Genomic DNA, 56,536 nt, shown 5'->3' with positions numbered 1-56,536 from the left:
GTTCGGCGGCCGCGGCCCGGATCAGCTGGCGCAGCGCGTCGTAGTAGACGCGGTGGTCGGTCATGACGGGCAGCACGACGTCCCGCTGTCCCGTCAGCACCGGGAACTCCTCGGGGTCCAGCGCGGCGAGCGCCGTACGCGCCGTGGCCCGGGCCCGCTTCTCGTCCCGGTGGTCGACGAAGGCGACGGCGCCGAGGGTGAGCAGATACAGCCGCCGGTAGACATGGACGGCCGCCGCCGGGGTCATCCCGGCGGCGATGCTGTGGGCGAGCTGGGGCTCCACCAGGCGGCTCAGCAGCTCGGGCCCGAACCAGGCGCGGCCCGCGCGCAGCGCCGCGAGGCCCGGGTGCCGGATGAGCACGTCGTAGAGCGCGGTGAAGCGGGTCTCGGTGGCGGCGGCCCAGTCGGTGTCCCACGGGACGCGGGGCAGCAGCGTGGCCAGCTGGTCGGCGCACACGTTCAGCAGACCGTCGAAGTCGCCGCAGCGGCGGAAGACCGTGGCGTGCGAGACGTCGAGCCGCTGTGCCACCGCCCGGAAGCTCAGGGCCTCCGGGCCCTCCTCGTCGATGACCGACAGGGCCGCCAGCGCGATGGTGTCCAGGGCGGGTGGTTCGACCGCGGTCCGCTTCTTCCTCACGGGTCAGAGCGTAACAGTGGTTGTTACAGTGTTTCGCATGGTTGCACATCACGACGTACAGGCCGCGGTGCGCCGCGTCGCCGGGCACGTCCGGCCCATCACGCTGGCCCCGGTGGACGAGGGTGCCTTCGGCGGGGCCGAGGGGTGGCTGGCGCTGGAGTTCCTCCAGCACACCGGCTCCTTCAAGGCGCGCGGGGCGTTCAACTTCATCGCCGCCCACGTCGAGGCGGGCACCGTTCCGGACGCGGGCGTCGTCATCGCCTCCGGCGGCAACGCCGGGCTGGCCTGCGCCTGGGCCGCGGCCCGGCATTCCATTACGGCCACGGTGTTCCTGCCCGAGACGGCGCCCGCGGTCAAGGTCGGCAGGCTGCGGGCGCTCGGCGCCGACGTGCGCCAGGTGGGCCGGGAGTACGCCGAGGCGCTGGACGCCTCGCGCGAGCACGCCGCCGAGACGGGCGCGCTGGAGTCGCACGCCTACGACCATCCGCTGATCGCGGCCGGTGCGGGCACCGTGCTGGAGGAGATCCTGCGGTCCCGCCCGGACCTGGACACGGTGGTGGTGTCGGTCGGCGGCGGCGGGCTGTTCACCGGGGTCGCGGTCTCCGCGCTGGTGCACGGCGTCCGGGTGGTGGCCGTGGAGCCACGGGGATCACGCGCGCTGAACGCGGCGCTGGAGGCCGGGGCGGTGGTCGACGTGCCCATCGATTCGGTCGCGGCGGACTCGCTGGGGGCGCGGCGCGCGGCGCCGATGGCGCTGGAGTGGGCACGCAAGGACGGGGTGCGGTCGGTGCTGGTGTCCGACCAGGACATCGTCTCGGCCCGGCAGGCCCTGTGGGACGACCGCCGGATCGCCGTGGAGCACGCCGCGGCGACGGCGCTGGCGGCATTGCGCTCGGGGGCGTACGAGACCCGGCCCGGCGAGAAGGTGGCGGTGCTGCTGTGCGGGGCCAACACCGACCCGGGGGGCCTGGCGCGCCCGTAAGGGTGCCCGTCGCGGCGGGCCCATGGCCCGCCCCTTCTGCTGATGCGGGCCCGCCCCTCCCCGGGATGCGGGAAGAGGCGGGTGGGGCGGATGGCCGTCTACTCCCCCGCGTATGCCTTCTGAAGTGCGGCGATGTCGAGCTTGACCATCCCCATCATCGCGTCCATGGCGCGCTTGGCCTTCGTCGGGTCGGAGTCGGCGATCATCTGCGTGAGAACCTCGGGAACGACTTGCCAGGACACCCCGAACTTGTCCTTCACCCAGCCGCACGCGACCTCCTGGCCGCCGCCCTCCAGGAGCCGGTCCCAGTAGTAGTCGACCTCCTCCTGGTCCGCGCAGTGGATCTGGAAGGAGATGGCCTCGTTGAAGGTGAACTCCGGCCCGCCGTTGAGCCCGACGAACTTCTGGCCGTTGATCTCGAAGTCCACGGTCAGCGCCGAGCCCGGGGTGCCGGGACCCGCGTCGGTGTGGAGCACGGTCCGCCCGAGCTTGCCGTCCTTGAAGATCGAGACGTAGTGCTGCGCCGCCTCTTCGGCCCGGCCGTCGAACCACAGACACGTGGTGAATCCGTCACTGGCCATCGGTGCCTCCTGCCGCTGGGAGTGTTTACCCGTACCGACCGGCGCCGCGCGGGAAACTCATCGCTCCTCGGCACACTGATTTCCGGTGAGATAGGCGTGCAGGTGACCGGCGCCTTCGAGCATGGCCGTGGTGCGCCGGGTCAGTCCCTCCCGGCGCTCGGCGATGACCTCGCGCAGCGCGGCGCTGCTGCCCGTACGGCGCAACCCGTCCAGCACGGGCGCGATCCGCTCCAGCGGGTAGCGGTCCTGCCGCAGCATGTGGATCACCCGGGCGTCCCGGACGTCGGCCGGGCCGAAGGTGCGGTACCGGGTGCCGCGCTCCCGCTTCGGGACGAGCAGCCCGGCCGCCTCCCACACCCTGAGCGCCGAGGTGCGGACGCCGAGGTACGCGGCCACCTCGCCGATGCGCAAGGCCCCCCGCGGCACGTCCAGGGTCTCGGGGGTCTGGCCTGCGACCGCTTCCAGCGCCTCGCCCGCGGCCTTCAGGGACAGCCGCTGCTCGTGCAGGGCCGCGTGGGCGGCGTCCACGAGGCTGAGCGCCAGCGGTACGTCCCCGGAGTGCACCGCCCGCATCACCGCCCGGGCGGTCTGCTGTCCGTACCCCGGGACGAGCGCGTCGTAGGTGACCAGCGCCCGGCGATGGCGGGTGTCGAGCCTGCGGTAACCGGCCGGGGTGCGGGATGCCGGGGGCAGGACGCCCGCGTCGACGTAGTTGCGGATCTGCTGGGTCGAGATCCCGGCGGAGCGTGCCAGATCGATGGGGCGCAGCGGTTCTTCGGGGCGGCTCATGCGGTGAGCCTATCCCCAGCGCGTTCATGGCGAGTTGAGGGTTTTCCGCTCTCACGGCCCGTCCACGTGGCACGAGATGGCGAAAAGTCTCTACGCGGCACTTCAATGAAACACTTGAAGGCATGGATGTCAGTGACAGCGACGACATACGACACCACCGCGCCGCGGACGGCCACGATGTGATCCAGGTCCGCGGGGCCAGGGAGAACAATCTGCGGGATGTCTCCCTCGACATACCCAAGCGACGGCTCACCGTCTTCACCGGAGTCTCCGGCTCCGGCAAGTCCTCGCTCGTCTTCGACACGGTCGCCGCGGAGTCACAGCGGCTGATCAACGAGACCTACTCGGCGTTCGTCCAGAACTTCATGCCGACGCTCGGCCGCCCGGATGTCGACGCGCTGCGCAACCTCAGCGCCGCGATCGTCGTCGACCAGGAGCCGATGGGCACCAACTCCCGTTCCACCGTGGGCACCGCGACCGACGCCCACACCATGCTGCGGATCCTGTTCAGCCGGATCGGCAGCCCTCATGTGGGTCCGCCGCTCGCCTTCAGCTTCAACACGGCCGAGGGCATGTGTCCGCGGTGCGAGGGGCTGGGCCGGGTGTCGGAGATCGACATCGGCCAACTGGTGGACCGGGAGCGGTCGTTGAACGAGGGGGCGATCACCGTCCCCGGATTCGGGGTGGACACATGGTACTGGCAGCTCTTTGCGCACTCCGGCCTTTTCGACCCCGATGCCCCGCTGCGGGACTACACCTCCGAGCAGTGGGAGAGCTTCCTGCACAAGCCCGCCACCAAGATCAAGGTGGGCCGGAACAACCTGACCTACGAGGGGCTGGTCACCAAGGTCCGGCGGCTGTACCTGGCCAAGGACCGGGAGACGATGCAGGCCCAGGTGCGCGCGTTCGCGGACCGGGCGGTCGCGCTCGCCCGCTGCCCCGACTGTGAAGGATCCCGGCTGAACGAGGCCGCCCGGTCCTGTGCGGTCGACGGCCGCACCCTCGCGGAGTGCTCGGCGATGCAGATCAGCGACCTGGCCGCGTTCGTCCGGGGCATCGGGGACGACACGGTCGGGCCGGTCCTGGAAACCCTCCGGGACACCCTGGACTCGCTGGTGGAGATCGGTCTGGGGTATCTCAGCCTGGACCGGGAGTCCGGCACGCTCTCCGGTGGCGAGGCGCAGCGGGTGCGGATGGTCCGCCACCTCGGTTCGAGTCTGTCGGATGTGACGTACGTCTTCGACGAGCCCACGGTGGGCTTGCATCCGCATGACATCCGGCGCATGAACACCCTGCTGCTCCAGCTGCGCGACAAGGGCAACACGGTGCTGGTGGTGGAGCACAAGCCGGAGACGATCCGGATCGCCGACCATGTGGTGGACCTGGGCCCCGGCGCGGGTACGACGGGCGGGCAGATCTGTTACGCGGGCGATCTGGCCGGGCTGCGGGCCTCCGGCACCCTGACGGGCGACTACCTCGGCCACCGGGTGAGCCTGCGCGACAAGGTGCGGGAGCCCCGCGGGCGGCTGCCGATCACCGGCGCCCGGCTGCACAATCTGCGGGATGTGAGCGTGGACATCCCCCTCGGGGTGCTCACGGTCGTCACCGGGGTCGCCGGGTCCGGCAAGAGTTCCCTGATCCATGGCTCGCTCGGCGGACGGGACGGGGTGATCGTCGCCGACCAGTCGGCGATCCGTGGCTCACGCCGCAGCAACCCGGCCACCTATACGGGGCTGCTGGACCCGATCCGGTCGGCGTTCGCCCGGGCCAACGGGGTGAAGCCGGGGCTGTTCAGCGCCAACTCGGAGGGGGCGTGCCCGCGCTGCAAGGGCATCGGGCTGACGTACACCGATCTCGCGATGATGGCCGAGGTGGCGTCGGTGTGCGAGGAGTGCGAGGGCAGGCGGTTCAAGGCGGAGGTGCTGGCGTACCGGCTGCGCGGGCGCAGCATCGGCGATGTGCTCGCCATGACGGTGACCGAGGCGCGGGAGTTCTTCACCACCGGGCAGCCGCGGGTGATCCTCGACCGGCTGATGGCGGTGGGCCTCGGCTATGTGGGGCTCGGCCAGCCGCTCACCACCCTGTCCGGCGGTGAGCGGCAGCGGCTCAAGCTCGCCATCCGCATGGCGAAGAACGGCACGACGTATGTGCTGGACGAGCCGACGACCGGGCTGCATCTGGCCGATGTGGACCAGTTGCTGGCGCTGCTCGACCGGCTCGTGGACGACGGCAACACGGTCGTCGTCATCGAGCACCACCAGGCGGTGATGGCTCATGCGGACTGGATCGTCGACATGGGTCCGGGGGCGGGCCATGACGGCGGCCGGGTGGTGTTCACCGGGACGCCCGCCGACCTGGTGGCCTCCGGCACGTCGCTGACCGCCACGCATCTGCGCGAGTACGTCGGCGGGTAGGCGGCGTCACCGGGGCGGTGGCGGGGGTGCGGGGGCCCCGGCGGGCGGGGCGATCTTCGGGTACGAGGCAGTACCACGCGGGGTGTCCGGCCCGCCGGGCGGCGCCGCTTCCCCGGTGTCCCCGGGCATCAGGGCGTCGCGGGCGGCGCCCGGGTCCCATCCCGTGTCGACCACGCGCTTCTGCACCAGCACGGCGGCGCCCAGGACCGCGAGCCCGACGAGCAGGATCAGGGCGACGCCCACCCCGCCACCGGCCTTGCCCGCGTTGCCGATGAGCGCGCCGAACCAGCCGAAGTCGGCGTCGCCGAAGGTGGTGTTCTGCTCGCCGAACGCGCCGAGCACCTTGAGCAGCAGGGCGGGCAGGAAGGTGATGAGCACCCCGTTGAGGAACGCGCCCACGACGGCGCCGCGACGGCCGCCGGTGGCGTTGCCGTAGACGCCCGCCGCGCCGCCGGTGAAGAAGTGCGGCACCAGGCCCGGCAGGACCAGCGCGAGGCCGAACGCCGGGTTGAACACCCAGGTGAGCAGCGCGAGGCTGGCCAGACCGCCGGTGAAGCTGGAGAGGAAGCCGATGAGCACGGCGTTCTGCGCGTAGGGGAAGACGATCGGCGCGTCCAGCGCGGGCAGCGCGCCCGGCACCACCTTGTTCGCGATGCCCTGGAAGGCGGGCACGAGTTCACCGAGGATCGTCCGCACGCCGAAGAGGATGACCGCGACGGCGATGCCGAACTGGAGGCCCTGCATCACCGACTGCATCACATAGTTGCCGGTGTCGGTGGCCGCGGTGGTGGCCCCGGTGTCGGTGGCGAACGCCTTGAAGGCCGTCCGCTGCCCCGCCTTGAGGAGGAAGAGCACCGCCATCACCACATAGACGATCAGCATGGACAGGGCCGTGGCCACCATCGAGTCGCGCAGGAAGCGCAGCCCCTCGGGGAGCTTCATCTCCTCGGTGCTGCGGCTGCGCTTGCCGACCACCTTTCCGGCCGCGCCCGCCACCACGTACCCCGCGGTGCCGAAGTGGCCGATGGCGACGGTGTCGCTCCCGGTGACCCGCTTGGTCCAGGGGTGGGCGAACGCGGGCATGGCCACCAGCATGATACCGAGCAGCACACCGCCGACCGCCACCACGACGACGGTGGACTGACCGGCGTTGGCCAGCACCACGGTCAGCAGTGTGGCCATGAACAGCATGTGGTGTCCGGTCAGGAACACATAGCGCAGCGGGGTGAACCGGGCCAGCAGCAGGCTGACCACGAAGCCCAGGATCATCAGCCACGCCACGCGCGACCCGAACTGCGCCTGGGCGATGCCGACGATGGCCTCGTTCGTCGGGATGACGCCGTGTGCGCCCGTGACCCCCTGGATCATCGTGCCCAGCGGGGTGAGGGAGTTGGTGACCAACCCCGCGCCCGCCCCGATGAGCAGAAAGCCGAGGGTCGCCTTGATGGCACCGCCGATGATCTGCCCGGCGGTCTTCTTCATCGCGAGGAGTCCGATGGCGGTGATGATGCCGATCAGATACGCGGGTTCGCTCAGGATCTCGTTCACGAGAAACTTCGCGGGAGTTACCAGCCAGCCCATGATGTCGCTTCTGTTCCCGTCGTCAGACGTCGTACGTGTCCCGGAGCACCGCGTCGATCTCCGCGGTGCTCGTGAAGTCCTGAACCACCTTCACCGGCCGTCCCACATCGCCCAGGGTCCTGGCGATCTCGCGGGAGGTGAACAGGGAAACGGCCTCGGACGCCTTGCCCTTCGCGGAGATGGTGTCGGTGGCCTCGACGGTGACGTACGCCGACCACCCCCAGCGGTCCAGGACCTGTTCCAGGGTGTTCTTGAGGAACAGGCTGGTGCCCACGCCGTTGCCGCACACCGTGAGGATCTTGTGCAGGGAGGGCCCGGCAGCCCGTGGCCTTTCCGTGGCGGGGCTCTGCTCGTCACCGCTCAGCACGGCGCGCAGCGCCTCGGGGGTGGGCGCCGCGGCGAGGGCGTCCGCGGTGGCGGGGTCGCCGAGCAGCCGGGCCAGGCTCGCCATCGCGGCGGTGTGCGCGCCGGAGTCCGTGGCGGCGAGGGCCACGACCAGGGTGACCGGATCGTTGGTCTCATGGCCGAAGGCGACGGGCTCGGCCAGGCGCACCCAGGACATGCCGGTCGCGCGTACGGCGGGCGAGGGCCGGGCGTGGGCGAACGCCACGCCGGGGGCGACGACGATGTACGGCCCGTTCTCCTCGACGCCCGCGATCATCTCGGCGGTGTACTCGGCGGTGGTGAAGCCCGCGTCCACCATGAGCCCGCCGGCGACCGCTATCGCCTCACGCCAGTCCGCCGCCCTCGCGTCGAGCCGCACGCACCCGACCGGTAGCAGATCCATCAGTTCGTCCATGGCGCGAAATCCTCGCATCCTCGCCATGCGCCCCGGGCGGCGAGGGGTCCTCGGGGCGCGGCCGGCCACCGGGGCGGGAGCCCGCCCAGCCCAGCAGGAAGCCCGACGGGATGGTGACCAGGCCAGGGTTGCGCAGCGGGAACCAGTGGAAGTCGCGGTCGGGGAAGACGGCGAGGGCGCCTCCCGAGATCGCCGGGGAGAAGGCCATCGTGAGGAAGGTGAGGCCGAGGCCGCCATACATCGCCCAGCGCATTCCGGTGGCGGTGAAGCCGCGCCACAGCGTCCCGTACAGCAGGACCGGCAACAGCGCGGAGGCGGCGGCCGTGAAGGTGAAGGAGATCAGGATCTGCCGGTTCCAGTGCTGGGTCACGAGGGCGACGGCGACGGCCACCACGCCGACGCCCACGATCGCCGCGCGGGCCGCGGCGAGTTCACGGGCCGCGGTGAGCCGTTCCCTGAGCACGACCTTGGCCAGTACGTCATGGGCGAGGGAGGCCGCGGCGGCGAGGGTGAGCCCGGCGACCGCCGCGAGGGTGGTGACGACGACCGCGCAGGCGACGAGGGTGAACAGCAGGCTGCGGTGGGCGGACTCGGCGGCCGGGTCGAGCGCGCGGGTGAGCAGCAGCAGGGAGTTGGTGCCGGTGGGGTCGGCGGCGCGCAGCGCCGGGAGGCCGACGATGGCCGTGGCACCGGCGCCGACGATCACGATCAGCCCGCTCAGGGCGGCGACCGCGCCGACGGCCCAGGTGGTGGCGGCGCGGGCGGCCCGCGCGCCGCGGATCGGGTGGAGCCGCATGGTGATGTGCGGCAGACAGGCCGCGCCCACGGCCAGGGTGAGCTGGACGCTGATGACCTCCAGCTTGCCGGTGAACGAGTCGCCGAACTGGCGGCCGGACTCCCAGAAGGCATCGCCGTAGCCGCTCTTGTCGGCCGCCGCGCCGAAGAGGCTCGCCGGGTTCCAGTCGAACCGCTTGACGACCAGCACGGCGAGCAGGATGAACGCGCCGAGCAGGATGACGGTCTTGAGGATCTGGATGAAGCCGGTGCCCTTCATCCCGCCGAGGGCGGCGTAGCAGACCATGAGGGAGCCGATGAAGATGGTGCAGCCGGTGACCGACGCGGTGCCGGGGATGCCGATGAGAAGGGACATCATGTCGCCCGCGCCGTTGAGCTGGACGGTGAGCAGCGGCATGGTGACCACCAGCACCAGGACCGCGGTGCCGATACGGGCCGGGCGCTCGCTCAGCCGCTCGGACAGCACGTCGCCCAGGGTGTACCGGCCGCGTCCGCACAGGGGTCCGGCCATCACCAGCAGGAACACCAGGATCGAGACCACGGTGGACACGGTGATGAGGACACCGTCGAATCCGGCGATGGCGATGGTGCCGGTGGTGCTGAGGACGGTGGCGGCCGAGATGTAGTCGCCCGCGATGGCCAGGCCGTTCTGCATCGGGCCGAGCGTGCCGGTGCCGATGTAGAACTCGGAGGGGTCGTCGCTGTCGGTGGCCGCCAGGATGCAGAGCAGGAAGGATACGGCGATGAAGCAGGCGAACAGCACGAACGCCAGGGTTCTCGGCTCGAAGTCGCCGCTCATCGCTCCCTCTCCCGGGTGCCCGCGTCGGGGGCGCGCCGGTCGGCTCGTACGAGCACGGTGACCAGGACCACCGCGTCGGCGCCCACCAGCAGGGCGCCCACCGTGAAACCGCCGCCCGCCCCGATCTCGATCCCTCCGCCCGCGGTGCAGTTGACCACCACCGCGGCCAGGTGGCAGGCCAGCGCGGCGCAGGCCGCCCGCGCCGTCCACGGCCACGGCCGCCGCCACGGTGAGGAGCGCCGCTCCCGGCGCCCCCCTCGGTGGTCCGGACGGGAGTCGGGGTACGGGCCGTGGCGGAGCTCGGGGCGGGGGCCCATCGCCTCCGGCGGGCGCGGTGGCATGACCTCGGCGGTGCGCACCGGGCGCGGATGCGTGGTCTGCCCCCATGCGTGATCGGACATGTCGTGCTCCTCGTGGCGGATCCGTCCGTTGCGGGTGGGACCGACCGCCACGACAGCAGCTCAGCGGGACCTCCGTACAGCCCGTCGAGGGACCGCGTGGCAGAAGCACATGATCCACTGACGGCCGTTGTGCACGGACACACTCTTCGTGGCCGCGAGAGGGCTCGCTGCGAGGATCCGTCACCGGATCCTCACAGTTCCCGACACCTCGGACACCTCCGGGCAGCTCCCGGGCGGCCCGCGGACGCCTCCGGACACCCGCCGGGCAGTTTCGGGCACACTCCCGGTCAGAGCGACAGCAGCCCGTACGCCGCGAGGGCGAGCGACAACTCGACGACGTCACGCGGGCGGTGCAGCGTACGCCCGGTCAACTGTTCGTAGCGGCGCAGCCGGTTGAGCACGGTGTTGCGGTGGCAGAACAGCGCACGCCCCGCCTCGCGCGCCGAACCGTCCGCCTCCAGCCAGGCCGTCAGCGTCGTCAGCAGCATGTCCCGGTCGGCGGGTTCGAGCGCCAGGACGGGGCCGAGCATGCGGTCGGCGAGCGCCGTGGCCAGGTCAGGGGAGGACACCACCAGTGCCTCCGGGTAGTGCTCCTCCAGCAACGCAGCCTCCCCGGTGGCGGGGCATGCGCGCAGCGCCGTATCGGCCAGCAGGCGGGCCGCGTTGACGGAGGCCAGGCCGGTGACGGCGGGGCTGACCCCGGCCCGGGCGCCGGGCGGCACGGCGAGCCCCCGCGCCACTTCCTGGGGGTGGACCTCCCCGAGGAGGACGATCGCGTGGGCGGTGGACTCCCCCGTGTGCCACACCGTGCGGCCGCCGCCGTAGATCTCCGGCGGGCGCGGCGCGCCGGGCGCCGAGCCCGTGTGGTCCAGCGCGACGACCGCGTAACGGCCCTGCTCGGGCAGGCCGAGCACCTCCTCCGCCTCCGGGAAGTCGCCCACCCGGGCGGTGCCGTCGAGCAGCGCCTCGACGATGATCCGGAACCGGTTCTCGCGGTGCCAGGCGAGCTGCCGTCCGACCTCGTGGTACGCCTCGGCGACGAGCGTGCAGTGCTCGTCGACGAAGTTCCAGACGTCGGCCGCCACATGCACCAGACCACGGGCGCCCACCGGATCTTCGCGCGTAGCCGACTCCACCAGCTCCTCCCAGACGACGGTGCACCCGATGCGGAAGCCGTGCAGCAGCGCGTCCAGCGGGAGGCCCTGGGCCGCGCGGTCGGCGCCGATCCGCCAGGAGACGGAGCGGGCCGTCTCCCGTGTCTCCTTGGGGTACAGCAGGGAGCGGACGTTGTTGGCCAGCGAGTCGTTGACGTCCCGCCACAGCTCGTGCGGATCGATGGAAGCGGCGCGGTAGACGGGTTCTCGCTCCCGCATCAGCGCGACCACCTCATCGGTCAGCCGGGGCAGTTCGTCGATGAGGACGCGGGCGGTCCGGTGCAGCAGGGCGACGGCCTCGGGGTCGGCCCGCGAGCGTACCGGCGGGCGGGCGGCGGGCATGCGGGGCAGCCCCCGGGCCCGGTCGGCAGACAGTCGGCTGGCAGAGCGCCCGGCGGCGGGGCCGGCGGCGCGGGAGCCGGTGACTGGGTGCATGACGGTCCTCCACCTCTGACGTGCGATGTGCCGCTCAACGCGGCATCATGAGGCCCGGTCCGCTCGGAGGCCAGACCTCTCCCGCTATTGCATCATCGGCATACCGCGTGGTCGGTGTCTTCGGACAATTCCCTTCGGCGTCGTCAGGTCCCTTCCCCTTGCCACCGGAAGCGCAGCGGTACCGTGGGGCCGCGCCGACCGTGGTGGCCGGTGCGCCCCCGACGCGAAAAGAAAGGTGCGGCAATGGCTTCCGCGCACGGCACCTCCCTGGACATCCCCACCCCCGACGGGGTTGCCGATGCCTACCTGGCCCGTCCTGACGACGGGACTCCGCATCCCGGTGTCCTGCTGTACCCGGACGCCTTCGGACCGCGCGCCACGGTCGAGGAGGCGGCCAGGCGCCTCGCCGGACACGGCTACACGGTGCTGGTGCCCAACGTCCTCTACCGCGCGGGGCGGGCGCCCGTGGTGGAGCTGCCGGAGTTCATCGACCCCTCGAAGCGGTCGGACATCTTCGATCAGCTCGGCCCGCTGATGAAGGCGCACACACCCGAGGTGGCGATGCGGGACGCCGGTGCGTACCTCGCCTGGCTCGCCGACTCCCCCCTGGTGACGGACGGCCCCGTGGGCAGCGTGGGCTACTGCATGGGCGGTGTGCTGGCGGTGCGCACCGCGGCGGCGTACCCCGAGCGGGTCGCGGCCGCGGCCAGCTTCCACGGCGGCCATCTGGTCACGGAGGCCCCGGACAGCCCGCACCGGCTCGTCGACCGGGTGTCGGCGGAGCTGTACTTCGGCCACGCCGACCAGGACCCGTCGATTCCGGCGGACCAGATCGCCGAGCTGGAACAGGCGCTGGACGCGGCCGGGGTGCGTCACCGCAGCGAGGTGTACGAGGGTGCCCACCACGGGTTCACCCAGGTCGACACCGCCATGTACGACGCCGCGGCGGAGGAGCGGCACTGGCGTGAGCTGCTGGCGCTCTTCGAGCGCACGCTGGGCAAGTAGCCCGGACGGCACCGCCGCCGGCGGCCGGTTGAACGCACCGGTCGGCGGCCGGTTGAACGCACCGCGCCTCCCTCCCGTACTCCCCGGCATGACCGCGCATCGCATCGCCGCCTCGGCCGCCGTCACCGGAACCGTCTCACTGCTGCTCACCGCGGTGGGCGCGGCGCCCGCCCTGGCCCATGGGGCACCGGTGGATCCGGTCAGCCGGACGGTGGCCTGCTCACCGGAGGGCGGGCGGGAGGCGCGGTCGGCGGCCTGCCGGGCGGCGAAGGCGGCCGGGGGCGCGGCGTTCGAGCAGTGGGACAATCTGCGCATCGCCGATGTGAACGGCAGGGACCGGCAGCGGATTCCGGACGGAAAGCTGTGCAGCGCGGGCCTCGACGGCTACCGGGGACTGGATCTGCCGCGCGCGGACTGGCCCTCGACGCGGCTCGCCCCCGGGTCCGAGCTCACGCTCGACTACAGCTCCACGATTCCGCACACCGGGACCTTCGAGCTCTATCTCACCAAGCCGGGCTACGATCCGACGCGGCCGCTGAAGTGGTCCGATCTCGACGCCGCGCCGTTCGCGAAGGTCAAGGACCCGGCGCTGACCGACGGCGCGTACCACCTCAAGGCGAAGCTGCCTTCGGACCGCCGTGGCCGTCAACTCCTGTACACGATCTGGCGCAACTCCAGTACGGCGGACACGTACTACTCCTGCTCGGACGTCGTGCTCTCCGCCGAGGCCGCGCAGTCCTCGAAGCCCTCGAAGCCCGCCCCGCAGAACGAGGCCCGGCCGGACGTCCCGGCGGACACGGCTGCGGGTGGCGAGCGGAGCGACGCCACCATGCCGCTGGTCGCGGGCGGTTCGGCCGCCGCGGTACTGACGGCCGCCGGGGTGTTCGTGACACGGCGTCGCCGCCGCTGAGTGACAGCGGCGGCGACCCGTCGGGCGGTGCGTCAGGTGATGGTGCGGTGAGCCGGACCGTACGGACTACCAGCCCTTGGTCACCCGGTGCGCGGTGAGGGAGCCACAGTTCGACCCGTAGGTGTACGTCGACTGGTTCTCGATGCCCCCGGCCCAGTCGATGCACTTGCCGCGCCCGTAGTCGTAGATGGGACCGGCGTAGGACGTGTACAGGCCGCTGTCCTGCTGCGGCTCGTCCGCGCCGTTCACGTAGAGGTACGCGAACATGTTCTTCTTCGCCCCCGCCGAGTTCCGGACGGTGACGACACAGTTCTTGCCCTTGGCGGAGTTGTACGTCAGGAAGACGGTGCCCTGGGTGCCGATCGGCGCCGAGTTCACCACCTTGTACCCGCTGCCGCAGGCCCCGTTGTACGCGGCCTTGGTCGCCGCCGAGGCGGACGGGGCCAGGACCACGCTGCCCGCGACGGCGGACGCGAGGACCGCGGTCGCGGCAACATAGCGTGAAATCTTCATATTTCCCCCTTGTAACCCTAGGGCGCTGTTTGCGTCGTCTAGGTGACATGTGGGGGCACAGGATGGTTGTACGGGAATCTGCGGGGATCAATGCGAACACCCGCTCCCCCGTTACCCCGTTCAGGCCGGGGTGCTGGCGCGGATGACGAGACGGGTGGGGAGCTCCGGCGGCGCCGCACCGGCCACGGGGGCGGACAGGACGGCGGAAGTGCCGTGGTCGGAGCGGTGATCGGTGTGATCGAGGAGCAGCCGGGCCGCCGATTCGCCCTTCTCCACGGTGGGCTGATGGACCGTGGTGAGCGGCACGACGGCGGTGGCGGCCGCGGGCACGTCGTCGTATCCGATGACGGCCAGGTCGCCGGGGACGGCGAGGCCGTGGTCCCGGACGGCCGCGCACGCACCGAGCGCGAGGGTGTCGGAGACGGCGAGCAGCGCGGTGGGGCGCGGACCCGGCGCGGTGAGCACGGTGTGCACGGCCGTGCGGATCGCCGCCAAGTCGTTCCTGCCGCATTCGATGACGGTGAGGTCGGCGAACGGCAGCCCCGCCTCGGCCCAAGCGTCGCGGTAGCCCAGCAGCCGACGGCGCAGGATCGCGCTGGTGGTGGCGAGCGCCTGGGGCCAGGTGGCCGGGCCGAGCCGGGGCTGAACGGCGAGCCTGTCGACCAGGATCACCGCCCGCCGGTGGCCGAGGCCGACCAGATGGCGGGCGGCGCACCGGGCGCCGCCGAAGTCGTCGACGGTGACGAAGCCCGCCCAGGCGTCGCCGAAGCGGTCCCGCCCGGTGTCATGGCCGGGCGAGTCCACGGCCAGCACCGGCAGTTCGCGCTTGACCAGGATGTCGAGACCGGGGTGGTCCTCCTCCACGCTGTACAGCAGCGCGGCGTCGATCACCGCCTTCTCCAGCGCCGCGAGCGGCGCGTCGGCCACCTGCTGGACGGGGGCGGTGGCGTGCCGGGCGAGCGGCCCCACGGCGGGCGGCAGGGCGAGCAGGGTCATGGTGGTGCGGCGCCGCTGGAACTCGCGGGCCACGCCCTCCAGGAAGGCGGTGGCGGCCGGGTCGGCGAAGGCGGTCTCCAGCGGAAGGGGCAGCACCACCCCGACGGTGCCGGTGCGTCCGCGCCGGAGCGAGGCGGCGGCCGGGTCGGGGCCCGCGTAACCGACCTCCTCGGCCGCCCGGAGCACGCGTTCGCGCATGGTGGCGGAGAACCGGCCGGTGTCGTTGAGGACGTTGGAGACGCTCATCACCGAGACCCCCGCCGCGCGGGCCACATCCTTCAGCGTCGCCATCCGCTCTCCCGGTTTGCTCCGGCTTCTCGTGATCGCTTGCCGCTCACCCCCATCCTATGACACTGTGCTTTATCGATACATCAACGGTGATGTGCCGCACGAGAGGGCCTTGTCCGTGAGCAGTCAGAGGCATCGCATGCTCGCCGGGGAGCCGTACGCCGCTCCCGCCCCGGCCGCCGACGCGCCGCACCAGGGCGCGACCCCCGGCCGCCCGGCCCTCGACCGCAGGACTCCCGACCGCCGGGCCCTCGACCATACGACCCTCGGCCGCCCGGCCTTCCCCCGCGAGGCCCCCGCCCCGCGCGGCATCTGAGATTCGGCCCAGGGGCCTTCCGGGCGCCGACAGCGCGCCACAGCCACAAGCATCCGACCGGCGAACGCACCGACCAGCGACCGCCTGCCGCACGGCACCCGGACAGCCCCTGCCCCGCCGACTTCCCACGTACCTCACGTACGTGAGCGATCGCACCAGCAAGAGCCAGCACGAACCAGCAATGGGATGGACGCATGACAGCCCCGGATGAGCGCCGGACGATCTCGATACCGGCGAGTGACGAGGCAACGGGCCTCGCCACGGCCACCACGGCGCCCCGCCCCTCCACGTACCGCACGGAGGGCTCACCGCACGCCTGGTGGCGCGACGCGGTGATCTACCAGATCTATCTGCGCAGCTTCCTCGACAGCACCGGGGACGGCATCGGCGACCTCGCCGGGGCCCGGCTGGGGCTGCCGTACCTCAAGAAGCTGGGCGTGGACGGGATCTGGCTCAGCCCGTTCTATCCGTCGCCGCAGCACGACCACGGGTACGACGTCGCCGACTACCTCGACGTCGACCCCATCTTCGGCGATCTGGAGGAGTTCGACCGGCTGGTGCACGACGCCCACCGGCTCGGGCTGAAGGTCCTCATGGACATCGTCCCCAACCACTGCTCCAGCGAACACGCCTGGTTCCAGGCCGCCCTGGCCGAGGGGCCCGGCGGACCGTCCCGGGCCCGCTTCCACTTCGCCGACGGCCGCGGCGAGGGCGGCGAACTGCCGCCCAACAACTGGCACGCCATGTTCGGCGGACCGGCCTGGAGCCGGGTCACCGAGCCCGACGGCACCCCCGGTCAGTGGTACCTCCATCTGTTCACCCCCGAGCAGCCCGACCTCAACTGGCGCGAGCCGTCGGTCGGCGAGCACTTCCACGAGGTGCTGCGCTTCTGGCTCGACCGGGGCGTCGACGGATTCCGCATCGATGTGGCGGCGGGCCTGTTCAAACACCCCGACCTGCCCGACTCCGACGACCCCACCATCGACGAGCGCACCCGTGACTCCGTCAACCCGCTGGCCTGGAACCAGCCGGAGATCCACGAGGAGTGGCGCCGCTGGCGCGCCATCTGCGACGAGTACGCGGCCCGCGACGGCAACGACCGGCTGCTGGTCGGCGAGGTCTCCGTGCCGACGCCGCTGGAGCAGGCCAAGTACGTGCGGTCCGACGAACTCCACCAGGCGTTCTTCTTCCACCTGCTGACCGCGCCCTGGAACCCGGACGTCTTCCGCAAGGTGATCAGCGAGGCGATGCGGGACATCGCCGACACCGGCTCCACCGTCACCTGGGTCCTCAACAACCACGACCAGGTCCGCACGGTGACCCGGTACGCGGGTGAGCCCGCGACGGGCGAGGTGGCGTGCCTCGGCCCGGCCCGGGCCCGCGCCGCCGCCCTGCTGATGCTTGCCCTGCCCGGCGCCGCGTACGTCTACCAGGGTGAGGAGCTGGGCCTGCCGGAGGTGGTCGACCTGCCGGACGAGGTGCTGACCGACCCCATCTTCCACCGCACGGGCAGCCGTCAGCACATCCGCGACGGCTGCCGGGTGCCGCTGCCGTGGTCGGGGCACGCCTCGCCGTTCGGCTTCACCACCGGCGAGGCGGTGGCCCAGCCGTGGCTGCCGCAGCCCGAGTGGTTCGCCGAACACGCCACCGACCGGGCCCTGGCCGACACCGACTCGTTCTGGCACCTGTACCGCGAGGGGCTGTATCTGCGGCGCAGCCTCCCGCAGATGGGCGAGGGCCCGCTGGTGTGGCTGGAGTCGCCGCCCGAGGTGCTGGCGTTCATGCGCGGCGACGGGCTGGTGTGCGCGATCAACTTCAGCGACCACCCGGTCCCGGCCCCGGTCACCGGTGCGCCCATTCTGGCCAGCGCCTCGTGCCCGCCCGGGACGCTGCCTGGCAGCGCCGCCGCCTGGTGGATCAGCGATCCGACCGGCTGACACCGGCAGATCCCCGAGGCCCGGACCGGCCGTCGCGCACGCCGCTGACGACCGGTCCGGGCGTAGGTCGGGCCGCTTGGGCAGTTTCGGGCGCGGGCGTACGTCAGCCGAGCGCGGCCGCCATCCGCCGGACCGCCTCGGCGAGCAGTTCCGGCGAGGTGGCCAGGTTGAGCCGGACATGGCCCGCCCCGCCCGTACCGAACGGCAGCCCGGAGTTGAGGGCCACCCGGCCGCGGTCGAGGAAGACGGCGGCCGGATCGTCCCCCAGGCCCAGCTCACGGCAGTCGAGCCAGGCGAGGAACGTCGCCGGGCCCGGCCGGTAGCGGACCCCGGGCAGTTCCCGGGCCAAGAGTCCGGCGAGCAGCCTCCGGTTGCCGTCGAGCCCCTTGAGGAGCGCGTCCAGCCAGTCCCGGCCCTCGCGCAGCGCGGCGGTGTGGGCGATGACGCCGACGTGGCTGGGGCCGTGGCCGACCTCTTCGGGAAGGCGCGCCAGATCCTCGGCGGCGGCGGGACCGGCGACGGCCAGCGCGGCCTTGAGCCCGGCGAGGTTCCACCCCTTGGAAGCCGACATCAGCGAGAGCCCGCTCTCCGCGCCGGGCACGCTCAGATACGGGGTGAAGTCCGTCCCCGGGGCCACCACGGGGGCGTGGATCTCGTCGGCCACGACCCGTACGCCATGGCGGTCGGCGAGCGCGGCGACGGCGGCCAGCTCCCCGGCGGTGTGCACGGTCCCGGTCGGATTGTGCGGGCTGCACAGCAGATACGCGGCCCGGCGGCCGCCCGCGACGGCGCGCCGGAACGCGTCCTCCAGCGCGTCGAGGTCGAGCCGCAGGTCCGCGCCGAGCGGCGCCTCCACGACCCGGCGGTCCAGGTGCTCCACGAAGGGGTAGAAGGGCGGATAGACCGGACAGTTGACCACCACCGGGTCGCCCGGGCCGCTGACCAGCTTCAGCGCCTCGACCACGCCCAGCATCACATCGGGCACGATCGCCGTGCGCTCAACGGCGAGCCCGTCCCAGCCCCAGCGCTCCCTGGCGAAGCCCGCCAGCGCCTCGGCGTACGCCGTACCGGCCGGATAGCCGGTGTCGCCGAGGGCGATGGCGTCCGTGACCGCCCGCACGACGGGTCCGGCGAGCGGGACGTCCATCTCGGCCACCCACAGCGGCAGCACGTCGTCCGGGTAGGTGCGCCACTTCATACTGGTCCGGAGCCGCAGTTGGTCGAGAGAGAGCCGGTTCAGCGGGTTGGGGTCGTCTTCGGCCGGGCCGTGCGGAATGAGATCCATGTCATCCATGGTCCCCACGTCGCCCGTGTTGTCCATGTGGCGTACGTGGCCCGAGCTGTGACGACGGACCAATTCCGGCCTCCAGGTCATGGCCGGGCGGTCATCGAGAGGTTGACGGGATGCGGCAAGATGGCAGGTCACGTCAAGGCGGTGTGTACGTGCCTCGACGTCATCAGCACATCCTCCGCACGAACAGGTGACCAGGTGAGCAGCAGACACGACTCCGGGCCGGCGACGACGCGGCCCGCCGCCCCGAGGGCGGCGGCCGCAACGTCCGGGGGTGAGCGGTGAACCGGGAACTCACGCTGCACGACGTCATCGTCGTCACCGCCGCGCTGGTAGCCGCCGCGGCGGCCGGTCTGCTGCTGCGGATGGGGCTGCGCTGGCTGGGCGAGCGGGCGCGCGAGACGCGGTGGAGCGGGGACGACATCATCGTCGCCACCCTGCGCACCCTGTCCCCTTGGGCGGCCATGGCGGTCGGCGTGTCGTCCGCGGCCGCGGCGCTGCCGCTGACCCGCACGATCGGTCACACCGTCAATCAGGTGGTCATCGCGGCGCTGATCCTGGCCACCACGGTCACGGCGGCGCGCGTGGTCGCCGGTCTGGTGCAGACGCTGGCGCTGTCCCGGTCCGGGGTGGCGGGCACGGCCACCATCTTCGTCAACATCACCCGTATCGCGGTGCTGATGATGGGCGTGCTGATCCTGCTCCAGACCCTGGGCATCTCGATCGCGCCGCTGCTGACCGCGCTGGGCGTGGGCGGTCTGGCGGTCGCGCTGGCCCTCCAGGACACCCTGGCCAACCTGTTCGCGGGCGTGCACATCCTGGCGTCCAAGACGGTGCAGCCCGGTCACTACATCCGGCTCAGCAGCGGGGAGGAGGGGTACGTCGTGGACATCAACTGGCGTAACACCACGATCCGTCAGCTGTCCGACAACCTCGTGATCATCCCCAACGCCAAGCTGGCGGGCACCATCACCACCAACTACCACCAGCCGGGCCAGGAGATGTCGGTGATGGTGCAGGTGCGGGTCGGCTACCGGAGTGACCTCGAACATGTGGAGCGGGTGACGACCGAGGTGGGCGCGAAGGTGATGGCCGATGTCTCGGGCGGCGTGGTCGATTTCGAGCCGAGTATCCGCTTTCACACCTTCGGCGAGTCCGGCATCGACTTCTCGGTGTTCCTGGGGGCGCTGGAGTTCAGCGACCAGTATCTGATCAAGCACGAGTTCATGAAGCGGCTGCACCGGCGCTACCAGGCCGAGGGCATCGAGATCCCGCTGCCGATGCGTACGGTCGTCCTCCACCAGCCCGGCCAGTCCGGTCAGCCGGGGCAGCCGGGGCAGGTGCCGCTGCCCGCCCAGCGCATCGGCGAGGCGGACCTGATCCCGGGCTCCCTGGCCCCGGACTCCTTCACTCCGGACAAGGGGACGGTCACGAGCCCGGGGAGCACCGCCTAGCCGCGGCGCTCGGCCTGCTCCTGGTCCGCCCTGGGACGGGTGCGCCGGGCATGCCATGCTGGCGCGGTGCCGTACCAGCTCGCGACACCCGAACCCGTCACCCCCGACGCCCCCGTAGGGATACGGAAACCCCTGCTCACGCAGGCGTGGCTGGACCTCGCCTTCCTCCACTGGGCCATGGACCCGTCCGAGGTGGCGGGGCTGCTCCCGGCCGGGACCGTGCCGGACACGTTCGACGGTGCCACCTATGTCGGTCTGGTGGCGTTCCGGATGCACCGGGTGGGCTGGCTGCGGCTGCCGGGGATCCCGTACCTCGGCACGTTCCCGGAGACCAATGTGCGGCTGTACACGGTGGACGCGCACGGGCGGCGCGGGGTGGCGTTCCGCTCACTGGACGCCTCCCGGCTGCTGCCGGTGGTCATGGGGCGGGCCGCCTTCCGGCTGCCCTACGTGTGGTCGAAGATGGCCGTACGCGCCGACGGCGACACCCTCACCTACACCAGCTCGCGGCGGTGGCCGGGGCCGCGCGGGGCGCGCTGCCGGATCACCCTGCGGCCCGGGGAACGCGTCGGGGAACCGACGGATCTCGAGCACTTCATCACCGCCCGGTGGGGCATGCACAACGCCTTCTTCGGCGGGGTGGCGTATCTGCCGAACCATCACCCCCGGTGGCCGCTGCACCGGGCGCGGCTCGTCTCCTGCGAGGAGGACATCATCGCCGCGGCCGGGCTGCCCGCCCCGGCCGGGGAGCCGGTCAGCGTGCTGTACTCGCCGGGCGTCCCGGTCCGGCTCGGCCGCCCGGCCCGTCCGGCGGGCATCCCCACGCCCTAGGCGGTGTCCGGTGGCCGCAGCGAGCTGGCGCGCACGACGAGGGTGGGGGACAGCGTGATGCGGCGCGGGCGCCGCTCCACGGGCGCCCGCAGCGACTCCAGCAGCAGCCGCGCCGACCGCTCCCCCAGCGGATGGGCGGGCTGGGCGACCACCGAGATGGACGGCGTCATGTACGGCGCCCAGGGGGCGTCGTCGAAGGAGACGAAGCCGACGTCGGAGCCCACGCGCAGGCCCCGTTCGGCGAGCGCGGCCAGCGTGCCGAGCGCCATCGGGGCGTTGGCGACGAAGAACGCGTCGGGCGGATCGGCCCGGTCCAGCAGCTCCCGGGCGGCGAGCATCGCACCGTCCTGCCGGAAGTCGGCGTGGGCGACGATCTCCGTCAGGCCGTGCCGCTCCCTCAGGGCGGCGCGATAGCCGCGCAGCCGGGCCCGTGCGGTGTCGGCGGACGCCGGGCCGGTGACACAGGCCGGGCGCGACCAGCCCTGCTCGATGAGGTGGCGGGTGGCGTCCCGGGCGCCCGCGAAGGACGGCACCACGACGGCGTCGGTCTGCTCGCGCAGCGCACGGTCGATCACGACGACCGGGATCCGGCTCTGGCGCAGCCGTGAGATGTCGGTGTCCCGGCCCTGCGGGGACAGCACCACCCCGGCCACCCGGGCCTGCTCGGCCACGGCGAGGTGGCGGCGCTCCTTCTCGGGGTCCTCGTCGGTGTTGCAGAGCAGGACCGTATAGCCCTCCGCCTCGGCGGCGTCGGTGACACCGCGCGCGACCGCGGTGAAGAACGGGTTGCCGATGTCGGGGATGAGCAGCGCGATGACCTTGGTGGTGCGGGTGCGCAGGCTCCGGGCGATCCCGTTCGGCCGGTAGCCCACCGCGTCGGCGGCCCGCATCACCCGCTCGACGATCTCCGGCGCGATGGACGGATTGCCGTTGAGGGCCCGGGATACGGAGGCCGGGGAGACCCCCGCCGCCTCGGCAACGGTTTTGATCGTCGGCGTTGGTGTCACCTCACCCACGGTAGCCACCTCGCGCGGCGGCGTCGGCACCGGTGGCGGACCCTTGCCCGAGAAATCGATTTCTGAGAGCCTGCGGGCACCCGCGGCCGCCGTCGCGGGTGCCCATCGATGACGCAGGGAATGGAGTGGCGCCATGCCGTACACCGTGCCGGTCAGCACGCCGAGGCCGACCGTCGAGCCCGCCACGGTCTGGCTGGTGGCCAGCGGCGATCTGCGCCCCTCCGCCAATGCCGCGGGGTGGCCGGTCCAGGAGGCGATGGAAGCCGCGCTGGGCGATGCCTTCGGGAAGCTCGGCTGGACGGTGCGCCGGGCGCACGAGGTGGATCCGGTCAAGGGCCATGGCTTCATCGACAGCCAGCGCATGGGGCTGACCGTCTTCCGGTCGATCCCCTCCGACGCGCCGCTGGTGGTCGCCGAGGCGGTGTGGCAGTACAGCCACCATGTGCTGGCCGGGCTGCGCACCCACCGCGGGCCCATCCTGACCGTGGCCAACTTCGACGGGACGTGGCCGGGCCTGGTGGGGCTGCTCGGGGTGAACGCGGGCCTGACCAAGATGGGCAAGGAGTACTCCACGCTGTGGAGCGTGGACTTCACCGACGACTGGTTCCTGGAGGGGCTGAGGAGCTGGGTGGACACCGGCACCGTTCCCCAGGACGCCTCGCACGTAAGGCCGTTGCCGCCGCTCGCCGCCACGCCCGAGCGCGAGCTGGGCCACGCGGTCGCCGACCAGCTGATGGCGGACAAGGCCATCATCGGGGTCTTCGACGAAGGCTGCATGGGCATGTACAACGCCATCATCGACGACGAACTCCTCAACCCCCTCGGCATCTACAAGGAGCGGCTGTCGCAGAGCGCGCTGTTCGCCGAGATGTCCACGGTGCCGGAGGCGGAGACCACCGCGGTGCGCGACTGGCTCACCGGGCGCGGCATGCGCTTCGAGACCGGTAAGGACGAGGCCACCGAGCTGACCGACGAGCAGCTGCGCCAGCAGTTCGCGATGTACATCGCCGCGCTGCGCATCAGCGACGACTTCGGGCTCGACGCGGTCGGCATCCAGTACCAGCAGGGCCTGAAGGACCTGGTGGCCGCGTCCGACCTCGCCGAGGGGCTGCTGAACAACGCCGAGCGTCCCCCCGTACGCAGCCGCGACGGCGCCCGGGTGCTGTGGGAGGACCGGCCGCTCCCCCACTTCAACGAGGTGGACGAGGGCGTGGCGGTGGACGCGCTGCTCAGCAATCGCCTCTGGACGGCGATGGGCCTCGACCCGGCCACCACCCTGCACGACGTCCGCTGGGGCGAGGCGTACGACGGCCGGTTCGTCTGGGTCTTCGAGATCTCCGGCTCCGTCCCCGCCTCCCATCTCGCCGGGGGCTATGCCGAGGCCGTGTCGCTGCGGCAGAACCCGGTGTACTTCCCGGCCGGTGGCGGCACCCTGTCCGGGGTGTCCCGGCCCGGTGAGATCGTCTGGTCCCGGCTGTACATCGCCGAGGGCGCGCTGCATCTGGACATCGGGCGCGGCCGGGCGGTGGAGCTGCCCGAGGAGGAGACGCGGCGGCGGCGCCAGGCCACCAACCCGGAGTGGCCGATCATGCACGCGGTCCTCGACGGGGTGAGCCGCGACCAGTTCATGGCCCGCCACAAGGCCAACCACATCCAGGTGGTGTACGCGCCCGACGCCGCCACGGCCGACCGGGCGCTGGCCGCCAAGGCGGCGGCCTTCGACCGGCTGGGAGTGGCCGTGCACCTGTGCGGCGACGTGGCGATCGAGGCCGGCTGATGACGTCGCGGAGCGGGATGACGTCGCGGAGCACCGCGCAGCGGGCCGTGGTGGGCGTGGACATCGGGACCTCCAGCTCCAAGGGCGTGCTGGTGTCGACCGACGGCACGGTCCTCGCCCAGTCCGTCGTACGGCACTCCGTCGACCGGCCGCACCCGGGCTGGGTGGAGATGGATCCGCGGGTGTGGTGGCGGGAGTTCACCACCCTGGTGCGGGATCTGCTCGGGTCCGCCGAGGTGACCGTGGAGGCGGTCGGCGTCAGCGGGATGGGGCCGTGTGTCGCGGTCACGGACGACGCCGGTGTGCCGCTGCGCCCAGCCCTGCTGTACGGGATCGACACCCGCGCCACCGACGAGATCCGCCAACTGGAGGACGAACTGGGCCGCGAGGAGATCCTGCGCCGCTGCGGTTCGGTGCTCTCCACGCAGGCCGTCGGCCCGAAGCTCGCCTGGCTCGCGCGGCACGAGCCCGGTGTCTTCGCCCGCGCCCGGCGGCTGTTCATGCCCAGCTCATGGCTGGTGCACGGGCTCACCGGGGAGTACGTGCTGGACCACCACTCGGCCAGCCAGTGCACCCCGCTGTACGACACCGGCGCCCTCGACTGGTACCGCCCCTGGTCGGACGGGCTGGCCGGGCGGATCGAACTGCCCCGGCTCGCCTGGTCCGGGGAGGTGGCGGGCCGGGTGTCGCCGGAGGCGGCGGAGGCCACGGGCCTGACGGCGGGCACCCCGGTGACGGTCGGCACCATCGACGCCTGGGCGGAGGCGGTCAGCGGCGACGCGCACAACGCCGGTGATCTGATGCTGATGTACGGCTCGACCATGTTCCTGATCAACACGGTCGAGGAGCGGGTCACCTTCCCCGCCCTGTGGGGCACCGTCGGGGCGCTCCCCGGCACCCGCAACCTGGCCGGTGGCATGGCGTCCTCGGGGGCCATCACCGACTGGCTGCGCTCGCTGTTCGGGGACCCGTCCGTCCCCGAACTGCTGGCCGAGGCGGAGACCTCGGGCCCGGGGGCGCGGGGGCTGCTGATGCTGCCGTACTTCGACGGGGAACGCACCCCGATCGCCGACCCCGCGGCCCGCGGCGTCCTCGCGGGCCTCACCCTCGCGCACACCCGCGGCGACCTCTACCGCGCCGCGCTGGAGGCCACCGGTTTCGGCGTCCGCCACAACGTGGAGGCGATCCGCGCCGCCGGTGGCCGCATCGACCGGGTGGTGGCCGTGGGCGGTGGCGCCCAGGGACATCTGTGGACGCAGATCGTCTCCGACATCACCGGGCTGACCCAGGACGTCCCCACCCACACCATCGGCGCGAGCCTCGGTTCGGCGTTCCTCGCCGCGTCGGCCGTCGGCGACGCCGACATCGCCCGGTGGAATCCGCCCGCCGTCCAGGTGCGCCCCGACCCGGCCGCCACGGCACTCTACGACGAGCTGTACGCGCGCTACCGCGAGCTGTACCCGGCGACCGCGGACCTCGTCCACGGCCTCGCCACGGGCTGACTCACCCGGCCGCCCCGGCCTCGCTCAACGCGCTCACCGGGGCGGTTCCCCGGTGGGGCGGGGTTCGGGTCCTGGGGCGGGGTCGGGAGCGTTCTCCCCGGCCCAGATGCCGCGGACGTGGCCGAGGTGGCGGCGCATCAGGGCCTCCGCGCCGTCCGCGTCGCCCGCCTCGATGAGGTCGAGCAGTTCGGCGTGTTCGTGGGAGGAGTCGAACAGGGCGCTGCCCTCGGTCAGCGTGCGCAGTCCGTAGAGCCGGGAGCTGGTGCGCAGGGTGCGCACGGTCTCCACCAGCCTGCGGTTCCCGGCCTGTTCCAGCAGGGTGAGGTGGAACTCCATGTCGATGGTGACATGGGCGATGAAGTCGCGGCGGTGCGCGGCGTCCTCGATGCCCGCCGCCAGTGGCCGCAGCCGCGCGATGACGTCGGGGGCGACGCCCGCCTCGGTGATCTGCCGGATCACCGGGATCTCGATGAGCGCGCGCAGATGCGTGATGTCGTCCAGTTCGGCCGCGGAGAGCTGGGTGACCCGGAAGCCCTTGTTGCGGGCGATCTCGACCAGCCCCTCCTTGGTGAGGTCGAGCATGGCCTCGCGTACCGGCGTCGGGGACACTCCGAAGTGTTCGGCCAGGCTCGGGGCGGAGTACACGACGCCGGGCTTCAGTTCGCCGGAGATCACCGCGCCGCGGAGGGTTTCGGCGATCTCCTCGCGGAGGCTGCGGCGGCCGCGGAGCGAGGGCAGGCGCGTGGTGGCCCCGTCGTCCACGGTCATGCGGTGGCCTCCTTCATCCGTCGCGCTCACCGGACTCGGTGGCCTCATGGACGCCACCGGCGATCACGAGATCTTCCCATGCCATTCCCACGCTCTTGAACAGCCGGGGGCGTCCGCTGTCCACGGCCGAGCCGCGTACGAGGTCGGCGAGGGGCAGCAGCTGGGCGGGGTCGAGCAGACCGCGGTCGATGACCTGGATCAGGTCGCCCGCCTCGCGGGTGGCGGCGGCACGGGACTCGACGACCACGGTGGCGTGGCGGACGGTGTGGTCGTCGACCTCCCTGGCGTCGGGTTCATGCGATCCCACGGCCAGCACGGTGGCGTGCGGGGGCAGCAGGGTCCCGTCGAACAGCGGGTCCCGGGCCGTGGTGCAGCAGGCGATCAGATCGGCGTCCGCGACCGCGTCCGGCTCCCCTGCCGTGAGGCGGACCCCGGCGGTTTCCGGGAAGCCCTCGGCCAGTCGGCGGGCCCGCTCCGGGGTACGGCCGACGACGGTGACCTCGGTGAGCGGGCGGATCGCGCGGAGCGCGGCCAGATGGCTGTGGGCCTGCGGGCCGCCGCCGAAGAGCACCAGCCGGGAGGCGTCGGGCGGGGCGAGCAGGTCGGCGGCCGCGGCGGACACCGCGGCGGTACGGAGGTTGGTGAGCGCGACCCCGTCCAGCAGGGCGAGCGGGGTGAGGGTTTCGCCGTCCAGCAGCAGATACTGCCCCTGGATGCGCGGCAGTCCGCGCGCCGGGTTGTCCGGCGCGACGGTGGCGATCTTGACGCCCGCGTAGGCGCGGCCCCGGGGGCCACGGCCCTCGGCGGGCATCAGCAGCAGCTGCCCGTGGTCCACCGGCACCACGCTGCGGGGCGAGTCGGCCTCGGGGTCGAGCCCGTCCCGCAGCGCCTGCTGGAGGGCGCGGATCGCGGTGTGCGGGGACAGGGCGGCGGCGACCGCAGCCGCGTCGATGGTCTTCATGGGCGGCACTGTCATGGGCGGCTCTTCACAGCTCGAAGCCTTCGGGGAACGGGTCGTCGGGGTCGCGCAGATACTGGGCGGTGCCGGTGATCCAGGCGCGCCCGGTGACGGTGGGCACCACCGCGGGCAGCCCGCCGACCGTGGTCTCCTCGACCAGGCGGCCGGTGAAGTGGGTGCCAATGAACGATTCGTTGCGGAAGTCGGTGTGCAGCGGCAGCAGTCCGCGGGTGTGCAGCTGGGCCATGCGGGCGCTGGTGCCGGTGCCGCAGGGCGAGCGGTCGAACATGCCCGGGTGGATGACCATGGCGTGCCGGGAGTGTTCCGCGTTCGATCCGGGGGCGGCCAGATACACATGGTGGCAGCCGCCGATCTCGGGGTTGCCGGGGTGGACCGGGCGGGCCTGCTCGTTGATGGCGGCCATGAGGGTCAGCCCGGCCTCCATGACTCGGTGCTTGTGGGCCAGGTCGAAGGGGATGCCGAGGGCGTCGAGGTCGACGATGGCGTAGAAGTTGCCGCCGAAGGCCATGTCGTAGCCGACGTCGCCGTAAGCGCCGGTCTTCACGGTGCGGTCCAGCGCGAGGGTGAACGAGGGCACGTTGCGCAGCGTCACCCCGCGCGCCGCGCCCCGCTCGACGGCCACGTCCACCACGACCAGCCCTGCGGGGGTGTCGAGCCGGATGGTGGTGACGGGCTCCTCGACCGTCACCATGCCGGTTTCCACCAGGACGGTGGCGACGCCGATGGTGCCGTGTCCGCACATCGGCAGACAGCCGGAGGTCTCGATGAAGAGCACGCCCCAGTCGGCGTCGGGGCGGGTCGGCGGCTGGAGGATCGCCCCGCTCATCGCCGAGTGTCCGCGCGGTTCGTTCATGAGGAACCGGCGGATGTGGTCGAGGTGTTCCATGAAGTACCGGCGCCGGTCGAACATGGTGGCGCCCGGAATCACCCCGGCGCCACCGGTGATGACGCGGGTCGGCATCCCCTCGGTGTGCGAGTCCACGGCGTGGAAGGCCCGGTCGCTGCGCATGGGTTCAGCCGAGCCCTTCCGCGAGGGCCTTCTCGGTGGCGTTGCGCACCGTGGCGGCGTGTTCGGGGGTGAGCGGTACGCGCGGATGGCGGCAGGGTCCGCCGTAGCGCCCGGCGATGTCCATGCTGAGTTTGATGGCCTGCACGAACTCGGTCCTGGCGTCCCAGCGCAGCAGCGGGTGCAGGGTGCGGTAGAGCGGCAGCGCGGCCTTGAGGTCGCCCGCTGTGGCGGCCCGCCACAGCTCTGCGCAGGCGCGCGGGAAGGCGTTGGGGTACCCGGCGATCCAGCCGGGGGACCCGGCAACGGCCAGCTCCAGGGCCACGTCGTCGCTGCCGCACAGCACATCGAGCCCGGGGGCCAGCTCATGGATGCGGTAGCCGCGGCGGACATCGCCGGTGAACTCCTTCACCGCCACGATCAGCCCCTCGTGGTACAGCTCCGCCAGCAGCTCGGGCACCAGGTCGACCTTGGTGTCGATGGGGTTGTTGTACGCCACGACGGGCAGCCCGGCCCTGGCCACCTCCCGGTAGTGGGCCAGCACGGCGCGCTCGTCGGCGCGGTAGGCGTTGGGCGGCAGCAGCATCACGGCGGGGGCGCCCGCCTCGGCCGCCTGCTCGGCCCAGCGCCGCGCCTCGTCCGCGCCGTACGCCGCCACTCCGGGCATCACGGTGAAGCCCTCGGGGGCGGCCTCGGCCGCGGTGGTGACGACACGGGCCCGCTCCTCGGCGGTGAGGGTCTGGTACTCGCCCAGGGAGCCGTTGGGGACGGCGCCGTGACAGCCCGCCTCCGCGAGCCAGGTGAGGTGTTCGGCGTAACCGTCGAAGTCGACCGCGAGCCGTCCGGAGGTGTCCTCGCGCAGCGGCAGCGCCGTCGCGACGAGCACCCCGTGCCATGACTTGGCCTGTGCGTTCATGCGCCCTCCTCGTCGTGGTGCGGCATGGTTCCGCGCCCGGAATTCCTCAAGCGTCCGAGCGGCACCGGCTGGGCGATCGGCCTGCTCGCCAGCCCGCGCAGATCCTCCTCGGTGACCTCGCGCCCGGCGTGGGCGGCGGTCAGGACGGCGGTGGCGTAGCCGCATACCCGGCCCTGGCACAGGCCCATGCCGGGGCGTGCGCACAGCTTCACCGACCGTGGGTCGGTGGCGCCCAGGTCCTTCGCCACGTGGCGGATGGTCCCGGCGGTCACCTCCTCGCAGCGGCAGACGACGGTGTCCTCGGTCAGCCAATCCCGCCAGCCGGGCCGGACCGGGTACGCCGCGTGCAGCGCGGCGGCGAAGCCGCGCCGGGTGGCCCGGAGCCGCAGCAGCCGGGCGAGGCGGCGCGCGTCGGGGCGGGCGCCGGTGGTGGCGTACGCGGCGTGCAGCCCGGCCAACTCGCCCTCCAAACAGGCGAGTTGCGCACCGCCGACACCGCATGCCTCGCCCGCCACATAGACACCGGGCACGGTGGAGCGCTGCCGGGTGTCCACGCGGGCGGTCAGGCTGCCGTCGGCGTCCCGGTGCATCGCGCAGCCGAGCTGGAGCGGGATCTCGGTCTGCGGGGTGAAGCCGTAGCCCACGGCCACCGTGTCGCACTCCAGCCGCCGCCGGGTGCCGGGCACGATCCGCCACCGGTCGTCCAGCCGCGCCACCACCGCCCCGGTGACGGTGTCCGTGCCGTCGGCCCCCACCACCGTGGTACGGGTGCGGTACGGGACCCGGTGGCGCCGCAGCGTCCGCAGGTAGTGGGCGCCCTCGGCGAGTTTGGCGGCGGCACGCAGCGTGGTGAGCGGGTGGCGGGCGAAGGCCGTGGGCCGCCCGGCCTCGAAGACGCCGAGGACCGTGGCGCCCGCCTCGGCCAGGCCCGCGGCCACCGGCAGCAGGAAGGGCCCGGTCCCGGCGACGACGATGCGCCGCCCCGCGACGACGCCGTGCCCCTTGAGCAGGGCCTGCACTCCACCCGCGGTGTAGACGCCGGGCAGAGTCCAGCCGGGGAAGGGCAGTTGGCGGTCGTAGGCGCCGGTCGCCACGACGACGGTACGGCTGCGGACTTCGCGGGACTCCCCGTCGCCGCCGTCGCTCAGGGCATGGATGACGAAACCGGCGGCGGTGCGCTCGATGTGCCAGACGGCGTGGCCGGGCAGATGGTCGAGCCGGGCACGGTGGGTGTGCGCGGCCGTGCGCAGCCGTTGGAAGAGAGGCCAGTCGTGGTGCGCGGCGCCGTCGTCGTCGGGGCGGTGGCGCCAGTACTGGCCGCCGGGGCGGGGGCTCGCGTCCAGCAGCGCGACCCGGGCGCCTTGGGCCGCGGCGGCGGTGGCCGCGGACAGCCCGGCGGGCCCGGCGCCGAGCACCGCGATGTCGTAAGGGAAACGGTCGTGCTCAGCAGGCGAGGTCGGCACGGCCCGCCCCCTCCTGGGTCTCCATGACATCCCCCGGCGCGGCCTCGACCAGGCACGCACGGCGGTTGGGGCGCCCGTTGACGGTCACCAGGCAGTCGAAGCACACGCCGATGCCGCAGAACATCCCGCGCGGACGGCCGCCTTCGCGGGTGCGCCGCCACGCGCGCTGCCCGTCGGCGATGAGCGCGGCCGCGACGCTCTGGCCGGGCTCGGCGTGAATCGTCCGGCCGTCGAAGCGGAAGGTGAACGGGGTGCGGTTCATGCGGCGGCCTCCTCGAATCGCTGCGGGCGAAACGGTGTGAGGGGCAGATCCGGTGACCGGCCGGTGAGCGCCTGGGCGAGCAGATGCCCGGTGGCGGGGGCCAGGCCGATCCCGGCGCCCTCGTGGCCGCAGGCGTGGACGAGGCCGGGGGCGCGGGGGTCGGGCCCGATCACCGGAAGGTGGTCGGGGCAGTAGGGGCGGAACCCCAGATAGCTGCGGAGCAGCGCGACGTCGGAGAGGAACGGGAAGAGGCCGATGGCCTGGTCCGCCAGCCTCCGCAGCACGGGCAGCGCCACGCTCCGGTCGAATCCCACGCGCTCGCGGCTGGCGCCGATCAGGACGGTGCCCGCCCGGGTGCCCTCGACCACCACCGAGGTCTCCAGTCCGGCGTCGTCGCTGGCCACGTTGGCCACGTACTCGGCGGTGTACACCTTGTGCCGTACGACACGCGGCAGCGGCTCGGTGACCAGGATGAACCCCTTGCGGGGTAACACCGGCACCGGCGCCCCCGCCAGGTCGGCGAGCTGACCTGCCCAGGTGCCCGCCGCGTTGACGACCCATCGGGCATGCAGGGCGGGCAGCGTGGCCGAGTCGGTGCGTACGCCGGTGACGGCACCGCTCCCGTCCCGGAGGAAGCCGGTCACGTTCACCCCGCTGTGGACGGTCGCGCCCCGGGCGCGCGCGTGGCGCAGCAGGTGTGCGGCGGCCAGCACGGGCTGCACCTGCGCGTCCTGCGGGTAGTGGGCGCCGCCCGCCACCTCGCGGGTCAGGTTCGGCTCCAGTGCGGGCAGTTCGTCCGGGCGGATGTCCACCGCCTCCACCCCGGCCGCACGCTGCCGCGCGGTGAGCCGCCGCAGCCCCGCCGCGGTGGCGTCAGAACCGGCCACCACCACGCCGCCCTTGGCGTGGTATTCGACGGCGTCGGCCCCGATGTCGTCCCGGATCTCCCGCCACAACCGGGAGGACAGCAGCGCCAGATCCAGTTCGGGTCCGGTCTCCTTGTCGGACACCAGGATGTTCCCCTCGCATGCGCTCGTGGTGCCGGCGCCGATCGCGCCGCGCTCGACCACGGTGACGCGCAGCCCCGCTGACGTGCAGTAATACGCGCAGGCCGCGCCGATGACGCCCGCCCCGACGACGAGCACATCCGAGGGGCGGGGAATGCCGGGTCGGGAACGCGTACCGGTCATGTCGGTAGCATGTCATATTGCACTGCCTCTGGCCAGTGCATGGCAACGTTTTATGGCTAGAATTCGCCACCACGGCACGTATCAAGGGAGGAGTGCACGTGGCTACGGGGGGATGGCAGCCGCCGAACAATCCTGGGCAGGGAGGCGGTCCGTGGGGACCGCCGCCGCAGAATCCGTATTACGGTCCGCCACCGCAGAACCCCTACGGTCCGCCGCCGCCCGCCCCGTACGGCAGACCTCCGCAGCGCCCCGGCCCGTATCCGCCGGCCCCGGTGCGCCGTCGCCGGTGGTGGCTGTTCTCGCCGCTCATCCCGCTGGTCCGTTCGGCGAACCGGGTGGCGAAGCGGCTGTTCGACAAGGAGGGCGGCGGGCGGGTCCGCGACCAGCTCGTCGAACGCGTCCAGCTCGCCCGCTCCGTCCTCGGCGTACTCGCGACCGTGGCACTCGTCTACGTGTACGGGGCGGACGGCGGCTGGAGCGGTGCGGCGACCGACGGTGCCGCCAATCTCTTCCTGACTCCGTTCCTGCTCCTCCTCGCCGGACCGTTGGTCGTGTTCGGCTTCATCCTCTATGCGCCCTCACACCGGCGCCCGGAACTGCGCTCCCGGCTGGGCGGCCCGCTCAAGACGGTGGGCTGGTATGTGCTGACGCTGGGGGCCTTCGGTGCCTTCGCCTATGTGGTGGGCCAGACGACCCTGCTGCACGGGCTGCACGGCGTGACGCTGTTCGCGGTCGGCCTGCCGCTGATGGTGGGTCTGCCATGGGCGCTGGTGTTCTTGTTCCTGGCCTCCGCGTACGTCGCGCGCAGCGCCTTCAACACCGCCTATGTGCACGCCGCGCTGCCGCCCGTGCTCACCGGGGTGCTGGTGTGGCTGATCGCGATCTTCACCGTGCTGCCGGACGGGCTGCCCGACAACGGGCCCCTGGCCGCCCAGTTGTGCGCCGTGTTCGGCGGCCCGCTGTCGGTGACCGCCCTGTCGCTGTGGGAGTTGCGGCGGCTGCGTACGCACCACGGCGTGACCATCCGCGGCTGAGTCACCACCACACCTCAGACCGGCTCCGGCGGCCACACCCCCGGGGCCAGCACGTCGAGCACATACGCACGCGCCACCAGCTCCGCGCGGTTGCCGACGCCCCAGCGCCGGGAGAGCCGGGTGAGGTGGTAGTTGACGCCGTCCCCGGTGAGGCCGGTCTGCCGGGCCATCTGCGCGGTGGTGTGGCCGCCCGCGGCGAGCGCCAGGATCCGGGCCTCCAGGGGCCCGACCCGCTCCGGTTCGCCGGGCGCGTCGTCCGCCGCCCCGGCCGCCGGCGGCCGGGGTTCCTCACCGAGCACCCGCAGCAGCACCAGCAGCCACAGCGGGGAGTCGGTGTCGCTCACGGTGTCGGCGGTCAGTTCGCCGTACCGCCGCGTCCCGTCCGGCGACTGCCACCGCACCTCGATCGGATAACGGGAGCGATGGCCGAGCCGGACCGCCTCCACGATGCGGTACACCTGATCGGCCGCGCTGGGGTGGAACAGCTCCAGCACATTGCGCCCGGCCAGCTGCCCGGGGGTGGCGCCCCACTCGGCGGCCATCGCCGGGTTGGCCATCAGAACCTCGCCGTCCGTGCGGCACAGCGCGCACGGCACCGGGACCCGGTCGAAGAGCAGCAGCGAGCGGTTGCGCCAGACGACCCAGTCCTCGCCGCCGAGGATCCTCCGCGCCTCCTCCGGCACCTCGTGCTCGTCCATGCCGGGCCGCCCTCCCCTTCCTGCCGCTTCCTGACATCACGGACCGCTTGACATCACGGACCGTGGGTGCGCAAGTCCGTCGCGCCGTCCGGCACTACAAAATCATGTAGTGCGGCGTGCGAGCGAGGTGATCCACCGGGGCGAGGCTGGAGACATCCCCCGCATGGAAGGCATCGCATCGTCATGACCGAAACCCCCCTCCTTCCGGCCGACACCGCCGACGGCAGCCGCGCCGACGGCGTCCCGCTCGTCGACATCTCGCAGCAGACGAACAACACGCCGATCCAGCAGGCCATGGAGCTGACGCGGCGCCACGGCCCGGTGCTGCGGCGGCGGCTGCACGGCACCGAGATGCTGTTCGTCAGCGACCCCGACCTGGTGGCGGAGCTCTGCGACGACGAGCGGTTCGCCAAGTACGTCAACCAGTCGCTGGAGAACGTCCGGGAGTTCACCCACGACGGGCTGTTCACCGCGTACAACGACGAGCCGAACTGGGCGAAGGCGCACGACATCCTGATGCCCGCCTTCGCGCTCGGCTCGATGCGCACGTACCACCCGGTGATGCTCCAGGTGGCGCGGCGGGTGATCGACGCCTGGGACGGCCGCGCGGCGAGCGGCGAGCCGGTCGCGGTGACCGACGACATGACGCGGATGACGCTGGACACCATCGGTCTCGCCGGCTTCGGCTACGACTTCGGCTCGTTCGACCGCGATGAGCCGCATCCGTTCGTCCAGGCCATGGTGCGCTGCCTGGAGTGGAGCATGCGCAAGGTGGCGCGCCGCCCGGACGTGGACTACAGCGAGCAGGACGAGGCGTTCCGCGCCGACACCGCGTACCTGACGTCCGTCGTCGACGAGGTGATCCAGGCCCGGGTCGCCGCGGGCGAGACGGGCACGGACGATCTGCTGGGGCTGATGCTCGGCGCCACCCATCCGTCCGACGGCACCCCGCTGGACCACGCCAATATCCGGGACCAGGTGATCACCTTCCTGATCGCGGGTCATGAGACCACCTCGGGCGCGCTGTCCTTCGCCCTGCACTACCTCGCCAAGAACCCGGGTGAACTGCGCCGGGTGCAGCGGGAGGCGGACGCGCTGTTCGGCGCCGACGCGGACCCGGAGCCGACGTTCGAGCAGGTGGGGCTGTTGCGCTACACCCGCCAGGTGCTGAACGAGGCGCTGCGGCTGTGGCCGACCGCGGCCGCCTTCTCCCGGCAGGCGCGCGAGGACACGATGCTCGGCGGGCGGGTGCCGATGCGGGCCGGACAGCCCGCCATCGTGCTCACCCCGATGCTGCACCGCGCCGCGGTGTGGGGCGACAACCCGGAGCTGTTCGACCCCTCGCGCTTCGACCCGGAGGCCGAGGCGGCGCGTCCCGTGCATGCGTACAAGCCCTTCGGCACCGGTGAACGGGCCTGCATCGGGCGGCAGTTCGCGCTGCACGAGGCCACCATGCTGCTCGCGATGCTGGTGCACCGCTACCGGCTGATCGACCACGCGGACTACCGGCTGCACATCAAGGAGTCCCTCACCCTCAAGCCCGAGGGCCTGACCCTGCGGCTCGTCCGCCGCACCGCGCGGGAGCGGGCGGTGGGGGCGGCCGCCGCGGTGGCCGCCGAGAGCGCGCCCGCCCGGGACGCCTCGCTGCCCACCCGGGTCCGCCAGAACACCGGTGCGCTGCTGCTGTACGGCACCAACTTCGGCACCTGCCGCTCCTTCGCCGAGGACCTGGCCGCCGATGCCGACCAGCTGGGCTGCGCCACCGAGGTCGCCCCGCTCGACACCTACGCGGGCGGGCTGCCCACCGACCGTCCGGTGATCATCACCGCCGCCTCCTACAACGGGCAGCCCACCGATGACGCCGCCGCCTTCCTGGCCTGGCTGGAGAAGGCCGGTCCCGGCGCGGCGGACGGCGTGAGCTACGCGGTGCTCGGCGTCGGGGACCGCAACTGGGCCGCCACCTACCAGCGCGTGCCGACCCTGATCGACGAGCGGCTGGCCGCCCTCGGCGCCACCTCGCTGATCGACCGGGCAGCGGCCGACGCCTCGGGCGATCTCAGCGGCACCGTACGGGACTTCACCGAACGGCTGCGGACCGCGCTGCTGGAGCGCCATGGCGACCCGGCCACCGTGGGCGCGGCCCCGGCCGGGGACACCGCGAGCGACGGCCCGGCGTACACCGTCACCGAGGTCACCGGCGGGCCCCTGGACTCGCTGGCGAGGCAGCACGGCATGGTGGCGATGGAGGTCACCGAGACCGGCAGCCTGAGCGATCCGTCGTATCCGCGGGTCAAGCGGTTCGTGCGGCTGGCCCTGCCCGAGGGGATGACGTACCGCACCGCCGACCATCTCACCGTGCTCCCGGGACACGACCCGTCACTGGTGGCGCGCGCCACCGCGCTGCTCCACGCCGACCCGGAGACGGTGCTCAGCATCGTGCCCGCCCGCCCGGGCCGCCGCGGCGGGCTGGCGGTGGACCGGCCGGTCGCCGTACGGGAGCTGCTGACCCACCACGTGGAGCTGAACCACCGCCCCGACGCCGAGCAGCTGGCCCTGCTCGCCGAGCTGAACCCGTGCCCGCCGGAGAAGGCGGCGCTCGCCGCGCAGCCCCCCGGTGAGCGCACCCTGCTGGATCTGATCGAGGCCAATCCGGCGCTGCGCGAGACGCTGACCTGGCCGGTGCTGCTGGAGCTGCTGCCGCCGCTGCGGCCGCGCCACTACTCGGTCTCCTCCTCCCCCGCCGTCTCGCCGCGCCATGTCGATCTGATGGTGTCGCTGCTGCGCGACGAGGCGAGCGGTTTCCAGGGCACCGGCTCCGGCCATCTGAACGCGGTGCGGGCCGGGGACACCGTGCTCGCCCGGGTGCAGCCCTGCCGGGACGCGTTCCGCATCAGCCACGCGGACCGGCCGGTCATCATGGTGTCCGCCGGTACCGGACTCGCCCCGTTCCGCGGCACCATCGCCGACCGGCGGGCGCTCGTGGAGTCCGGCGCGCCACTCGCCCCGGCGCTGTGCTACTTCGGCTGCGACGCGCCGGACGCGGACTATCTGCACGCCGATGAGCTGCGGGCCGCCGAGGCCGCGGGCGCGGTGTCCATGCGCCCGGCGTTCAGCCAGGCCCCGGTCGGTGGCCACCGCTTCGTCCAGCACCGCATCGCCGCCGACGCCGAGGAGATCTGGCGACTGCTGGCGGAGGGCGCCGCGGTGTACGTGTGCGGCGACGGCGCCCGGATGGCGCCCGGTGTGCGGGACGCCTTCCGGTCGGTGTACGTGGCGCACACCCCCGGCGCGGACGACGCGGCGGCGCAGCGCTGGCTGGACGCCCTGATGGCCGAGGGCCGATTCGTGGAGGACGTCTACGCCGGGTGACGTACGGCGTTCAGTCGCCGCCGGGGCGGGCGCGCACATGCATGCGCTCGCCCTGGGCGCCGAAGAGGCTGAGGAATTCGACGGGCTGTGCGCTCGCGCTGGCGAAGCCATGGGGCGTACGGGTGTCGAACTCGGCGGCCTCGCCCCCGGTGAGGATCAGATCGTGCTCGCCGAGGGCGAGGTGCAGCTTGCCGGAGAGGACGTACAGCCACTCGTACCCCTCGTGCACCGCCTGCGAGGGCCGTGCGTCCGCGCCCGTCTTCCGGCCGGGCAGGATCTGCTTGTACGCGTGCAGCCCGCCGAGATAGCGGGTCAGCGGCACGAAGGTCTGCCCATGCCTGCTGAAGGGGCGCGGATAGATCCGGGGGTCGCCGGTGGGCGGCGCGCCGACCAGCTCGTCCAGCTGGACACCATGGGCCTTGGCCAGGGGCAACAGCAGTTCCAGGGTGGGCTTGCGCTGCCCCGACTCCAGCCGCGAGAGGGTGGAGAGCGAGATCCCGGTGATCTCGCTCAGCTGGGCCAGGGTGGCTCCGCGCTCCCGCCGCAGTGCCCGCAAGCGGGGGCCGACGGCGTTCAGCACCTCGGGAATGTCCTCGTCTGCCATGGCCCCCATTTGCCGGTGCGGCAAGAAGTTTTGTCAAGCGCTGTTCGATCAACCGGCGCTCACCGGGTGCTCACCAGGTCACGGGCAGCTCATGGGCCCCGTAGATGACCATGTCGCTGCGCATCCGCACCTCCTCCGGCGCCACCGCGAGCGCGAGGTCCGGGAACCGGCCGAGCAGTCCGCGGTAACCCGCCGCCAGCTCGATCCGGGCCAGGTTCGCGCCGAGGCACTGGTGGATGCCGTAGCCGAACGCGAGGTGGCTGCTGCGGGGGCGGCCGACGTCGAGCGTATGGGGCTCGTCCACCAGTGCGGGGTCCCGGTTCGCTGCCGGGACCGAGACCGCCACGCTCTGGCCCGCCGTGACCGTGACGCCGCCGATCTCGATGTCTTCCAGCGCGATCCTGACCGGGAAGGCGTTGACGATGCTCAGGTAGCGCAGCAGCTCCTCGACCGCGCCGGGCACCAGGTCGTCGTCCTCGCGCAGCCGCCGCATCTGCTCGGGATTCTGGAGCAGGACGAAGGTGCCGAGGCTGAGCATGTTGGTGGTGGTCTCGTGGCCCGCGATCAGCAGCAGGGCCGCCATGTTGGTGATCTCGACGTCGGACAGCTCGCCGACGGAGGTGAGGTACGAGATCAGGTCGCTCTGGGGAGCGCGGCGCTTTGCGGCGGTCAGCTCGCCGAGGAAGCCGGTGATCGTCCGCATCCCCTGGTCGAACTGGCCGCCCGACTGGTCCTGGACCAGGATCTGCGCGCTGGCCCGCTGAAAGGTCTCGCGCTCCGCGTAGGGCACGCCGAGCATTTCGCAGATCACCAGCGAGGGGACCGGCAGCGCGAAGTGTTCCACCAGGTCGGCGGGTTTCCCCGCGCCCTGAAGGGCGTCGAGGCAGTCGGTGACGATGCCGTCGATCCGGGGTTCGAGGGCGCGCATCCGCCGTACGGTGAAGTAGCGGGTGAGTAACCCGCGATAGTGACTGTGTTCGGGGGCGTCCATGCCCAGGAACGACCCCGGCCCATTGCCGCGGTTCTCCCGGACGGTCTGCGGGACGGGCCGCACCGTGTCGTCGCCGCGCCACCGCTCGGCGCTGAAGCGCGGGTCCCGCAGCACCTCCCGGGCCTCGTTGTATCCGGTGACCAGCCATCCCGTACTGCCGCCGACGAACCGGAGCGGGCTGACGGCGGGGCCGGTGATCAGTGCGGGCGCGGGGTCGACGTAGTTGGCGCGCTGACGGGGGTACGGCGGGGCATGGTGGGGCGCGGACGACGGGGCACTCACGATGGTCCTCCTCGGCAGAGCAGCCTGTGGACTCTTCCGGGGAACGCCGTTCGGTCCCCCGGGCACCATGCCCGAGGTGCGAACTGGATCACAAGGGTGCCGTCCGGCGTGCTGGGCAGCAGTAGTGTCGCGGGCACGCTTGCGCCCGTACCGGGCAGCAGGACGGGCAGTAGGAAGGGATGGGTCATGTTCCGGAAGGTGCTGGTCGCCAACCGCGGAGAGATCGCCATTCGGGCGTTCCGCGCCGGCTATGAGCTGGGGGCGAGAACCGTCGCGGTGTTCCCCCATGAGGACCGCAACTCGCTGCACCGGCTCAAGGCCGATGAGGCGTACGAGATCGGCGAGCCGGGCCATCCGGTGCGGGCCTATCTGTCCGTCGAGGAGATCGTCGCCGCGGCGCGGCGGGCCGGAGCCGACGCGGTGTACCCCGGGTACGGCTTCCTGTCCGAGAACCCCGACCTCGCGCGGGCGTGCGAGGAGGCGGGGATCACCTTCGTCGGCCCGAGCGCGGAGACGCTGGAGCTGACCGGCAACAAGGCGCGGGCGGTGGCCGCGGCCCGGGCGGCGGGGGTGCCGGTGCTCGGCTCGTCGGAGCCCTCCTCGGATGTGGACGAGCTGGTGGCGGCGGCGGAGGAGCTGGGCTTCCCGGTGTTCGTCAAGGCCGTCGCGGGCGGTGGCGGGCGCGGGATGCGGCGCGTCGAGGAGCCGCGGCTGCTGCGCGAGTCGATCGAGGCGGCGGCCCGCGAGGCCGAGTCGGCGTTCGGCGATCCGACGGTCTTCCTGGAGAAGGCGGTCGTCGAGCCCCGCCACATCGAAGTGCAGATCCTCGCCGATGCCGAGGGCAATGTCATGCACCTGTTCGAGCGGGACTGTTCGCTCCAGCGTCGCCACCAGAAGGTCATCGAGCTGGCGCCCGCGCCCCACCTCGACCCGGAGCTGCGGGAACGTATCTGCGGGGACGCGGTGAAGTTCGCCCGGCAGATCGGCTACCGCAACGCGGGCACCGTGGAATTCCTGCTGGACCGCGACGGCAACCACGTCTTCATCGAGATGAACCCGCGGATCCAGGTCGAGCACACGGTGACCGAGGAGATCACCGATGTCGACCTCGTCCAGTCGCAGATGCGGATCGCGGGCGGGGAGACCCTGGGCGACCTCGGCCTCTCCCAGGACACCGTCTATCTGCGCGGTGCGGCGCTGCAGTGCCGGATCACCACCGAGGACCCGGCCAATGGCTTCCGCCCCGACATCGGCATGATCAGCGCCTATCGCTCACCGGGCGGCTCGGGCATCCGCCTCGACGGCGGTACCACCCACGCCGGTGCCGAGATCAGCGCGCACTTCGATTCGATGCTGGTGAAGCTGACCTGCCGGGGCCGCGACTTCGGTCACGCCATCGGGCGGGCCCGGCGCGCGGTGGCGGAGTTCCGTATCCGCGGGGTGTCCACCAACGTTCCGTTCCTCCAGGCCGTGCTGGACGATCCGGACTTCCAGGCCGGACGGATCACCACCTCGTTCATCGAGCAGCGGCCGCATCTGCTGACCGCGCGGCACTCCGCCGACCGCGGCACCAAGCTGCTCACGTATCTCGCCGACGTCACCGTCAACAAGCCGCACGGCCCGCGGCCCCAGCTGATCGACGCGGCCGGGAAGCTGCCGCTGGTGCCGGACGGGACACCGCCCGCCGGGTCGAAGCAGACCCTCACCGAGCTGGGCCCTGAGGGCTTCGCGCGGTGGCTGCGCGAGTCGCCGCGGATCGGGATCACCGACACCACCTTCCGGGACGCCCACCAGTCGCTCCTGGCCACCCGCGTCCGCACCAAGGACCTCCTCGCCGTGGCCCCGGCGGTGGCGCACACCGTGCCGGAGCTGCTGTCGCTGGAGTGCTGGGGCGGCGCGACCTACGACGTGGCGCTGCGGTTCCTCGCCGAGGACCCCTGGGAGCGGCTGGCCGCGCTGCGCGAGGCGGTGCCCAACATCTGTCTCCAGATGCTGCTGCGCGGCCGCAACACCGTCGGATACACCCCGTACCCGACCGAGGTGACGGACGCCTTCGTCCACGAGGCCACCGCCACCGGCATCGACATCTTCCGCATCTTCGACGCGCTCAACGACATCGGGCAGATGCGGCCCGCCATCGAGGCGGTACGGGACACCGGCACCGCGGTCGCCGAGGTGGCGCTGTGCTACACCAGCGATCTGTCCGATCCGTCGGAGAAGCTGTACACCCTCGACTACTACCTGCGGCTCGCCGAGCAGATCGTGGACGCGGGCGCGCACGTACTGGCCATCAAGGACATGGCGGGGCTGCTGCGCGCCCCGGCCGCCGCGAAGCTGGTGTCCGCGCTGCGCCGGGAGTTCGACCTGCCGGTGCACATCCACACCCATGACACCGCGGGCGGACAGCTCGCCACCTATCTGGCCGCGATCCAGGCCGGTGCGGACGCGGTGGACGGGGCGGTGGCGTCCATGGCGGGCACCACCTCACAGCCCTCGCTGTCGGCGATCGTGGCCGCCACCGACCACTCCGAGCGGCCGACCGGCCTGGACTTGGAGGCCATCGGCGGTCTCGAGCCGTACTGGGAGAGCGTGCGCAAGATCTACGCGCCCTTCGAGGCGGGCCTCGCCTCGCCGACCGGGCGGGTGTACCACCACGAGATCCCCGGCGGCCAGCTGTCCAATCTGCGCACCCAGGCCATCGCGCTCGGCCTCGGCGACCGCTTCGAGGACATCGAGGCGATGTACGCCGCCGCCGACCGCATGCTCGGCCACCTGGTCAAGGTCACCCCGTCCTCGAAGGTCGTCGGTGACCTGGCGCTGCACCTGGTGGGCGCCGGTGTGTCGCCGGAGGAGTTCAAGGCCGAGCCCAACAAGTTCGACATCCCGGACTCGGTGATCGGCTTCCTGCGCGGCGAGCTGGGCAGCCCGCCCGGCGGCTGGCCCGAGCCCTTCCGCACCAAGGCGCTGGAGGGCCGCGCCGAGGCCAAGCCGACGACGGAGGAGCTGTCAGCGGACGACCGGCGGCAGCTCGCCGACGACCGCCGCCGGACCCTGAACCGGCTGCTGTTCCCCGGTCCGACGAAGGAGTTCGAGACCCACCGGGAAACCTTCGGCGACACCAGCGTGCTGGACAGCAAGGACTTCTTCTACGGCATCCGCCCGGGGAAGGAGTACGCGGTGGACCTGGAGCCCGGCGTGCGGCTGCTCATCGAGCTGGAGGCCATCGGCGAGGCCGACGAGCGCGGCATGCGTACGGTGATGTCCACCCTGAACGGCCAGCTGCGCCCGATCCAGGTCCGGGACACCTCGGCGGCCTCCGACATCCCGGCCACCGAGAAGGCCGACAAGGGCAACCCGGGCCATGTGGCCGCGCCGTTCGCCGGGGTGGTGACGCTGACCGTCACCGAGGGCGACCAGGTCGAGGCGGGCGCCACCGTGGCCACCATCGAGGCGATGAAGATGGAGGCCACCATCGCGGCGCCGAAGGCGGGCCGGGTCTCCCGGGTGGCCATCAACGCCATCCAGCAGGTGGAGGGCGGTGACCTGCTGGTCGACCTCGGCTGAGCCAGTGAGGCACTGAGGCACTGAGGCAGAGCCTCGCGGCCCCGGTCCGGTGGAGGATTCAGACCACCGGACCGGGGCCTTGCCAATACCTTGGCAAGCGTTGACAAGGTTGCGCAACGGTGAACACCATGCCGTATGGCCCCCACTCTCACCGACGTCGCCAAGAGCGCCAATGTGGCGCTTTCCACGGCCTCCCGGGCGTTCAGCAACCCGGACCGGCTCGGGCCGCAGACCTTGCGCAAGATCCTGACAGTTGCGCAAGACCTGGGCTACGAACCACCGGTGGCCCGTGCCACCGAGACCGTCACCGGCGGGCAGACCGCCACCGTCGCCGTCGTCGTCCCCGACATCGCCAACCCCGTCTTCGGCTCGTTCGTGAAGGCCGCGCAGGACGAGGGCTGGCGCCGCCGCCAGACCGTCGTGCTCGCCGACACCGACCTCGACCCGGGCCGTGAGCGCGAGGTGATCGCCCATCTGAAGGGGCAGGCGGACGGCCTGATCGTGTGCTCGCCCCGGCTGGACGCGGACGAGGTCCTCGACCTGTGCGGGCGCACCCCCGTCGTCCTGGTCAACCGGGAGACGGCGGGCGCCGACTGTGTGATCGCCGACGCCGCCCACGGGCTGCGCCAGGCAGTGGAATACCTGGCCGCGCTCGGCCACCGGCGGATCGCCTACGTCCAGGGCATGCAGCGCTCCTGGTCCAACTCCCACCGGGTCGCGCTGATCCGCGCCGAGACCGAACGGGCCGGTCTCGAACTGGAGTTGCTGGGCTGGCAGGCCGAGACGGTGGCGGGCGGAACTGCCGCCGCGGCGAGCGTCATGGCATCGGGAGCGTCCGCCGTGATCGCGCACAACGACCTGATGGCCCTGGGAGTGATCTCCGGTGCCCGGGCGCTGGGGCTGAGCGTTCCCGAGCGGCTGAGCGTCATCGGCGTCGACGACATCCCGTTCGCCGAGGTGGCGCAGCCGGCCCTGACCAGCATCGCGGTGCCGATGGCCCGGGCCGGTGCGCTCGGCCACGAGCTGCTGGGGCAGATCCTCGGCGGCGAGCGGCAGACCCCGCGCACCCTGCGGCTGCCCACCCAGCTCATCGTGCGCGGGTCCACCGGCCCGGCGCACTCCGCTCCGGAGGGGGCCGCGGTGGCGGCGGGGAAGGTCATGTCATGACCGCGGAGCAGCTGACCGTGGTGGTCGCCGACCCCAATCTGCACCCGCTGCGGGACGAGTTCGAGGCCGCCCTTCCGGAGGGTACGAACGTCAGCTGGCCCGACCCCCGGGACAGCGCGGCGGTCGAGGCCGCGGTGGCCCACGCGGACGTGCTGGTGGCGGGGCAGTGCTCCGCCCGTACGGCCGCCCTCGCCACCCGGCTCCGGCTGGTCCACACGGCCGGTGCGGGGACGGACAAGATCGAGCTGTCCGCGCTGCCGCCCGGCACGCAGGTGGCGAACACCTTCCACCACGAGGACTCGATCGCCGAATACGCCGTATCGGCCGCGATCCTGCTGCGCCGTGGCTTTCTGCGCCAGCACGACGCGCTGCGCCGCGCGGTGTGGGACTCCCCCGCCCACGACCCGGGCTCGCCCTGGATGGACTCGCTGTCCGCGGCCACCGTCGGCTTCGTCGGCTTCGGCCACATCGGCGCCCGCTGCTGGCAGGGGTTCCGGGCCTTCGGCGCGCGCGGGGCGGCGGTCACCCGGCGCGGCGCGGTGGACGCGGCGGCCGAGGGGCTGGAGTGGTCCGGGACCATCGACGACCTCGGCACCCTGCTGGACACCTCCGATGTGGTCGTGGTGTCGGCACCGCACACCCCGGAGACCACCGGGCTCATCGGCGGGGCCGAGCTGTCCCGGATGCGCCCGTCCGCGGTGCTGGTCCACGTCGGACGCGGTCCCGTCGTGGACGAGGACGCGCTGTACGAGAGCCTGCGCACGCACACCATCGGGGCCGCGGCGCTCGACGTCTGGTACCGCTACCCGGCGAGCGGACACACCGGCGCCCCCAGCAAGCACCCCTTCGAGACGCTGGACAACGTACTGATGACCCCGCACTCCTCCGGACTCACCCGCCAGACCTTCATCGGCCGCACCGCCGACATCACCGCCAACATCGGCCGGCTGGCCGCGGGCGAGCCGCTGCGCAACGTGGTGGCGGTGGCCCGATGAGCACGACGCCGCACAGTGACACCATCACGGGCGCCGAGGTGCTGGTGACCAGCCCCGGCCGCAACTTCGTCACGCTCAAGATCACCACCGCCGAGGGCCTGGTGGGCTGGGGCGACGCCACGCTCAACGGCCGTGAGCTGGCCGTCGCCTCGTATCTGCGGGACCATGTGGCGCCGCTGCTCATCGGCCGCGACCCGGCGCGGATCGAGGACACCTGGCAGTACCTCTACCGCGGGGTCTACTGGCGGCGCGGCCCGGTGACGATGACGTCCATCGGCGCGGTGGACATGGCGCTGTGGGACATCAAGGGCAAGACCACCGGCCAGCCCGTCTACCAGCTGCTGGGCGGCTCGGTCCGCGACCGGATCCTCACGTACACCCATGCCACCGGCTGGGACGTCCCCCAGCTGCTGGACTCGATCGACGCGCGGCGCGCTGAGGGGTTCCACGCGGTGCGGGCGCAGAGCGGCGTCCCCGGGCTGGACACGGTGTACGGGGTGAGCCGCGGCGGCCCGGGTTACGAACCGGCGGGCCGCGGCGCCGCCCCGGCCGAGGAGGTGTGGGACACCGACGCCTACCTCCGGCACGCGCCGAAGGTGCTCCGCTCCGTACGGGACCATGTCGGGCCCGAGCTGAAACTGCTGCACGACGTGCACCACCGGCTCACCCCCGGCGAGGCCGCCCGGCTCGGCCGCGCGCTGGAGGACGCGGACCTGTTCTGGCTGGAGGACGTCACCCCCGCGGAGAACCAGCAGGTGCTGCGGCACGTCCGGCAGCACACCACCGTGCCGCTGGCGATCGGCGAGGTGTTCAACACGGTCTGGGAATGCCAGTCCCTCATCACCGAGCAGCTGATCGACTTCGTACGGACCTGTGTGAGCCACGCGGGCGGGATCAGCCATCTGCGGCGGATCGCGGCCCTCGCCGAGATCTGGCAGATACGGCTCGGCCCGCACGGCCCATCGGACGTGTCCCCGGTGGCGCTGGCCGCGTCGCTGCACGTGGGCCTGGCCACGCCGAACTTCGCCATCCAGGAGTACATGGGCTACGAGCCGGTCGTGCACGAGGTGTTCCGGCACGCGTGGTCCTACGCCGACGGACATCTCCACCCGGGCGACCGGCCCGGCCTCGGCGTCGAGGTGGACGAGGCGCTCGCCGCCCGCTTCCCGTACGAACCCGCCTACCTGCCGGTCGCGCGACGGCGCGACGGCTCGATGACGGATTGGTGAGAACTCCCCCATGACAGGCACCCCCACGGCGGCCCCCGCGCGCCTGCCGCGCCTGGGCCGCGCCACCACCGCCGCGTCCGTGCTCACGCCACGGCGGCCGCCCACCGAGACCGGCATCGTGCATCTGGGACTCGGCAACTTCCACCGCGCCCACCAGGCCGTGCACACCGCGGCCGCGCTGGACCACGCCGAAGGACCCTGGGGCATTCTCGGGGTCGCGGGCCGCTCCGCCACGGTGGCCCGGGCGCTGCGCGAGCAGCAACTGCGCTACGCGGTGGTGGAGCTCTCCCCCTCCGGCACCCGATGCACCGTGCCCGCCGTGCACACCGGCGCGCTGGTGGCCACGGAGCAGCCGGACGAGGTGCGGGACGCGCTGGCCGCGCCCGGCACGGCCATCGTCACCCTGACGGTCACCGAGCACGGCTACACCTTCTCCCCGCGCACCCACGGGCTCGACCTCGACTCCCCCGCGGTACGGGCCGATCTGCGCGGTGACGCCCCGCCCCGGACCACCATCGGGCGGATCGTGCGCGGGCTCCAGGCCCGGTCACGCACCCACGCCCGGCCGCTGACGGTACTCAGCTGCGACAACCTGGTGGGCAACGGGGCCCAGACCCGGCGGCTGGTGCACGAGTTCACCGAGGCGCTTCCCGCGGCGGAACGTGAGGAGCTGCTGCCCTGGCTGACCCGTTCGGTCACGTTCCCCAGCTCCATGGTCGACCGGATCGTGCCCGCCACCACCGAGGCGTACCGGGACGCGGTCGCGGACCGCCTCGGGGTGCGCGACGCCGTGCCCGTACCGGCCGAACCGTTCTCCATGTGGGTCATGGAGGACTGCTTCGCGGCGGGCCGCCCGCGCTGGGAACACGGCGGGGCGCTGTTCACGGACGATGTGGAACCGTACGAGCTGCTGAAGTTGCGGCTGCTCAACGGCACCCATTCGCTCATCGCCTATCTCGGCGCGCTGGACGGCCGGGAGACCATCCCGGACGCCATCGCCCGGCCGTTCATCGCCGAGGCCGCGCACGGTGTGCTCCACGACGACTATCTGCCGAGCCTCACCGTGCCCGTCGACATCCAACTGGATGACTACATAGGGCAGTTGTTCGACCGCTGGGCCAACACCGCACTGGGCCACCGCACCCGGCAGGTCGGCTCGGACGGCTCGGTCAAGCTGCGCCAGCGGGTGCCGGAACCGGCACTGCTCCATCTGCGGGCCGGGCGGATGCCCCACCATCTGGCGCTGACCGTGGCCGCCTATCTGTGCTGCGTGGCGCCGCCGTCCGGGTTCTCGCCCGGTCCGCACGCGGCCGCGATGGCGGACCCGGCGCGCGAACCGCTCGCGGAGCTGGCCGCCCGCGCACCCGCCGGACCCCGTACCGCGTTCGTCGAGGCCGTGCTGGAGAGCGGGCTGCTCGGCGACGGTCTGACGGGCCATCCGGAGTTCATCGCGCGCGTCGCCGAACTCATCGACCTCATCGTCCGCCACGGCCCCGCCGCGGCGGCCGCCGACGCCCTCCACACCCGAGCCGTCTGACCCGCACACCTCCGTCCCCGCACCCTCCGTCCCCCACATGCCCGTCCCCACACATGCCCGTTCCCGCACGACGATCCGTTCAAGGAGGCATGGATCATGGAAAACAACACCGCCACTCCCCCGCCACCGGCCACCGCCCCCACCAGTGAGCCGCCCGCCGACCCGCGCGCCGTACGCCGCGCGGCCTGGGCCGGTCTGGTCGGCACCGCGCTCGAACAGTACGACTTCGTCATCTACGGCACCGCATCGGCGCTCATCTTCAGCGATCTGTTCTTCCCCAACGTCTCGGCGTCCGTGGGCATTCTCGCCAGCTTCAGCACCTACGCGGTCGGCTTCGCCGCCCGGCCGCTGGGCGGGCTCTTCTTCTCCCGCTTCGGGGACCGCCTCGGCCGCAAGTGGGTGCTGATCGCGACCCTGCTGCTGATGGGCGGCTCCACCCTCGCCATCGGTCTGCTCCCGACGTACGGGGCGGTGGGCATCCTCGCCCCGATCCTGCTGCTGATCTGCCGCATGGCGCAGGGCTTCGGCGCGGGCGCCGAACAGGCGGGAGGCGCGACACTGCTCACCGAGACGGCCGCCACCGGGCGGCGCGGCAGGCTGTCGTCCCTGGTCATGACGGGCGCGGCGCTCGGTACCGCACTGGGCGCGGTGGCCTGGATGCTCGCGCAGCAACTGCCCGACGACGCCCTGATGTCCTGGGGCTGGCGGCTGGTCTTCGCCAGCAGCCTGCTGGTGACCGTGGCGGCCATGATCATGCGCCGCAGGCTGCACGAGAGCCCGGTGTTCCAGGAGCTGAAGGCGCAGCACGAGCGGCCCGCCTCACCGGTCAAGGAGGTCTTCCGGCACGGCCGCAAGCCGCTGCTCCTGGTGATCCTCATGAACTTCGGGGTCAGCACGCAGTCGTACACCTACCAGGTGTTCATGGCCTCCTACCTGGTGTCCAGCGTGGGCGTCGAGAAGGACTTCGTGCCCGAGGTGCTGCTGCTCGGCTCCCTGTGCGGCGGCGTGGCGGCCTTCGGGTTCGGCGCGCTGTCGGACCGGGTGGGGCGGCGCCCGGTGTGCTCGCTGATCCTCACCGCCATGGTGCTGCTGCCCGCGCCGACGTTCATCGCGCTGAACTCCGGCTCGGAGGTGGCCATCGCGGTGGCGATGGCGGTCGGCTTCATCCTGGCCTGTCAGGGCCTGGTCGGCGTGCACATGAGCTACTTCCCCGAGCTGTTCGGCAATCGCTACCGCTACGCCGGGGTCGCCCTGGGCCGGGAGTTCTCCTCGGTGATCGGCGGTGGTGTCGCGCCGCTGATCTGCAGTGCCCTGCTCACCGCGTTCACCGGCTCCTGGATACCTGTCGCGGTCTATATGACGGTGGTCGCGGCGGTGAGTCTCATCACCACCCGGCTGACCCCGGAAACCCTGGACCGCGATCTGAACAGCGCCGACGATGCCACCCGCCCGCTAGCCACCATCCTCGCAGACTGAGTCACCTTTTGGCCATTCCTGCCTCTCCTTGGCACCCTTGCCATCGTGTTCGGCCATGGAATCGAAGGCGTCCGAACACGGAACACCGCAAGGAGTGATACGCCCATGAGTACCGTTGCCGCCTACGCCGCACCTGCCCCCAAGGCCCCGCTGGAGCGCACCTCGATCGAGCGCCGCCCGGCCGGTGAGTTCGACGTGGTGATCGACATCAAGTACTCGGGTATCTGCCACTCGGACATCCACCAGGTCCGGGAGGGCTGGAGCGAGGTGCCGTTCCCGCTGGTGCCCGGTCATGAGATCGCCGGTGTCGTCACCGAGGTCGGCCCGGGTGTCACCCGGTACGCCGTCGGCGACCGGGTGGGCGTCGGCTGCTTCGTCGACTCCTGCCGGGCTTGCGAGAACTGCCTCAAGGGCCAGGAGCAGTACTGCACCGAGGGCCACACCGCCACGTACGCCTCCACCGACAAGTACGGCGAGACCACCTACGGTGGCTACTCCACCGGCATCGTCGTGGACGAGAACTACGTGGTGCGCATCCCCGACGGGCTGGCGCTGGACGTGGCCGCCCCGCTGCTGTGCGCGGGCATCACCACGTACTCCCCGCTGCGCCACTGGAAGACCGGGCCGGGCAGCAAGGTCGCCGTCCTCGGCATGGGCGGCCTCGGCCATGTGGCCGTCAAGCTCGCGCACGCGATGGGCGCGGAGGTCACCGTGCTCAGCCAGTCGCTGCGCAAGAAGGACGACGGGCTGCGGCTCGGCGCCGACCACTACTACGCCACCAGCGACCCGGAGACCTTCGAGGAGCTGGCCGGCACCTTCGACATCATCCTGTCCACGGTGTCCGCGCCGCTGGACTTCGGCGCCTACCTGAAGCTGCTGAAGACCGACGGCGCGCTGGTGAACGTGGGCCTCCCGGAGGAGCCCATCTCGCTCAACCTGTTCTCGGTGGTCATGGGCCGCAGGACCCTCGCCGGTTCGTTCATCGGCGGCATCGCCGAGACGCAGGAGATGCTGGACTTCTGCGCCGAGCACGGGGTGGGCGCCGAGATCGAGACCATCCGCGCGGAGGAGATCAACACGGCCTTCGAGCGGGTGCTCTCCAGCGATGTCCGCTACCGGTTCGTCATCGACGCGGCGTCCATCTGACGTCCACTCAACTCCGCGCTCACCGAGCGCGTTTCCGACCGCGGCGGTCGTTCCCCTCCCGGGAGCGGCCGCCGCGGTCATTGCCAAGACATGGGATGAATAACCGTGTCGCGAGCCTTGACGACCTTAATGGTCCAGTCCATCGTATGTACGCGCCGCGCCCCACGCAGGCGCGTGAGATCCACCTTTCCCCAGCTCCTCCGACCTCCTCCACAGGGACCCACCATGGCAGAAGACTCTGCTCCACGCGGTTTCAGTCGTCGGACGTTACTCGGCTCCATGACCGCCACGGCCGTCGGCGTACCCCTCCTCGGGCAGCTGACATCGGGCGCCTCCCGGGCCGCCGCGGCCGTCCGGGCGCCACAACTGGTCTGGAACCCCAGCCCGTCCGGCGTCGGGCTCAAGGCGTTCGAGGGCATCGAGGCCGACCGCGGTAACCAGCACCCCGACCGGGACTATGTCGTGGTCGAAGGCGGTGACCACTACCGCTTCAACATCTGGAAGGACGACCGGGACACCACCGGCGACGGCGACCGCCAGCGCACCGAGTCCAAGGGGATGGTGCAGGGCGGTACGAAGCTGACGATGCGGGACGGGGAGACCTGGACCCTCTCCTACGAGATGTACATGCCGTCCTCGCTGCACGGCACCAGCAAGTTCACACACATCTTCCAGACCAAGACCCCGGTCGACAACGGCGGTCCGTACATCACGCTCGACCTCGGCCGCAGCGGCAGCAAGGAGACGCTGCGGGCCCGTGCGTACGCCAACTCCGGCTCGCCGGACATCGCCTCGACCGACCTCTCGCCGCTGCGCAACAAGTGGATCACCATCGAGTGGACACTGACCGTCGGCTCCAGCGGCAAGGCCACGTTCACGGCCCGCAACGGCACCGGCTCCGGCGCCCCGGTCGCGGTGCAGGGCAGCATGTCGAACGTGAAGATGCCGGACCAGGGCGACTACCAGCGGCCCAAGTGGGGGATCTACCGGTCCGTCGAAAGCGCGTCCTCCGACATCCTCGACACTTATCTGCTCTTCCGAAACTACAAGGCATACCGCGGCACCTGAGCGGTATCCGAGCGGCGTTCCGAGCGCTGTCGGAGCAGAAAACGAAATCACTCCGCCATGGGATGTGTGAGTGCCATACAACCGGGTATTCGAGCCAGCCGTGGCCAGGACGCCCGCTCCCCGGGCACGGCCACCCGGCACATACCGATCTTGGACGGAATCATGACTGCTCTTCCCGACGACAACGCCGTTACCGCCACCCAGCACGCCCTCAGCGAGCTGGCCGCTGACCGTGCGGACGAGTCCGCGCTGAACACTCTCGCGGGCAGTGAGGTACTGCTTCCCGCCGCCGAGAGTGCCGAGAACACCGACCCGCAGGCCGTGACCCTGCCGGTGTTCCAGCAGGAGGACGGCGCCCAGCTGGTGCCGGTCTTCACCACTCCGGAGCGCATGCACCAGGCGCTGCCGCAGATCGAGCGCTACCACCAGGTGCCGCTGGGCGCGCTGGCTCAGGGCTGGCCCTCCGAGGAGCTTTCGCTGACCATCGACGCGGGCGCTCCGGAGGCGGTCACCCTGACGGCCACCGGGGTCAAGACGCTGCTCAGCCGCGCTGGCTGAGCGCGTTACCACCATGTTCACCCAGAGCGCGGGTGCATGTACGGACCGTAGTTCCGTACATGCACCCGCTGCTTTTCGGGCACCCGCCTGCGCATGGACCGCACGGAGAGCATGGACACGTTGACCCGGATCGAACGAGCGATAGAGCGCTTCGAGGACGCAGTGATCGCCAAGGTGTTCCACACGGAGCCGGTGGAACTGCTCGGCGCCCTGCGGGCGGAATGCGACAGCCAGGCGGTGGTGTGCAGTTCGAGCCGGGTGGTCGTGCCCAACGCCTATGCCGTGGAGCTGTCGGACGAGGTGTACGAGGAGCTGTCCCGGCACGGCAAGCAGGCGGGCCAGCCCCTCACGGACAGCCTGATGCGGCACGCGGAGGAGCAGGGCTACGAGTGGGCGGGCCCGCTCACCGTCCACGTCACCAAGTCGGACCACGTGCCCAACGGCCGGTACCGGGTGTCCGCCACCCCGCTGACCCACATCCGCGCGGACGCCTTCGCCACCGGCACTCCCTAGCCGGCCGCCCCGTCGGGGCTACGCCTCCAGCAGCCCGCGCAGCACCCTGCCGAAGACCAGGCGCCCGGCCACGGCGGTCGGCGCGTCCAGCAGCCGCGGCAGCCCCGACACCCGCGCCTCCTCCCGCCACACCACCCGCGCCCCCTCGCCCCGCGCCCACACCTCGATCTCGGCCCAGCCCCGCACCACGGTGCCGCGCTTCTCCAGTCGGCACAGACCCGGCCGTCCGGCGCCGGGCGGCTCCCAGCGCACCACCTCCATGGGGTCGTCGAACCCGGCCCTTCCCACCCCGGTGCGGGCCACCACCACCGTGCCCACCCCCGTCGGCCCCTCGGTCCGCACGCCCACGCTGCTCAACGGCACGTAACGGCCGTGCCGCTGCCAGTGGGTCAGGCGCCGCCAGGTCTCGTCGACCGGGTGGGGCGAGGGACGCTCGATCAGGAAGAGGGCCACCACGGGATCGTAGCGACCGCACAGGTCACGGCGCGTCCACCCAAGAGCGGGTAAAAATCCGCATGATGTCTGAGCGACGGAAGTGAACGGTCCGTATTCAATGGTGTCGGCCATCGACTGACGCCGGCTTTACGCGACAAGTGCTCCGAACAACGACAAGCGGTCCCCGCCAGGAGGCTCCATGCGATCACGGTATTTTGTGACAGGCACCTCACTGCTCATCGGCTCGGTAGTGGTCACCCTCGCCGTGATCGTCTCGCCCGTGATGACCGGGCTGACGCAGGAATCCGCCACGAACCTCTCGAAGATGCAGAACAATCAGTTCGGGCCGCTCAGCGGGGCCGACAAGGACTTCGTGGTCAAGGTGCGGCTGGCCGGGCTCTGGGAGTACCCGGCCGGGAAGATCGGGATCCAGAAGGGAACGACGGAGCAGGTCAAGACCGCCGGTAAGCATCTGCTCGACGGCCATCAGCTGCTGGACGCCATGGACCGGGACATCGCTCCCAAGCTCGGCATCACCCTGCCCAACAAACCCACCCCGCAGCAGCAGGGGTTCGTGGACACGATGAACGCGAAGACGGGCAAGGACTTCGACACGTACTGGTCGAACATCCTGCGCGTGACCCACGGCCAGATCTTCAGCTCCATCGCCAAGATCCGGCAGACCACCAAGAACTCGCTGGTGCGCAGGCTCGCGGTCCAGGCCAACAACACCGTGCTCGACCACATCACCCAGATGGAGAAGACGGGGATGGTCAACTTCGACTCCGCCGTCTCGCAGATCACCACCACTCCCACCCAGGGCCCGGACTTCACCACCCCGCCCAAGCCCGCCCCGGGCGAGCCCACGTTCATCGTCGGCACGTCCAAGCCCACGGCCCCTCCCAACTCCGTGAGCACGGCGGACAACGGGGGCGAGCAGAGCCTCGACCCGAACGTGGTGAACGGTGCCGGGCTCGGGGCGGGGGCGGCGAGCGGGGCCGGTGGGGTCACCACTCCGCCCGCCGCGTCCTCCCCGCCGCCCGCCGTTCCGTAACCCGTCAGGGACGTAACTCCTCGGGGACGTAGGCCCTCAGGGGACGTAAACCCTCAGGGACGCGGCCCGACCACCGTCGCGGCCGCGTCGACGATGGTGATGGCCATCGCCGGACAGGAGTCCGCCACGTCCAGTACGCGTTCCTCCTCCGGAACCTCCTCGCTCAGCGGACGCGCCCGCTCGTCGTCAAGTACGAACAGATCGGGCGCGATCCCGGCGCACATGCCGGACGCCATGCAGCGGCCGCCGTCGACCTCGGCCTTCCACGTCACCCCGCTCACCACCCCACCGGCATGACACGCGGGCCCCGCACCAGCATCTGGTCCTTCCACACCACGTCCCCGGCCAGGCGCAGGTCCGGGAAGCGGCCGACGAGCGCGCCCAGGGCCTCCTGCAACTCCAGCCGGGCCAGCGGCGCACCCAGGCAGTGGTGCACCCCGTGGCCGAAGCCCAGGTGCTGGGTGGCGGGGCGGGCGACGTTCAGCTTGCCCGGTTCGTCGAAGCGCAGCGCGTCCCGGTTGGCCGATCCGACGGCCACCAGGACGGGCTCCCCGGCCCGCACCAGGGTGCCGCCCACCTCGACGTCCTCGGTGGCGTAACGGGCCTGGGAGGCGCCCATGCCGAGCGGGACGAACCGCATCAGCTCCTCGACGGCGCCCTTGATCAGCTCGGGGTCCTCACGCAGCCGCCGCAGCTCACCGGGGTGGTCGAGCAGCGCCATCACGAAGTTGGGGATCTGGGTGGCCGTGGTCTCGTGTCCGGCGACGAGGATGCCGACGCACAGGTCGACGAGTTCCAGCTCGGAGAGCCGGTCACCCTGGTCGCGCGCCTCGATCAGCGAGGTCATGATGTCGTCGCGCGGGGCTTCCCGGTGTTCCTGCACCAACTGGCGCATGTACGCGCGCAGTTCCTCGCGGTTGCGCTCCCACTCCGCCGCCGTCAGGGCGCTGGTGGACAGCGCGGCGTCGCTCCACACCCGGAACTTCGGCCGGTCCTCCTCCGGCACCCCGAGCAGCTTGCAGATGACGGCGACCGGGATGGGGAGCGCATAGCGGTCCACGAGGTCGACGGGCGGCCCGGCGGCCTCCAGCTCGTCCAGCAGCGATTGCGTCAACTCGCGCACGTACGGCCGGAGTTTCTCCACCTGGTGGACGGTGAACGCCTTCGCCACCAACATGCGCAGCCGCGTGTGGTCGGGCGGGTCCATGCTCAGGATGCCGCCGTCCATGCGCCCCTCGCCCTGCCGTGGCACATCCCGGTTCAGGGCCTCCGCGCGGCTGAACCGCCGGTCGCCGAGGACGAGTCGGGCGTCGGCGTACCGCGTGGCCAGCCAGGCGGATTCGCCGTATCGCATGCGCACCCTGAGCAGTCCGGGGCGGTCGCGCGCCTCCTCATAGGCCCCGGACAGCTCCAGGCCCTCGTGGTGGTTGAAGGGATAGGCGATGGGTGTCGTCTCCGCTGTGGTCACCGTGACCTCCCTGGCGTAAGCACGTGCTTACAAAGCTAGGCCGGTCCCCTTGATACGGTCAACGGCGCCTATCGGCCGCTGCCGACGACAGGAGTGGATGATGAGTGGAACCACACCGGAAGCACCTCGGCGGGACGCGCGGGGCACGCGGCGGATGCTGCTGGAGGCGGCGTCGGCGCTGTTCGCCGAGCGGGGGTACGAGCGGGCCACCGTGCGCGACATCGCGGAGCGCGCCGGAGTGAACCAGGCGCTGTTGTTCCGTTACTTCGGCTCGAAGAAGGCCCTGTTCGGAGAAGTGGTGTCGCACGATGGCCAGGAACAGCTGCACACCACCCCGCCCGGTGAGCTGTTCGAGACCGCGCTGCGCGGCATGCTCGGGCGCGGCGAGCACGGCGGTGGGGATGACCACGACGACCCGGCCCGGGAGGACCGTGCGCTGGCCACATTGCTGCGCTCCGTCGGCAGCGGCGACGAGATCGGTACCGCGGCGCGCGACATCGGGGACGACTACGCCCGGGTGCTGGCCTCCCTGAGCGCCGCCCAGGACCGTGAACTCCGCGCCGACCTGGCCCTTTCCTGGTTGCTCGGCATCGGTCTGATGCGGGTGGTGGTGGGCAAGGAGTCGCTGGCGGAGGCCGATCCGGACGAGGTGTGCGCACTGGTCACCGGCGCGCTCGCCACCCTGCTGGAGGATCTGCCGGTCACGCGCTTTGGCGATCCGCACAGCACGCGGTCCGCGGACTTGGCACGGTAGGACCATGACGAGCATTGATCCGGACACCCCGGAGACGAACGACCGGCCGCGCCGGGTTCCCGCGGCCCAGGCCATGCGCGGCGCTGCCCAGCAGCTCGGCGAGTTGCTGGGCAGCTCGCCGGAATCCGTCTCCACGCTTCAGCCGACGCAGGACGGATGGCTGGCCGATGTGGAGGTGGTGGAGCTGGAGCGGGTGCCGGACACCATGACCATCATGGCCTCGTACCGGGTGACCCTCGACGCGGAGGGCATGCTCCTGGGCTACGAAAGGCTGCGCCGTTACGCACGCGGCCAGCTCGACCGCGGCCGCTAGCCACCGCACCCGGCTCTTTTTCTCCGTCCTCTCGCGCCCCGCGCCACCGAACTCCGTGGCGTGGGGCGCTCGTTCGTGGCGCGTCCCACATGTGTCGCCCGTATCAAGACTGAACACGGATGCCGTCCCGTCCGTACCTGCTCTCGGGCAGACCGAGCGAGCGAGAGGACGACCACACGTGACCGTCATGACGCAGACCGGCGGAGTACCAGCCACGACCTCGACCGGTTCAGGGACCGGCAGCCTTTTCGACATCCTTGAACTCATTCTGGACCGCGGCCTCGTCATCGATGTCTTCATCAGGGTGTCCCTCGTGGGCATCGAGATCCTGAAGATCGACATACGCATCGTGATCGCCAGCGTGGACACCTATCTGCGCTTCGCCGAGGCGTGCAACCGCCTCGATCTGGAATCCGGCCGCAAGGCCCCGGACAAGCTCAGCGACATCGTCGGCAACATCGTCGAGGGCGGCGCCCGGGGCAAGACCGAGGGCG

Annotated in this window: 51 protein-coding genes (2 of these 51 cut by a window edge); 26 read left to right on the top strand and 25 right to left on the bottom strand. The window is 71.9% G+C overall.

Translation table 11 applies throughout. The features are described from left to right. Positions 1 to 637, bottom strand: partial view of a TetR/AcrR family transcriptional regulator gene (locus tag ACH4TL_RS13065; protein ID WP_398317837.1) — the 5' portion only. The gene continues 11 nt to the left of window position 1, outside the view; 637 of the gene's 648 nt are visible here — the first part of the coding sequence; it begins with the start codon at positions 635 to 637; its stop codon lies off the left edge, out of view. A 37-nt stretch (positions 638 to 674) separates the two neighbouring features. On the opposite strand from ACH4TL_RS13065, the gene ACH4TL_RS13060 reads away from it, so the two are divergent. Beyond that, entirely contained in the window at positions 675 to 1,619 is a 945-nt protein-coding gene (locus tag ACH4TL_RS13060; RefSeq protein ID WP_398317840.1) for a serine/threonine dehydratase, read from the top strand. Positions 1,620 to 1,717: 98 nt separating this feature from the next. Here the strand turns inward: ACH4TL_RS13060 and ACH4TL_RS13055 are convergent, their stop codons facing one another. After that, entirely contained in the window at positions 1,718 to 2,200 is a 483-nt protein-coding gene (locus ACH4TL_RS13055; RefSeq protein ID WP_398317843.1) for a VOC family protein, read from the bottom strand. A gap of 57 nt (positions 2,201 to 2,257) precedes the next feature. Beyond that, positions 2,258 to 2,989 (bottom strand): MerR family transcriptional regulator, encoded by a 732-nt coding sequence (locus ACH4TL_RS13050; RefSeq protein ID WP_398317846.1) that lies wholly within the window; start codon positions 2,987 to 2,989, stop codon positions 2,258 to 2,260. Between the two features lie 122 nt (positions 2,990 to 3,111). Here ACH4TL_RS13050 and ACH4TL_RS13045 point away from each other — a divergent pair, with 122 nt between their 5' ends. Further along, positions 3,112 to 5,403, top strand: a complete 2,292-nt coding sequence (locus ACH4TL_RS13045; protein ID WP_398317849.1) for an ATP-binding cassette domain-containing protein — start codon at positions 3,112 to 3,114, stop codon at positions 5,401 to 5,403. A gap of 6 nt (positions 5,404 to 5,409) precedes the next feature. Here the strand turns inward: ACH4TL_RS13045 and ACH4TL_RS13040 are convergent, their stop codons facing one another. The 5 genes from ACH4TL_RS13040 to ACH4TL_RS13020 all read right to left on the bottom strand — a co-directional run bounded on the left by ACH4TL_RS13040 (position 5,410) and on the right by ACH4TL_RS13020 (position 11,367). After that, positions 5,410 to 6,984 (bottom strand): PTS ascorbate transporter subunit IIC, encoded by a 1,575-nt coding sequence (locus ACH4TL_RS13040; protein ID WP_398317852.1) that lies wholly within the window; start codon positions 6,982 to 6,984, stop codon positions 5,410 to 5,412. 22 nt (positions 6,985 to 7,006) lie between these two features. Next, positions 7,007 to 7,783, bottom strand: coding sequence for a PTS sugar transporter subunit IIA (locus tag ACH4TL_RS13035; RefSeq protein ID WP_398317855.1), 777 nt, complete (start codon positions 7,781 to 7,783; stop codon positions 7,007 to 7,009). Beyond that, the gene (locus ACH4TL_RS13030) at positions 7,713 to 9,377 is read right to left on the bottom strand and encodes a cation acetate symporter (RefSeq protein ID WP_398317858.1); all 1,665 of its coding nucleotides are present in this window, start codon (positions 9,375 to 9,377) and stop codon (positions 7,713 to 7,715) included. Before ACH4TL_RS13030 ends, ACH4TL_RS13035 begins: the two co-directional genes overlap by 71 nt. Further along, positions 9,374 to 9,778, bottom strand: a complete 405-nt coding sequence (locus ACH4TL_RS13025) for a hypothetical protein (protein WP_398317861.1) — start codon at positions 9,776 to 9,778, stop codon at positions 9,374 to 9,376. Before ACH4TL_RS13025 ends, ACH4TL_RS13030 begins: the two co-directional genes overlap by 4 nt. Before the next feature lie 287 nt (positions 9,779 to 10,065). Further along, a complete protein-coding gene (locus ACH4TL_RS13020; RefSeq protein ID WP_398317864.1) occupies positions 10,066 to 11,367 on the bottom strand; it encodes a PucR family transcriptional regulator in 1,302 nt (433 codons plus the stop codon). 243 nt (positions 11,368 to 11,610) lie between these two features. On the opposite strand from ACH4TL_RS13020, the gene ACH4TL_RS13015 reads away from it, so the two are divergent. After that, positions 11,611 to 12,372, top strand: coding sequence for a dienelactone hydrolase family protein (locus ACH4TL_RS13015; RefSeq protein WP_398317867.1), 762 nt, complete (start codon positions 11,611 to 11,613; stop codon positions 12,370 to 12,372). An 88-nt stretch (positions 12,373 to 12,460) separates the two neighbouring features. Then, positions 12,461 to 13,282, top strand: coding sequence for a lytic polysaccharide monooxygenase (locus tag ACH4TL_RS13010; protein WP_398317870.1), 822 nt, complete (start codon positions 12,461 to 12,463; stop codon positions 13,280 to 13,282). Positions 13,283 to 13,348: 66 nt separating this feature from the next. On the opposite strand, the gene ACH4TL_RS13005 is transcribed toward ACH4TL_RS13010, so the two are convergent. Together ACH4TL_RS13005 and ACH4TL_RS13000 are read right to left on the bottom strand one after the other, a co-directional pair. Further along, a complete protein-coding gene (locus ACH4TL_RS13005) occupies positions 13,349 to 13,795 on the bottom strand; it encodes a spore-associated protein A (protein WP_398317873.1) in 447 nt (148 codons plus the stop codon). A 120-nt stretch (positions 13,796 to 13,915) separates the two neighbouring features. After that, positions 13,916 to 15,082 (bottom strand): LacI family DNA-binding transcriptional regulator, encoded by a 1,167-nt coding sequence (locus ACH4TL_RS13000; protein WP_398317876.1) that lies wholly within the window; start codon positions 15,080 to 15,082, stop codon positions 13,916 to 13,918. A 115-nt stretch (positions 15,083 to 15,197) separates the two neighbouring features. On the opposite strand from ACH4TL_RS13000, the gene ACH4TL_RS12995 reads away from it, so the two are divergent. Then, the gene (locus tag ACH4TL_RS12995; protein ID WP_398317879.1) at positions 15,198 to 15,395 is read left to right on the top strand and encodes a hypothetical protein; all 198 of its coding nucleotides are present in this window, start codon (positions 15,198 to 15,200) and stop codon (positions 15,393 to 15,395) included. Between the two features lie 194 nt (positions 15,396 to 15,589). After that, a complete protein-coding gene (locus tag ACH4TL_RS12990; RefSeq protein WP_398317882.1) occupies positions 15,590 to 17,332 on the top strand; it encodes a glycoside hydrolase family 13 protein in 1,743 nt (580 codons plus the stop codon). Positions 17,333 to 17,435: 103 nt separating this feature from the next. Here the strand turns inward: ACH4TL_RS12990 and ACH4TL_RS12985 are convergent, their stop codons facing one another. Next, positions 17,436 to 18,617, bottom strand: a complete 1,182-nt coding sequence (locus tag ACH4TL_RS12985; protein ID WP_398317885.1) for a MalY/PatB family protein — start codon at positions 18,615 to 18,617, stop codon at positions 17,436 to 17,438. A 287-nt stretch (positions 18,618 to 18,904) separates the two neighbouring features. Between ACH4TL_RS12985 and ACH4TL_RS12980 the strand changes: the two genes are divergently transcribed. Both ACH4TL_RS12980 and ACH4TL_RS12975 read left to right on the top strand, forming a co-directional pair. Then, on the top strand, positions 18,905 to 20,077 hold the full coding sequence (locus tag ACH4TL_RS12980; RefSeq protein WP_398317888.1) for a mechanosensitive ion channel family protein: 1,173 nt from the start codon (positions 18,905 to 18,907) through the stop codon (positions 20,075 to 20,077). A 66-nt stretch (positions 20,078 to 20,143) separates the two neighbouring features. After that, complete coding sequence (locus tag ACH4TL_RS12975; RefSeq protein ID WP_398317891.1) at positions 20,144 to 20,908, top strand: YqjF family protein; 765 nt, start codon at positions 20,144 to 20,146, stop codon at positions 20,906 to 20,908. Here ACH4TL_RS12975 and ACH4TL_RS12970 read toward each other — a convergent pair. After that, positions 20,905 to 21,915, bottom strand: a complete 1,011-nt coding sequence (locus ACH4TL_RS12970; protein WP_398317894.1) for a LacI family DNA-binding transcriptional regulator — start codon at positions 21,913 to 21,915, stop codon at positions 20,905 to 20,907. The two genes, ACH4TL_RS12975 and ACH4TL_RS12970, sit on opposite strands and share 4 nt — an antisense overlap. A 142-nt stretch (positions 21,916 to 22,057) precedes the next feature. On the opposite strand from ACH4TL_RS12970, the gene ACH4TL_RS12965 reads away from it, so the two are divergent. Then, positions 22,058 to 23,701, top strand: a complete 1,644-nt coding sequence (locus ACH4TL_RS12965) for a fucose isomerase (RefSeq protein ID WP_398317897.1) — start codon at positions 22,058 to 22,060, stop codon at positions 23,699 to 23,701. A 17-nt stretch (positions 23,702 to 23,718) separates the two neighbouring features. Further along, positions 23,719 to 25,203 (top strand): FGGY-family carbohydrate kinase, encoded by a 1,485-nt coding sequence (locus ACH4TL_RS12960; RefSeq protein WP_398317900.1) that lies wholly within the window; start codon positions 23,719 to 23,721, stop codon positions 25,201 to 25,203. Positions 25,204 to 25,236: 33 nt separating this feature from the next. On the opposite strand, the gene ACH4TL_RS12955 is transcribed toward ACH4TL_RS12960, so the two are convergent. Genes ACH4TL_RS12955 through ACH4TL_RS12925 form a run of 7 tightly spaced genes read right to left on the bottom strand, consistent with a single transcriptional unit; the run spans position 25,237 to position 31,787 of the window. Continuing rightward, the gene (locus ACH4TL_RS12955; RefSeq protein WP_398317903.1) at positions 25,237 to 25,971 is read right to left on the bottom strand and encodes a GntR family transcriptional regulator; all 735 of its coding nucleotides are present in this window, start codon (positions 25,969 to 25,971) and stop codon (positions 25,237 to 25,239) included. Positions 25,972 to 25,984: 13 nt separating this feature from the next. Beyond that, positions 25,985 to 26,947 carry an ornithine cyclodeaminase family protein gene (locus tag ACH4TL_RS12950; RefSeq protein WP_398317906.1) on the bottom strand — a complete coding sequence of 321 codons (963 nt, stop codon included), beginning with the start codon at positions 26,945 to 26,947 and terminating at the stop codon, positions 25,985 to 25,987. Between the two features lie 10 nt (positions 26,948 to 26,957). After that, on the bottom strand, positions 26,958 to 27,959 hold the full coding sequence (locus ACH4TL_RS12945) for a proline racemase family protein (protein ID WP_398317909.1): 1,002 nt from the start codon (positions 27,957 to 27,959) through the stop codon (positions 26,958 to 26,960). 4 nt (positions 27,960 to 27,963) lie between these two features. Then, a complete protein-coding gene (locus ACH4TL_RS12940) occupies positions 27,964 to 28,872 on the bottom strand; it encodes a dihydrodipicolinate synthase family protein (protein WP_398317912.1) in 909 nt (302 codons plus the stop codon). Next, complete coding sequence (locus tag ACH4TL_RS12935) at positions 28,869 to 30,335, bottom strand: FAD-dependent oxidoreductase (protein WP_398317915.1); 1,467 nt, start codon at positions 30,333 to 30,335, stop codon at positions 28,869 to 28,871. Before ACH4TL_RS12935 ends, ACH4TL_RS12940 begins: the two co-directional genes overlap by 4 nt. Next, positions 30,316 to 30,597, bottom strand: coding sequence for a (2Fe-2S)-binding protein (locus ACH4TL_RS12930; RefSeq protein ID WP_398317918.1), 282 nt, complete (start codon positions 30,595 to 30,597; stop codon positions 30,316 to 30,318). The genes ACH4TL_RS12935 and ACH4TL_RS12930 overlap by 20 nt, the downstream gene beginning before the upstream one ends. After that, entirely contained in the window at positions 30,594 to 31,787 is a 1,194-nt protein-coding gene (locus ACH4TL_RS12925; RefSeq protein ID WP_398317921.1) for an NAD(P)/FAD-dependent oxidoreductase, read from the bottom strand. The genes ACH4TL_RS12930 and ACH4TL_RS12925 overlap by 4 nt, the downstream gene beginning before the upstream one ends. Before the next feature lie 272 nt (positions 31,788 to 32,059). Between ACH4TL_RS12925 and ACH4TL_RS12920 the strand changes: the two genes are divergently transcribed. Further along, positions 32,060 to 32,821 (top strand): hypothetical protein, encoded by a 762-nt coding sequence (locus ACH4TL_RS12920; protein WP_398317924.1) that lies wholly within the window; start codon positions 32,060 to 32,062, stop codon positions 32,819 to 32,821. 14 nt (positions 32,822 to 32,835) lie between these two features. On the opposite strand, the gene ACH4TL_RS12915 is transcribed toward ACH4TL_RS12920, so the two are convergent. Beyond that, a complete protein-coding gene (locus ACH4TL_RS12915; protein ID WP_398317927.1) occupies positions 32,836 to 33,519 on the bottom strand; it encodes a PAS domain S-box protein in 684 nt (227 codons plus the stop codon). Positions 33,520 to 33,702: 183 nt separating this feature from the next. Here ACH4TL_RS12915 and ACH4TL_RS12910 point away from each other — a divergent pair, with 183 nt between their 5' ends. After that, positions 33,703 to 36,888, top strand: a complete 3,186-nt coding sequence (locus tag ACH4TL_RS12910) for a cytochrome P450 (protein ID WP_398317930.1) — start codon at positions 33,703 to 33,705, stop codon at positions 36,886 to 36,888. 10 nt (positions 36,889 to 36,898) lie between these two features. On the opposite strand, the gene ACH4TL_RS12905 is transcribed toward ACH4TL_RS12910, so the two are convergent. Both ACH4TL_RS12905 and ACH4TL_RS12900 read right to left on the bottom strand, forming a co-directional pair. Then, positions 36,899 to 37,492 (bottom strand): helix-turn-helix domain-containing protein, encoded by a 594-nt coding sequence (locus ACH4TL_RS12905; RefSeq protein WP_398317933.1) that lies wholly within the window; start codon positions 37,490 to 37,492, stop codon positions 36,899 to 36,901. Positions 37,493 to 37,562: 70 nt separating this feature from the next. Then, on the bottom strand, positions 37,563 to 38,765 hold the full coding sequence (locus ACH4TL_RS12900; protein ID WP_398317936.1) for a cytochrome P450: 1,203 nt from the start codon (positions 38,763 to 38,765) through the stop codon (positions 37,563 to 37,565). Between the two features lie 186 nt (positions 38,766 to 38,951). On the opposite strand from ACH4TL_RS12900, the gene ACH4TL_RS12895 reads away from it, so the two are divergent. The 10 genes from ACH4TL_RS12895 (at position 38,952) to ACH4TL_RS12850 (ending at position 52,018) form a co-directional block, all read left to right on the top strand. Beyond that, entirely contained in the window at positions 38,952 to 42,329 is a 3,378-nt protein-coding gene (locus ACH4TL_RS12895) for a pyruvate carboxylase (RefSeq protein ID WP_398317938.1), read from the top strand. Between the two features lie 135 nt (positions 42,330 to 42,464). Beyond that, positions 42,465 to 43,496, top strand: a complete 1,032-nt coding sequence (locus tag ACH4TL_RS12890) for a LacI family DNA-binding transcriptional regulator (RefSeq protein WP_398317941.1) — start codon at positions 42,465 to 42,467, stop codon at positions 43,494 to 43,496. Then, positions 43,493 to 44,491: a 2-hydroxyacid dehydrogenase gene (locus tag ACH4TL_RS12885; RefSeq protein ID WP_398317944.1), complete on the top strand. Its 999-nt coding sequence runs from the start codon at positions 43,493 to 43,495 to the stop codon at positions 44,489 to 44,491. Before ACH4TL_RS12890 ends, ACH4TL_RS12885 begins: the two co-directional genes overlap by 4 nt. Further along, on the top strand, positions 44,488 to 45,720 hold the full coding sequence (gene manD, locus ACH4TL_RS12880) for a D-mannonate dehydratase ManD (RefSeq protein ID WP_398317947.1): 1,233 nt from the start codon (positions 44,488 to 44,490) through the stop codon (positions 45,718 to 45,720). Before ACH4TL_RS12885 ends, manD begins: the two co-directional genes overlap by 4 nt. A 10-nt stretch (positions 45,721 to 45,730) precedes the next feature. Then, complete coding sequence (locus ACH4TL_RS12875; protein WP_398317950.1) at positions 45,731 to 47,257, top strand: mannitol dehydrogenase family protein; 1,527 nt, start codon at positions 45,731 to 45,733, stop codon at positions 47,255 to 47,257. Positions 47,258 to 47,353: 96 nt separating this feature from the next. Next, positions 47,354 to 48,733, top strand: coding sequence for an MFS transporter (locus tag ACH4TL_RS12870; protein WP_398317953.1), 1,380 nt, complete (start codon positions 47,354 to 47,356; stop codon positions 48,731 to 48,733). A 105-nt stretch (positions 48,734 to 48,838) separates the two neighbouring features. Beyond that, positions 48,839 to 49,879 carry an NAD(P)-dependent alcohol dehydrogenase gene (locus ACH4TL_RS12865; protein WP_398317957.1) on the top strand — a complete coding sequence of 347 codons (1,041 nt, stop codon included), beginning with the start codon at positions 48,839 to 48,841 and terminating at the stop codon, positions 49,877 to 49,879. Between the two features lie 279 nt (positions 49,880 to 50,158). Next, on the top strand, positions 50,159 to 50,947 hold the full coding sequence (locus ACH4TL_RS12860) for a hypothetical protein (protein ID WP_398317961.1): 789 nt from the start codon (positions 50,159 to 50,161) through the stop codon (positions 50,945 to 50,947). A 162-nt stretch (positions 50,948 to 51,109) separates the two neighbouring features. After that, on the top strand, positions 51,110 to 51,505 hold the full coding sequence (locus ACH4TL_RS12855) for an SseB family protein (protein WP_398317964.1): 396 nt from the start codon (positions 51,110 to 51,112) through the stop codon (positions 51,503 to 51,505). A gap of 111 nt (positions 51,506 to 51,616) precedes the next feature. Then, positions 51,617 to 52,018: a DUF3662 domain-containing protein gene (locus ACH4TL_RS12850; protein ID WP_398317966.1), complete on the top strand. Its 402-nt coding sequence runs from the start codon at positions 51,617 to 51,619 to the stop codon at positions 52,016 to 52,018. Positions 52,019 to 52,036: 18 nt separating this feature from the next. On the opposite strand, the gene ACH4TL_RS12845 is transcribed toward ACH4TL_RS12850, so the two are convergent. Beyond that, positions 52,037 to 52,471, bottom strand: a complete 435-nt coding sequence (locus ACH4TL_RS12845) for an SRPBCC family protein (RefSeq protein WP_398317969.1) — start codon at positions 52,469 to 52,471, stop codon at positions 52,037 to 52,039. 181 nt (positions 52,472 to 52,652) lie between these two features. Here ACH4TL_RS12845 and ACH4TL_RS12840 point away from each other — a divergent pair, with 181 nt between their 5' ends. Further along, positions 52,653 to 53,507: a DUF4142 domain-containing protein gene (locus ACH4TL_RS12840; protein ID WP_398317972.1), complete on the top strand. Its 855-nt coding sequence runs from the start codon at positions 52,653 to 52,655 to the stop codon at positions 53,505 to 53,507. 53 nt (positions 53,508 to 53,560) lie between these two features. On the opposite strand, the gene ACH4TL_RS12835 is transcribed toward ACH4TL_RS12840, so the two are convergent. Together ACH4TL_RS12835 and ACH4TL_RS12830 are read right to left on the bottom strand one after the other, a co-directional pair. After that, the gene (locus tag ACH4TL_RS12835) at positions 53,561 to 53,779 is read right to left on the bottom strand and encodes a ferredoxin (protein ID WP_398317975.1); all 219 of its coding nucleotides are present in this window, start codon (positions 53,777 to 53,779) and stop codon (positions 53,561 to 53,563) included. A gap of 5 nt (positions 53,780 to 53,784) precedes the next feature. After that, on the bottom strand, positions 53,785 to 54,975 hold the full coding sequence (locus ACH4TL_RS12830) for a cytochrome P450 (RefSeq protein ID WP_398317978.1): 1,191 nt from the start codon (positions 54,973 to 54,975) through the stop codon (positions 53,785 to 53,787). Positions 54,976 to 55,075: 100 nt separating this feature from the next. On the opposite strand from ACH4TL_RS12830, the gene ACH4TL_RS12825 reads away from it, so the two are divergent. From ACH4TL_RS12825 to gvpJ, 3 genes are all read left to right on the top strand, one after another. Continuing rightward, entirely contained in the window at positions 55,076 to 55,729 is a 654-nt protein-coding gene (locus ACH4TL_RS12825; protein ID WP_398317981.1) for a TetR family transcriptional regulator, read from the top strand. A gap of 4 nt (positions 55,730 to 55,733) precedes the next feature. Next, positions 55,734 to 56,042 (top strand): gas vesicle protein, encoded by a 309-nt coding sequence (locus ACH4TL_RS12820; RefSeq protein ID WP_398317984.1) that lies wholly within the window; start codon positions 55,734 to 55,736, stop codon positions 56,040 to 56,042. 187 nt (positions 56,043 to 56,229) lie between these two features. Further along, positions 56,230 to 56,536 carry the 5' portion of a gas vesicle protein GvpJ gene (gvpJ, locus tag ACH4TL_RS12815; protein WP_398318684.1) on the top strand. Its footprint extends 65 nt past the window's final position, so 307 of the gene's 372 nt are visible here — the first part of the coding sequence; it begins with the start codon at positions 56,230 to 56,232; its stop codon lies off the right edge, out of view.

Origin of the sequence: Streptomyces sp. NPDC021115 (genome assembly GCF_044333065.1) — a bacterium.
Lineage (GTDB): Bacteria > Actinomycetota > Actinomycetes > Streptomycetales > Streptomycetaceae > Streptomyces.
Note: the sequence above shows the minus strand (reverse complement) of the source record. Positions and strands in the feature narration are given on the sequence as shown.

Bases quoted from the DNA above. Each gene is read 5' to 3' on its own strand.
- ACH4TL_RS13060 (WP_398317840.1), top strand. From the start codon at position 675: ATGGTTGCACATCACGACGTACAGGCCGCGGTGCGCCGCGTCGCCGGG.
- ACH4TL_RS13055 (WP_398317843.1), bottom strand. From the start codon at position 2,200: ATGGCCAGTGACGGATTCACCACGTGTCTGTGGTTCGACGGCCGGGCC.
- ACH4TL_RS13050 (WP_398317846.1), bottom strand. From the start codon at position 2,989: ATGAGCCGCCCCGAAGAACCGCTGCGCCCCATCGATCTGGCACGCTCC.
- ACH4TL_RS13045 (WP_398317849.1), top strand. From the start codon at position 3,112: ATGGATGTCAGTGACAGCGACGACATACGACACCACCGCGCCGCGGAC.
- ACH4TL_RS13040 (WP_398317852.1), bottom strand. From the start codon at position 6,984: ATGGGCTGGCTGGTAACTCCCGCGAAGTTTCTCGTGAACGAGATCCTG.
- ACH4TL_RS13035 (WP_398317855.1), bottom strand. From the start codon at position 7,783: ATGGACGAACTGATGGATCTGCTACCGGTCGGGTGCGTGCGGCTCGAC.
- ACH4TL_RS13030 (WP_398317858.1), bottom strand. From the start codon at position 9,377: ATGAGCGGCGACTTCGAGCCGAGAACCCTGGCGTTCGTGCTGTTCGCC.
- ACH4TL_RS13025 (WP_398317861.1), bottom strand. From the start codon at position 9,778: ATGTCCGATCACGCATGGGGGCAGACCACGCATCCGCGCCCGGTGCGC.
- ACH4TL_RS13020 (WP_398317864.1), bottom strand. From the start codon at position 11,367: ATGCACCCAGTCACCGGCTCCCGCGCCGCCGGCCCCGCCGCCGGGCGC.
- ACH4TL_RS13015 (WP_398317867.1), top strand. From the start codon at position 11,611: ATGGCTTCCGCGCACGGCACCTCCCTGGACATCCCCACCCCCGACGGG.
- ACH4TL_RS13010 (WP_398317870.1), top strand. From the start codon at position 12,461: ATGACCGCGCATCGCATCGCCGCCTCGGCCGCCGTCACCGGAACCGTC.
- ACH4TL_RS13005 (WP_398317873.1), bottom strand. From the start codon at position 13,795: ATGAAGATTTCACGCTATGTTGCCGCGACCGCGGTCCTCGCGTCCGCC.
- ACH4TL_RS13000 (WP_398317876.1), bottom strand. From the start codon at position 15,082: ATGGCGACGCTGAAGGATGTGGCCCGCGCGGCGGGGGTCTCGGTGATG.
- ACH4TL_RS12990 (WP_398317882.1), top strand. From the start codon at position 15,590: ATGACAGCCCCGGATGAGCGCCGGACGATCTCGATACCGGCGAGTGAC.
- ACH4TL_RS12985 (WP_398317885.1), bottom strand. From the start codon at position 18,617: ATGGATCTCATTCCGCACGGCCCGGCCGAAGACGACCCCAACCCGCTG.
- ACH4TL_RS12965 (WP_398317897.1), top strand. From the start codon at position 22,058: ATGCCGTACACCGTGCCGGTCAGCACGCCGAGGCCGACCGTCGAGCCC.
- ACH4TL_RS12960 (WP_398317900.1), top strand. From the start codon at position 23,719: ATGACGTCGCGGAGCACCGCGCAGCGGGCCGTGGTGGGCGTGGACATC.
- ACH4TL_RS12955 (WP_398317903.1), bottom strand. From the start codon at position 25,971: ATGACCGTGGACGACGGGGCCACCACGCGCCTGCCCTCGCTCCGCGGC.
- ACH4TL_RS12950 (WP_398317906.1), bottom strand. From the start codon at position 26,947: ATGACAGTGCCGCCCATGAAGACCATCGACGCGGCTGCGGTCGCCGCC.
- ACH4TL_RS12945 (WP_398317909.1), bottom strand. From the start codon at position 27,959: ATGCGCAGCGACCGGGCCTTCCACGCCGTGGACTCGCACACCGAGGGG.
- ACH4TL_RS12940 (WP_398317912.1), bottom strand. From the start codon at position 28,872: ATGAACGCACAGGCCAAGTCATGGCACGGGGTGCTCGTCGCGACGGCG.
- ACH4TL_RS12930 (WP_398317918.1), bottom strand. From the start codon at position 30,597: ATGAACCGCACCCCGTTCACCTTCCGCTTCGACGGCCGGACGATTCAC.
- ACH4TL_RS12925 (WP_398317921.1), bottom strand. From the start codon at position 31,787: ATGACCGGTACGCGTTCCCGACCCGGCATTCCCCGCCCCTCGGATGTG.
- ACH4TL_RS12915 (WP_398317927.1), bottom strand. From the start codon at position 33,519: ATGGACGAGCACGAGGTGCCGGAGGAGGCGCGGAGGATCCTCGGCGGC.
- ACH4TL_RS12910 (WP_398317930.1), top strand. From the start codon at position 33,703: ATGACCGAAACCCCCCTCCTTCCGGCCGACACCGCCGACGGCAGCCGC.
- ACH4TL_RS12905 (WP_398317933.1), bottom strand. From the start codon at position 37,492: ATGGCAGACGAGGACATTCCCGAGGTGCTGAACGCCGTCGGCCCCCGC.
- ACH4TL_RS12895 (WP_398317938.1), top strand. From the start codon at position 38,952: ATGTTCCGGAAGGTGCTGGTCGCCAACCGCGGAGAGATCGCCATTCGG.
- ACH4TL_RS12890 (WP_398317941.1), top strand. From the start codon at position 42,465: ATGGCCCCCACTCTCACCGACGTCGCCAAGAGCGCCAATGTGGCGCTT.
- ACH4TL_RS12885 (WP_398317944.1), top strand. From the start codon at position 43,493: ATGACCGCGGAGCAGCTGACCGTGGTGGTCGCCGACCCCAATCTGCAC.
- manD (WP_398317947.1), top strand. From the start codon at position 44,488: ATGAGCACGACGCCGCACAGTGACACCATCACGGGCGCCGAGGTGCTG.
- ACH4TL_RS12875 (WP_398317950.1), top strand. From the start codon at position 45,731: ATGACAGGCACCCCCACGGCGGCCCCCGCGCGCCTGCCGCGCCTGGGC.
- ACH4TL_RS12870 (WP_398317953.1), top strand. From the start codon at position 47,354: ATGGAAAACAACACCGCCACTCCCCCGCCACCGGCCACCGCCCCCACC.
- ACH4TL_RS12865 (WP_398317957.1), top strand. From the start codon at position 48,839: ATGAGTACCGTTGCCGCCTACGCCGCACCTGCCCCCAAGGCCCCGCTG.
- ACH4TL_RS12860 (WP_398317961.1), top strand. From the start codon at position 50,159: ATGACCGCCACGGCCGTCGGCGTACCCCTCCTCGGGCAGCTGACATCG.
- ACH4TL_RS12855 (WP_398317964.1), top strand. From the start codon at position 51,110: ATGACTGCTCTTCCCGACGACAACGCCGTTACCGCCACCCAGCACGCC.
- ACH4TL_RS12850 (WP_398317966.1), top strand. From the start codon at position 51,617: ATGGACACGTTGACCCGGATCGAACGAGCGATAGAGCGCTTCGAGGAC.
- ACH4TL_RS12840 (WP_398317972.1), top strand. From the start codon at position 52,653: ATGCGATCACGGTATTTTGTGACAGGCACCTCACTGCTCATCGGCTCG.
- ACH4TL_RS12825 (WP_398317981.1), top strand. From the start codon at position 55,076: ATGAGTGGAACCACACCGGAAGCACCTCGGCGGGACGCGCGGGGCACG.
- ACH4TL_RS12820 (WP_398317984.1), top strand. From the start codon at position 55,734: ATGACGAGCATTGATCCGGACACCCCGGAGACGAACGACCGGCCGCGC.